This is a genomic window from Rhodococcus sp. 852002-51564_SCH6189132-a (genome assembly GCF_001665495.1).
GTDB classification, from domain to species: Bacteria; Actinomycetota; Actinomycetes; order Mycobacteriales; family Mycobacteriaceae; genus Rhodococcus; species Rhodococcus pyridinivorans.
The window spans coordinates 1-49,369 of record NZ_LZMJ01000014.1; the positions used below are offsets into that span (position 1 = coordinate 1).

Here is a 49,369-nt window from a genome sequence, read left to right on the forward strand (position 1 = left end):
TGCCCCCCCGGCGGTGCGCCTTCCAAGTGGTGAGGCGCGAGAGATTGCCGGAGAAACGAGGAGGGCCGCCCCGTTCGGGGCGGCCCTTCGTCGTGTACGGGTGGTGCGGATCAGGCGTGCTTGAACTCCGGCGCGCGCTTCTCGACGAAGGCCGCCATGCCTTCCTTCTGGTCGGCGGTGGCGAACGTCGAATGGAACACGCGGCGCTCGAACTTCACGCCCTCGGCCAGCGTCGTCTCGAAGGACCGGTTGACGGCCTCCTTCGCCATGATCGCAACCGGCAGCGACATCGACGCGATGGTCGTCGCCGTCTCGAGCGCCACGTCGAACAGTTCGGCGGCGGGAACGATGCGCGAGACGAGTCCGGCGCGCTCGGCCTCCTCGGCGTCCATGTTGCGGCCGGTCAGGCACATTTCCATGGCCTTGGCCTTGCCCACGGCGCGGGTGAGACGCTGCGATCCGCCGATGCCCGGGATGACGCCGAGCTTGATCTCGGGCTGACCGAACTTGGCGGTGTCGGACGCGATGATGAAGTCGCACAGCATCGCCAGCTCGCAACCGCCACCGAGCGCGTAGCCCGACACCGCAGCGACGATCGGCTTGCGGACGGACGAGAGCCGATCCCACTGCGAGAACAGGTCTTCCGCGTAGACTTCGGCGAAGGTCTTCGGAGCCATCTCCTTGATGTCGGCGCCGGCGGCGAACGCCTTCTCCGAGCCGGTGAGCAGGATCGCACCGATCTCGTCGTCCGCGTCGAGTTCCTCGACGGCGGCGACGACCTCACGCATCAACTGGCTGTTGAGGGCGTTGAGCGCCTTCGGCCGGTTGAGGGTGACGATGCCGACGCGGCCTTTGCGGTCGAGCAGGATGGTCTCGAAATCGGTCACTGGCTGTCCTTCACGGTCGAGCGGTCTCGGATGTCGGTGATGATGGCGGAGAAGTCGAGTCCTCCACCACCCTCGGTGTTGAAACGATGGTAGAGCTCGGCTGCACGCAGTCCGAGTTCGGCCTCGACACCGTTGGCGCGCACCGCGTTCGCGGCCAGTCCGAGATCCTTGTCCATGAGCGCGGCCGCGAAGCCCGGCGTGTAGTCGTTGTTCGCGGGGGTGGTCGGGACGGGGCCCGGCACCGGGCAGTTGCTCGTCAGCGCCCAGCATTGACCGGACGCGTTGGACGCGACGTCGAACAGTGCCTGGTTGTCGAGGCCCAGCTTCTCACCGAGGACGAATGCCTCGCTGATGGCGATCATCGAGATGCCCAGGATCATGTTGTTGCAGATCTTCGCGGCCTGGCCGTTGCCCGACCCGCCGCAGTGGACGATCTTACGTCCCATGGCCTCGAGCAGCGGCTTCGCGGTGGCGAAGTCGTCCTCGCCGCCGCCGACCATGAACGCGAGGGTGCCTGCGGCGGCACCGGCGACACCGCCGGAGACCGGGGCGTCGACGGCACGGTGACCGGCCTTGCGTGCCTTCTCCGCCGCCGCGCGGGCATCGGCGACGTCGATGGTCGAGCTGTCGACGAACAACGTGTTCGCCTCGGCCGCGGGCAGGATCTCGTCGTACAGGTCGAGGACGAGCTTGCCGTTGGGCAGCATGGTGATCACGACCTGGGCGCCGCGCACCGCGTCGGTCGCGGTCTCGGCGACGGTGATGCCGTTCTTCGTGGCCTCTTCCTGCGCAGCGGGAACCGGGTCGTAACCGTTGACTGTGTACCCGGCGCGGAGGAGGTTCGCGGCCATCGGCCCACCCATGTGTCCGAGGCCGAGGAAGGCGACGGTGGGAAGTTCACTCATCGGTCGTTCTCCTTGGGAGCGGCGAGCCCGAGTTCGAGATCGCCGAGCGGCTGGAAGTAGGCGTCGACGTCGGCCTCGGTGACATCGGCGAGGGTCGCCGGCGACCACTGCGGGTTGCGGTCCTTGTCGACGACCTGTGCGCGGATGCCCTCGACGAGGTCGTGCGACTTCAGCGAGGCGGTCGAGACCCGGAACTCCTCGTTCAGCACCTCTTCGAGGCTGCCGAGCTGCCGGGCGTGACGCAGCGAGCGGAGGGTCACCTTCAGCGCGACAGGCGATTTCGCGAGCACCTGGCCGGCGGTCTCCCGTGCCTCCGGAACATCGGAAGCCCGAAGGCGTTCGACGATCTCCTCGACGGTGTCGGCGGAGTACGCCGCGTCGATCCATTCGCGCTGCCCGAGCAGCGCCGATTCCGGTGCGGGCTGCGAGTATTCGGCGAGCGCGTCCTCGAGCGGGCCGGATTCGAGTGCGGCGACGAACTTGTCGAGTGAATCGGACGGCAGGTAGTGGTCGGCGAAGCCCAGGGTGACGGCGTCGCCGGCCTTCATCCGTCCGGTGGTCAGCGCGATGTGCGTGCCGATCTCGCCGGGGGTGCGCGAGAGCAGGTAGGTGCCGCCGACGTCGGGAACGAATCCGATTCCGGTCTCGGGCATCGCGATGCTCGAGCGTTCGGTGACGATCCGGACGTTGCCGTGCGCCGAGATCCCGACGCCGCCGCCCATGACGATGCCGTCCATGATCGCGATGTACGGCTTCGGGTAACGACCGATGGCGGCGTTGAGGATGTACTCGTCGCGCCAGAAGTCCTGCGATCCCGTGCCGCCGTCCTTGGCGTCGTGGTAGATCGAGACGATGTCGCCGCCGGCGCACAGGCCGCGCTCACCGGCACCGCGCACCAGCACGGCACGCACCGAATCGTCGTTCTCCCACGCGCTCAGGGCCTTCGACATCTCGAGGACCATGGCGTGGTTGAGGGCGTTGATGGCCTTGGGCCGGTTGAGCGTGATACGGCCGATGCCGTCCTTCACGTCGATGAGGATCTCGGGTTCCTGCCCGGTCATGCCGCTCCGTTCTGCGCTGCGGCCACCACGCTCCGCGCGACGACCACCCGCATGATCTCGTTGGTTCCTTCCAGGATCTGATGCACGCGCAGGTCGCGGACGATCTTCTCGATCCCGTACTCGGCAAGGTAACCGTATCCGCCGTGCAACTGCAGTGCCTCGTTCGCGACCTCGAAACCGGTGTCGGTGGCGAAGCGCTTGGCCATCGCGCACAGCTCCACGACGTCGTCGGCGCCACGGTCGAGCGCGTCGGCGGCACGCCACAGCATCGTGCGTGCGGCCTCGAGTTCGATCCGCATGTCGGCGAGGCGGAACTGCAGCGCCTGCGAGTCGAGCAGCCGCTCGCCGAATGCCTTGCGCTCGGCGAGGTAGGCGACCGCCCGGTCGAGGGCGGTCTGGCCGCCGCCCACCGAGCACGCGGCGATGTTGATGCGGCCGCCGTTGAGGCCGTGCATGGCGATCCGGAAGCCGCCGCCCTCGGTGCCGAGGAGGTTCTCGGCGGGCACGCGGGCGCCGTCGAGGATGACCTGGCGGGTGGGCTGCGCGTTCCAGCCCATCTTCTTCTCGTTGGCGCCGAAGGACAGCCCGGTGGTGTCCTTCGGGACGATGAACGCCGAAATACCGCGGGCGCCGGTATCGCCGGTGCGGGCCATGACCACGTAGACGTCGGACGTGCCGGCCCCGGAGATGAACTGCTTGACTCCGGTGAGCACGTACTCGTCGCCGTCACGAACGGCCTTGGTGCTCAGGGCCGCCGCATCGGATCCGGCGCCCGGCTCGGTGAGGCAGTAGCTCGCGAGGTGCTCCATCGTGCAGAGCTTCGGGATCCACTGCTTGCGCTGGTCGTCGTTGCCGAACTTGTCGATCATCCACGTGACCATGTTGTGGATGGAGATGTAGGCGGCGATGGACGGGCAACCCTTCGCGAGCTCCTCGAAGATGCGGACGGAGTCGAGGCGTCGCAGCCCCGATCCGCCCACGTCCTCGCGGACGTAGATCCCGCCCATGCCCAGTTCGGCGGCCTTGCGCAGCACGTCCACGGGGAAGTGCTTGCTCTGGTCCCATTCGACCGCGTTCGGGGCCAGATATTCGGTGGCGAAGTCCCGGGCGGTGTCGCGGATCGCCCGGTCGTCGTCGGTGAGAACGAACATCGATGGACCGCCTAGTTCATCGTCGGGATGACGAAGTGGTCGGTGTCGGCCACGTGCGCACCCTCGATGTCGCCTTCCTTGACACCGGACGGCCAGCGCTGCGTGACCGTCTTGGTCTTGGTGTAGAAGCGGAAGGCGTCGGGGCCGTGCTGGTTGAGGTCGCCGAAGCCGGAGGCCTTCCAGCCGCCGAAGGTGTAGTACGCGATCGGGACGGGGATCGGGACGTTGATGCCGACCATGCCGACCTCGACGCGGGCCGCGAAGTCGCGGGCGGTGTCGCCGTCGCGGGTGAAGATCGCGACGCCGTTGCCGTACTCGTGCTCGGTGGGCAGGCGCAGAGCGTCCTCGTAGTCGCGCGCACGCACCACGGTGAGCACGGGGCCGAAGATCTCCTCCTTGTAGATGGACATCTCGGGGGTGACCTTGTCGAACAGGGTGGCGCCCGAGAAGAAGCCGTTCTCGTGTCCTTCGAGGACGAAGTCGCGGCCGTCGACGACCAGCTCGGCGCCTTCTTCGACGCCCTGGGCGATGTAGCCGTGCACGCGGTCGCGGGCGGCGGCGGTCACGAGCGGACCGAAGTCGGCCTTCTCGTCGAAGCTGGTGCCGATACGCAGTTCGGCGATGCGCTCGGTGAGCTTGGCGACGAGCCGGTCCGCGGTCTCCTCGCCGACGGGGACGGCGACGGACAGCGCCATGCAGCGCTCACCGGCCGAGCCGTAGGCGGCGCCGACGAGTGCGTCCGCGACCTGGTCGAGGTCGGCATCGGGCATGATGATCGCGTGGTTCTTCGCACCACCGAAGCACTGTGCGCGCTTGCCGTTCTTCGCGGCCGTCTCGTAGATGTACTGCGCGATGGGGGTCGAGCCGACGAAGCCGATCGCCTTGATGCGCGGGTCGTTCAGCAGGTAATCGACGGCGCTCTTGTCGCCGTTGACGACGTTGAACACACCGGCGGGCAGGCCGGCCTCGAGGAAGAGCTCGGCCAGGCGGAGCGGCACGGAGGGGTCGCGCTCGGAAGGCTTGAGCACGAATGCATTTCCGGCGGCGAGGGCAGGACCGGCCTTCCACAGCGGGATCATGGCCGGGAAGTTGAACGGGGTGATCCCGGCGACGACACCGAGGGGCTGACGCATCGAGTAGACGTCGATGCCGCCGCCTGCGGACTCGGTGTACTCACCCTTGAGGAGGTGCGGGGCGCCGATGGCGACCTCGATCACCTCGAGGCCGCGCTGGATGTCGCCCTTCGCGTCGGGGACGGTCTTGCCGTGCTCGCTCGACAGCAGGTGGGCGAGTTCGTCCATGTTCTCCTGCACGAGGTGCACGAACTTCATGAGGACGCGCACGCGCTTCTGAGGATTCCAGGACGCCCACACCTTCTGCGCCTCGGCGGCGTTGGCGATGACGGCGTCGACCTCGGAGTCGGCCGCGAGCGGCACGCGGGCCTGGACCTCTCCGGTGTTGGGGGCGAAGACGTCGGCGAAGCGGCCGGAGGTGCCGGCGACGTGCTGTCCGCCGACGAAGTGGGTCAATTCTCGAACGCTCATGTCCGATCCCGTCCTTTACTGGGGTGCGATGACGTGGGATGTGCGATTTTCGGCGCGAACGGGCGAAGGCCCGAAGTCTTCGCTCATCCTATAGTTGGAAGTCCACGTATGTCTACCGTCACACCGGACCGGATCGGCCGGCACCCCTCACGAACGATCGTCGCGTGAGGGGTCCGTGCACCCGGGTCGATACCCGAGGGTCGAGATCAGCCCTCGGCCATCTGCTGCGCCTTCGCGTACGCAAGGTGCAGGAAGTCGGCTCCGGTCAGCGCCGCGAACGAACCCGCCACCAGACGTGTGAGATTCGGAGCGTAGACACCGCCGAAGACCAGCGCCGTCACCGTCCACAGGTCGAGGCAGAAGGGGCACGCAAGCAGTTCCCCGACCGCGTGACGGACCCGCGACGACTTGCGCGGCTGCTCCATCACCTCGGCCGGACCACCGGGGCCGTCGAACTTCGTGAACGGTGCCCGCACCGGGCTGGTCACCGCCGCCTTGCTCACGATCCGGGAGATCTTGTGGCTCGCGAGCGCGGTGACCACGAGATCCCCGGCATCGGGCCTCGGCATCGCCCGCCCGCGCCTGGCCGCGACGGCACCGAGCGTGCCGACGGTGGTGAGGTAGACGGACATGAGCACCGCATATCCGCCGAGGGGGCGATCCTCCCCGTTCCGATAGGTGTCGGCCTCGTCCTGGACCGCATCGACCGCACGTTCGGCGTTCTCTCGCGCTGTCGACGGTGCTTCCGGTGTCCGCATGAATCCTCCACTCGTGGCATGTGCTGTCGGCGGCGCGACCGGAGCCGTCACCTTCATCGGGCGGCATACCCCGGGTGCGGACGGCACAACCACCGGCGTCCGATCGCGGTCAGCGCATGCGGCGGTAGAGATCCTCGAGGTCGGTGATCCCGCGGATCACCACGGCTTCGTCGGTTCCACCGGCCCGCAAGGCGCGGCGCAGCAGCATCGGATCGAGGTCATCGAGGGCCGGGCGGAACCGCTCCGCGGGCAACTCGGGCAACTCGGTGTCGTCACCGTAGAAGTCCTGCGACGCGGCCGCGTCGTCGTCGGCATCCGCTTCGTCGACACCCCCGATCAGCGTCGCGAGGTCCAGTCCGCGCAGGGTCAGGACCGCGAGCGGCTGGTCGTCGACGTGTTCTGCGAGCAGGTAGGCAACGGCCGCAGCGTGCTTGCAGGGCCACGAGTCGTCGGGGCACGTGCAGTCGAAATCGAGTTCACCCGCGCGTCGCGGCAGCAGGGAGGATCCCAGCTCTTCGGGGAGGATGCCCGCCGCGAGTCGCGCCAGCATGCCCGGCGACGAGCGGACCAGCGACACGAGTTCACCCACCGCGTCCTCGTCGAGCGTCCGCACCCGCACCGCCGAGGTGAACGGTGTGAGCTGGCTGCCCTGCACCTCGCCGACGGCCGCACCGGGTTCGAGTCGCATGGAGATCACCTGACCGGCGCGCGCGTAGGCACGGCCCCGCGTCAGTCGCCCCTTCTCGGCGACCTCCTCCATCGCCGAGATCAGTTCCTTCGACCACCAGCTTCGGCCGATCGCGCCCCGCTTGGTGCGCGCCTCGATGCCACCGTCGATCCGGCGGGCCGTGCCGTAGCGGCGTACGTTGCCCCGTGCCATCTAGTCCCCCACCGCGTCGTCGCCGAGCGTGAGCAGGCTCTGCAGCTGGTCGGTGGACAACTCGGTGATCCAGTTCTCCCCCGCCCCGACCACGATCTCGGCCAGTTCCTGCTTACCGGTGAGCATCTCGTCGATACGCTCCTCCACCGTTCCGACACAGACGAGCTTTCGGACCTGGACGTCGCGACGCTGCCCGATCCGGAACGCGCGGTCGGTGGCCTGGTTCTCCACCGCCGGATTCCACCATCGGTCGAGATGCACGACGTGGTTGGCGGCGGTGAGGTTCAGTCCGGTACCGCCCGCCTTGAGCGAGAGCACCATGATCGGCGGGCCGCCCTCTCCCTGGAAGCCGTCGACCATCGCGTCGCGCCGGCCCTTGGACACTCCCCCGTGCAGGAAGGGCACCGTCGTGGCGAACCGCTCCTCGAGATAGGGCACGACGAGCTCACCGAACTCGCGGAACTGCGTGAACAGCAACACCTTCTCGCCGTCGGCCAGCACCGACTCGACAATGTCCTCGACCAGGCCGAGTTTGCCCGAGCGGTGCCGTCCGCGACGCAGGACGGGCGAGCCGTCGCCCAGATAGTGCGCGGGGTGGTTGCACACCTGCTTGAGCCGGGTCAGCGCCGCGAGCACCGCGCCCTTGCGGGCCATGCCCTCCTTGTCCCGGATCCGGCGCATCATGTCGTCCACGACGGCCCGATACAGGGCGGCCTGCTCGGCCGTGAGGTTGGCGCGCACGGTCTGCTCGAACTTCTCGGGCAGATCGGAGATCACGTCGGGGTCGGTCTTGACGCGGCGCATCACGAACGGTGCGGACAACGCCCGCAACCGCGCCGCAGCGACGGCGTCGTGGTCGCGCTCGATCGGCACCGCGAAGCGGGCCCGGAAGGACGCCGCGGTGCCGAGCAGGGACGGATTCGCGAAGTCCAGGATCGCGCGCAGTTCCTCGAGCCGGTTCTCCACCGGTGTGCCGGTGAGCGCGATCCGGTGCGCCGCGGGCACGGCGCGCGTGGCGCGGGACTGCGCGGTCGCGGTGTTCTTCACGTGCTGGGCCTCGTCGAGGACCACGCGTTGCCAGGTCAGCGTCGCGAGCTGCGCGACGTCGCGGGCGGCGATGGCGTACGTCGTCACCACGAGATCGTGGTCGGCGGCAGCGGCGGCGAGCGCCGGTCCGCTCAGCCGCTGGGCGCCGTGGTGGACGTGCACCCGCAGGTCGGGCACGAACCGTTCGGCCTCACGCTGCCAGTTGCCCACCACCGACATCGGGCAGACCAGCAGGGTCGGGGCGTTCCGCAGGCCCGACTCTCGTTCATGGGCGAGCAGCGCGAGCACCTGGATGGTCTTGCCCAGGCCCATGTCGTCGGCGAGCACGGCGCCGAGACCGAGCCGGCTCATGAACGCGAGCCAGTCGAGGCCGCGCTGCTGGTAGGGACGCAGTTCGGCGTTCAATCCCGCCGGCACGGGGACAGGCTCGGGGTGCGCCTGCCCGTCGAGCAGCATCTCGACCCAGCCGGAGGCGGAGATCTCGGTGACCTCCGCGGGCGGAGCATCGTCGCCGGTGAACTGGGCGAACAACGACCCGAGGGTCGCATCCTCGGCGGAATGCGCGGTGACGTACCGGGCCGCGCGGGCCAGCGCCTCGGCATCTGCCCGCACCCATTTGCCGCGCAGTTTGACCAGGTCGCTGTTCGCCGCGACGAGCTCTTCCATCTCCGACGGGGTGAGCAGCATGTCGCCGACGGCGAGCTGCCATTCGTACGAGACGATCGCGTTCATCCCGACGACGCTGTCGTCGGCGCTCACGGGGGCGACGGGTGACTCGACCTGCAGACGCAGGGACGGATCGACCCGGGTCCAAGCGCGCGGTAGCAGCACCGCGATGCCTGCGGCGTCGAGCTCCCGGGCGCCGTGCTCGACGAGATCGACGACGACCGGGGTGGGCAGCAGAAGGTCGAGACTGTCGGGATCGCGGGGCACGTCCTGCAGGCGGGGATAGGCCTGGAGCGCGATCCCGAGCTTGCGCACGCCGATCTGGAGCAGGTGCGGGTCGGTGTCCTCGACGGGCAGCGGCGTCGGGGACTGTCCCTCCGGACGCAGGCACACCTCGAGCCGCCAGATGGAGTCGGCTCCGACCCCGTCGTCGACGTCGTCCGGTTCGACGAGGCGCAGCACGAGGTCGGGTTCGTATCCGGCGAGGCTGGCACGCCATTCCTCGAGCGCATCGGCCATGCGCTGGGTGCCACGGGGATGGGGACTGCCCTCGGCCAGTGCAGCGACGAGGGGGTGCAGCGAGGTCGACGAGCCGTGGAGGGTGCGCACGATGGGGTCGGTCAGTTCGCGGCACAGATCGTCGAGGAGATCGACGGGCCGTCCGAGCTGTCGTTGCGCGGGAGACATCGCGGCCGCGAGTTCGGCGGACCAGGCCCGCGTCTTCTCGCCGCCGAGCAGGCGCCACCGCGCCCACCACTGCTTCTCGACACGCACGAGCTCCGGTGCGACGCGGCCGGCCTGCGCCCACCTCTCGATGCCACGGGCGACGTGCGCGAGATATCGCAGATCGCCGCCGACACCCCCGGGACGCCGCGGCATGTCCAGCAGAAGCTCGGCTGCGTCCGCCGGTGCGACCGCGACGGCGGGCAGCGTGCTCGGCTCCGTCTCCGTAGGGAAGGTGAGGGTGACGCGATGGCGGAACGGGCGGTCGATCCACCGGCGCAGCGCAGACGGCAGCGCGTCGGGATCGGGCTCTGCGGCGGGGTCCCACCACAGCATCAGGCCGGATCCCGGTGACCACAGCCCGTGCAACATGCCCACTATCGTGCCAGCCGCACCCGACCCCGATGGCAGGCTGGGTCCCATGGCACGCGCATACGGCTTCGTGGAGTACGGCGGTCCGGAGACACAGCAGCTGTTCGACACCCCCGTCCCACCGCCCGGTCCGGGGCAGCTCCTCGTGGCAGTCCGGGCCGCGGGCGTGAACCCCGCCGACTGGAAGGTGCGGTCCGGACGGCGCACAGGCAGCGTCACGGTGCACTTCCCGGCGGTCCTCGGCCGGGAGGTCGCCGGTGTGGTGGAGGCCGCCGGTCCGGACACCGGCTTCCGGCCGGGCGACGCCGTCTTCGGGGCCACCGCGGAGGGCTACGGCGGCTACGCCGAGTACACCCTCGTCGACGCGCGGGCTGCTGCGCTCGTGCCCGAGTCGGTGCCGTTCGAGGTGGCGGCCACCCTTCCGGTCGCGGCCGGAACGGCCTTCGACATCGTCGAGTATCTCGAGATCGTCGATGCGGACACCGTCCTCGCCCTGGGTGCCGGTGGTGGTGTCGGGTCGGCGACGACGCAGCTCGCGCACAACGCCGGGGCCGCCGTCCTCGGTGTGGCGAGTGCGGGGAAACGGGATCTCGTCGAATCGTGCGGCGGTCTGTGGATCGAGTCCGGTGACGGGTTCGACGCGCGGGTCGCGGCCACCGCGGAACGGTGCGGGGCGGTGACCGCGGTCGTCGACCTCGTCGGTGGCGACGTGCTCGAGCGGGCGGTCGCGCTGACGCGGGCACCGGAACGGGTCGTGAGTGTCGCCGATCCGGCACGCGCGGAGGAGCTGGGCGGTTCGGGAATCACGCGGCGACGGACCCGGGAGGTGTTCGAGCAGGTCGTGGCGCTCGTCGAGCGTGGTGTTCTGACGCCGCGCGTCGAGCGGACCTTTCCGCTCACCGAGGCCGGGGCTGCGCTGGAACTCGTCGAGTCCGGGCACGTCGGCGGGAAGATCGTCGTCACCGTGCCCTGAAGATCCTGTCGGCAGGGCATGTCAGGATCGCCGCGTGCGTGGGGGGAACGCGACGTGGTGGGTGGCGGCAGTGGTGGTCGCGGTGGCGGTGTCCTGGTTGTGGGACCGCACCGCGCCGGGGTCCGGGACGGTGCCGGGCAGCCCCACCCGAGCCGAGGTGCATCTCCTGCTCGAGCAGGTGACGGTGGTCGATCAGCGCCGGAAGGTTCCCGGCTATCAGCGGGGCTGCGGCGCGGGCGAGCGATGCGTGTTCGGTCCGGCCTGGTCCGACGACCATCCCGGGGCCGGTGGGCACGACGGTTGCGACACCCGCAACAACGTCCTCGCGCGCGACCTCACCTCCCCCACCTTCCGGGCCGGCACCGACGACTGTGTCGTGACGAGTGGGGTCCTGAACGATCCGTACACCGGTGCGCGCGTGGAGTTCCGGCGTGCCGAGGCGAACGCCGTGCACATCGATCACATCTATCCGCTCGCCGCGGCCTGGGATCTCGGTGCCGCCGCATGGCCCGCCGAACGTCGACTCCGGCTCGCGAACGACATCACCTACAACCTCGTCGCTGTCGACGGGCAGGCCAACCTCGACAAGCGCGACGGCACGCCGGCCCAGTGGCTGCCACCGGCTCCCGGTTACCGCTGCTGGTTCGCCGGCCGGTACCTGACCGTGGCGGTGCGCTACGCGTTGCCGATCACGGTCGACGACCACCGTGCCTTGGTGGGCGCGGCGGAGTCGTGCCCGTGACATCATCGCGACCAGCAGTCTCCCCGCCTGGCAGATACCGTTGACGGCGGAGATGACGAGGGCGGCGAGGTCGGGATCGGAATCGACCAGTCGCACCGCACGTTCGGGTCCGCAGTACATCGCCGGGGTGAACGCGTTGCGCGCTGCGGGCCGGTCGATGATGCACCAGACGATCGCGCCTTCCCGTTCGAATCTCAGTCCTCCTGCACCCAGATCGTCTCCCTTGCATCGGACAGCATCTTGTTCTTTGTTGTGAGAACAACGTGCTCTCCTGAGAAAATCGCTGTTTCCGAACATGTAGGGTCTACGGTGAGCAAATGCTCGAGCGCATCTCCAAGGACACCCGGCTGTGCATCTCGATGTCCGGCCGTCCCAGCAACATCGGCACCCGGTTCCACAACCATCTCTACGAGGAACTCGGCCTCGACTTCGTCTACAAGGCGTTCGCGCCCGCGAACATCGAGGACGCCGTGGCGGGGATACGCGGCCTGGGCATCCGCGGCGCCGGGGTGTCGATGCCGTTCAAGGAAGCCGTGCTGCCCCTCGTCGACGTGCTGCACGATTCGGCGCGGGCCATCGAGTCCGTGAACACGATCGTCAACGACGACGGCGTCCTGCACGCTTACAACACCGACTACCAGGCGGTGAGCGATCTGCTCGTCGAGCACGGCGTCGATTCCGCCCTGCCCGTCACGGTGGTGGGCAGCGGCGGCATGGCGAAGGCGGTGACAGCGGCGCTGCGCCACAACGGATTCACCGACGGAACGATCGTCGCGCGCAACGGGGACACCGGACGACCGCTCGCACGCAAGTACGGCTACGAATGGCGCGCCGACACGAGCGACGTCGCACCCGGGCTGATCGTCAACGCCACTCCGATCGGGATGGCGGGCGGCGCCGAAGCGGACGACCTGCCGCTGCCCCACGACTTCGTCGCCGCAGCGTCGACGGTCTTCGACGTCGTGGCCGTCCCGGCGGACACCCCGCTCGTCCGATTCGCCCGCGAGCACGACATCCCGGTGATCACGGGCGACGAGGTCATCGCGCTGCAGGCGGCACTGCAGTTCGAGCTCTACACGGGAGTGACCCCGACGCGCGAGCAGGTGCGCCGCGCGTCGGAGTACTCCCGTTCCTGAACGGTCGGGACCGAGGAGGACTCGGCCGTCAGACGATATGGCCCTGTTCGAGACCGTCGAGCACCACGGCTGCGGCATCGACCGCGACGGTCATCTCGACGCGGGTGATGTCGTGCGTGGCGGGGGTTCTGCAGATCGAAGTTGTTGACCCACGCGGCCGTTCGCGCCGACTGGAACACGAACGTGGTGGTCACGGTGTCGCCCCCCAGGTCGCCGACGAACCAGCCGGTGAAGAACGGGCCGAGGTCGACGCCGTAGGTCGCCTCGCACTCGCCGGCGATCACCGGTGCAGCCTCGACGAGGTGGGCGACGATCGCTCCGAGCAGGGTCGCCAGGACTGCAGCACCTACCGTGGCAGCTGTCCCATTCACGACCGGTGGTCCCGCCTCCGGAGTGCAGTTCTCGTCGGCGATGTTGCGAATCGTCGACGAGAACTGCCCATCGGCCGGCGGGTCGCCGCTCAACTGCCGGTGGCGGCCTCCCGCTTCGGATCCGCCGACCACTGCGACCACGAACCCGGATACAGCGCGGCGTCGATGCCCGCGATCTCGAGCGCGGCGATCTCGTGTGCGGCGTTGATTCCCGATCCGCAGTACACGGCGACGTCGGTGCGCTTCACGCCCAGCGTCGAGAAGCGGTGCGCGATCTGATCCGCGGGCAGGAACGACCCGTCCTGACGGAGGTTCTCGGTGGTCGGCGCGCTGACCGCCCCGGGGATGTGGCCCGCCCGGCGATCCACCGGCTCCTCGTCGCCGCGGTACCGTGCGTGGGCGCGCGCATCGAGCAGAACTCCGTGGGTCGCGTAGGTCGCGGCCTCATCAGGACCGATGGTGGGCATGTGGCCGAGGCTCAACGTCACGTTGCCGGGCTTCTTCTCGCCGCCCGGTCCTGCGGCGAGAGGGTGCCCGCCGGCGATCCACGCCTGCAGTCCGCCGTCGAGCAATCGCACCTCGGAGTGCCCCGCCCAGCGCAACAGCCACCACGCGCGGGCCGCGGCGAGATCGCCGCTGTCGTCGTATGCGACGACGAGAGCACCGTCGTCGATCCCCCACCGGCGTGCGATGGCCTGGAAACGGTCGATGTCGGGCAGCGGATGACGACCGAGCTCGGGTGCGGGCGGATCGGCGAGATCCTCGTCCAGGTCGACGTAGACCGCTCCGCTGATGTGCCCCTCATGGAATCGGTCCCGTCCGTGTCTGTCGCCGAGTGCCCAGCGGACGTCGAGTATCACCGGCGACCGGCCCTGCTCGATCATCTCGGCGAGTTCGACGGTGGAGAGAAGAACGGGGGTATCGGACATGACCCGATCCTGACACGAACGGCACACGCCGTTCCGACTTTGGGGCGACACGCCGTGCGTGCCGGGACGACCCCGGCGGGCGGACACGCCCTGTGCACGTCCGATTCGGGGGTTTTGCGTCTCGGTTCGGGATTGGCGTGGGGGTTGGTCTGATTTGACGTGCGGAGAGCACTATCGTCGAGACGTGAGCAACCGCCAACCGACGAGCCCAGCCGCCCCGCCTGAGCCGGAGCAGTTCCCGGTGTTGTGGCCCATGCAGACGCGTTGGGCCGACAACGACCATTACGGCCACGTCAACAACGTCACGTACTACTCGTACTTCGACTCGGCGGTCAACGGGTGGCTCATCTCCACCACCGGTGTCGACATCCGCGAACTCGACGCGATCGGGGTCGTGGCCGAGACCTCCTGCCGCTATCTCGCCGAGCTGTCCTTCCCCGACCGCCTGCAGGTCGGACTGGCGGTCGAACGTCTGGGCACACAGTCGATCACCTATTCGCTCGCAATCTTCCGGGAGGCCGACGACACCCTGATCCCGGCGGCGACCGGCCGGTTCGTCCACGTCTACGTCGATCCGCAGACGCGCCGCCCCGTCCCGATCCCCGATCAGATCCGCAAGGCCGCCGCCCAGTTGGCCACCCCGAACGCGGGCCGCTGACGCCCTACGTCGCCTCGTCTCCGCTGCGCCCGGCGGCCCGGGCCAGCAGCGGCGCCGTGCGCTGCGGGACGAGGTCCTGCATGACCAGCGACATGTCCGTGCGTTCGACGCCGCGGATCTTCAGGATCCGGCCCGCGAGCCGATAGAGGTCGTCGGCGTCACGGGCGACCACCTTCACCGACAGGTCGATCTGCCCGGTCAGCCCGTAGACCTCGGTGACCTCGGGGATCTGTGCGAGTTCGTCGACGACCTCGTCGAGACGGTGCTGATCGACGCGGGTGGCCACGTAGGCGGCGAGCGGATAACCCAGGCTGACGGGGTCCACCCGCCGGTCGAACGAGGCGAGCACGCCCTCGGCCTCCCATCGGGCAAGGCGCGCCTGGACGGTGTTGCGGGACAACCCGAGACGCTGCGCCAGCTCGACTCCCGTGGCCCGCGGTGTGCGCGTGAGTTCGAGCAGCAGACGCGCATCGGTGGCATCCAGACTGGTCATTCTTCGCAGTCTGCCAGCTCGGAGCACCCCGAAACCGTGCTTTCTGCACGGTTGCAGGCTGATCGATTGCGCACGCGCGATTTGCCCGGATGATGTGATGTACGGCACACATCATCCGGTCGGGCCTCACGAGGGCACGCCGGATCCGCACCGACGAGGTGATCCGATGGTTGTACCGACCGCCTACCCGGTCCAGTTGATCCAACCCGACGGGCGACGCGTCCTCGACACCGAGTACGGCCCACTCGTCGCCGACGTCGGCCCCGACGAACTGCGCGGACTCTACCGCGACATGGTCGTCGCGCGACGCGTCGACGCTGAGGCGACGGCTCTCCAACGGCAGGGTGAGCTCGGCCTCTGGGCGCCGCTCCAGGGCCAGGAGGCCGCGCAGGTCGGCTCCGCCCGGGCACTCGCGCCCGACGACTACGTCTTCACCAGCTACCGCGAGCACGCCGTCGCATTGTGCCGCGGCGTCGACCCCGCCGACATGACCCGCCTGTGGCGTGGGTGCGGCCTGTCCGGATGGGATCCGCAGACGGTCGCCACCACCAACCCGGCCATCGTCGTCGGAGCCCAGGGCCTGCACGCCACCGGTTACGCGATGGGCGCGAAGCTCGACGGAGCCGAGATCGCCACCGTCGTGTACTTCGGCGACGGCGCCACGAGCCAGGGCGACCTCTCGGAGGCCATGGTCTTCTCGGTCAGCTGGGGTGTCGGCGTGGTGTTCATCTGCCAGAACAACCACTGGGCGATCAGCGTGCCCACCCACGTGCAGAGTCCGGTCCCCCTCGCCCGGCGCGCCGCCGGATTCGGGATGCCGGCCGTGCAGGTCGACGGCAACGACGTCCTCGCAGTCCTGGCGGTGACCCGGCGTGCCGTCCGGCATGCCCGCGAGGGTGCCGGTCCGTTCTTCATCGAGGCACTCACCTACCGCATGGGCCCGCACACGACCTCCGACGACCCCACCCGCTACCGCACACCCGCCGATCTCGAGGAGTGGCAGGCACGCGACCCCATCGATCGGTTGCGACGACTGCTCGAACGCGAAGGGCACGCCGACGACGACTTCTTCGACGAGGTCCGGACCACTGCCGACGATGCCGCGATGCGGCTCCGGCGCGGCACGCTCGGGATGCCCGACCCCGAACCCGCCGCCCTGTTCGACCACGTCTACGCCACCGAGCATCCGCTCGTCGAACAGGAACGCGCGGACTACGCCGAATATCTGGCGAGTTTCGGCCCCACGGAGGAGGCGCGACGATGACCACCACGACGATGACCACCACGACGATGACCCTCGGCGGTGCCCTCAACGCCGGACTCCGCCGCGCACTCGAACGCGACCCCAAGGTCGTCATCATGGGTGAAGACGTCGGCACCCTCGGCGGCGTCTTCCGCATCACCGACACCCTGCAGAAGGATTTCGGTGAAGGTCGTGTGATCGACACTCCCCTCGCCGAATCCGGGATCGTGGGAACGGCGTTCGGGATGGCGCTGCGCGGCTACCGACCCGTGTGCGAGATCCAGTTCGACGGCTTCGTCTATCCGGCCTTCGACCAGATCGTCTCGCAGGTCGCGAAGATCCACTACCGCACGGCCGGTGCCGTGGTGGCCCCGCTCACCGTCCGGATCCCCTACGGCGGCGGCATCGGTGCGGTCGAACATCATTCGGAATCACCGGAGGTGTACTTCACCCACACCGCAGGTCTGCGGGTCGTGAGCCCGAGCACCCCGTCCGATGCGTACTCGATGATCCAGCAGGCCGTCGCGCTCGACGACCCGGTGATCTTCCTCGAACCGAAGCACCGCTACTGGGAACGCGGTGAGATCGACACGGAGACCGCACCCGACCTGCCGCTCACGTCCGCGCGGGTCGTCCGGTCCGGTTCGGACGCGACGATCGTGACCTTCGGTGCGCTGGTCGCTACCGCGCTACGCGCAGCCGACATCGCCGAAGCGGAAGGACATTCGCTCGAGGTCGTCGATCTGAGGTCGCTGTCCCCCATCGACTTCGACACGATCGAGGCGTCGGTGCGGCGAACCGGCCGGCTCGTCGTCGTGCAGGAGGCGCCGGTCTTCTGCGGCATCGGCGCGGAGATCGCCGCCCGCACGACCGAGCGGTGCTTCTACCAACTCGAGGCACCGGTCCTGCGGGTCGGCGGATTCGACATCCCCTACCCCCCGGCCAAACTCGAATCCCACCACCGTCCCGACCCGGATCGCATCCTCGACGCGGTCGACCGCGCACTCACGGCGTGAGGCGCACCGATGACGAATCCCGCCCGCGCAGTACAGGAATTCCGTCTCCCCGATCTCGGTGAGGGACTCACCGATGCGGACTGGGTGCACTGGGCCGTCGCGGTCGGCGATCGTGTCGAACTCAACCAGGTCATCGGGGAGGTCGAAACCGCCAAGGCCACGGTGGAACTGCCGTCGCCCTATGGCGGCACGGTCGAGGAACTGCTGGTCGAGCCGGGACAGACGGTGCCGGTCGGGGCACCCCTGCTGCGGATCGCCACCGAGGACGGGCCCGCCGAACCGGCCGGTGACAGCGACGGCCCGTCCCGACCGTCGGTGCTCGTCGGATACGGACCCGGCGACGCCCCGCAGAGCAGACGCGCGACCCGCCGCATCTCGGCGGACGCCGGTCGTGCCCGCGACGGTGATCCCCCTCCCGCACGACCCGACGCGAAGCCCGGCGCACGCAAACTCGCGGCTCTCCTCGAGGTCGATCTGGACACGGTGACGGGCACCGGCCGCGGCGGTGTGATCACGCGCGACGACGTGCGGCGCACCGCCGGACACGGCGACGAACCTACCGCAGGCCACGACGAAGAACCCACCGCCGAACGACCACACTCACCTGCCCCTGAGGCGTCCCCCGAACGGACCACACGGATACCCGTCGGAGGGGTGCGCAAGCGGACCGCCGAGGCAGTCTCCCGCAGCGCCTTCACCGCCCCGCACGCGAGCGTCTTCCTCACGTGCGACGCGACCGCCACCGTCGACCTGGTGTCGACCCTGCGCGCGTCGCCGGCCTTCGAAGGCGTCCGTCCGACGGCGCTGAGCATCGTCACCCACGCACTGTTGCACGCGATCGCCGACGAGCCGTCGCTCAATGCGCACTGGGACGACGACACGGGCGAGATCGTGCTCCACCACGACGTGCATCTCGGGATCGCCACTGCGACCTCCGACGGCCTGAAGGTCCCCGTGGTCCGGGAGGCCCAGCGCCTGTCGTTGCCGCGTCTGGCCCGGTCGATCGCCGAGGTCGCCGACCGCGCGCGGACGGGCCGCTCCACGCCGTCCGAGCTGACGGGTTCGACGGTCTCGGTGACGAACGTCGGGGTGTTCGGGGTGGACGGGGGAACACCGATCCTCAATCCCGGCGAGTCGGCGATCCTCGCCGTCGGAGCGATCTCCGACCGCCCGTGGGTCGTGGACGGTGCTCTCGCGATCCGGAAGGTGGTCACGTTGTCGCTGTCGTTCGACCATCGGCTCGTCGACGGGGAGCAGGCGGGACGGGCACTCGCGACGATCGGTGCGTTCCTCGGCGATCCCGTGCCCATGCTGCTCGCCGATACGTAGGGGCCGCGAACGCTCGGTAGCGTGCCTCCACGTGGTGGATTCGCAACGGACGACGGACCGGCTCACGCACGCCCGGGCGGCGGTGTTCGCGATCTTCGGGCTCAACGGCTTCCTGCTCGCCCTGTGGGTCGTCCACATCCCGGCGATCCGGGAACGGGTGGGCATCGATCACGCGGCACTCGGATCGTTGCTGTTGCTGCTCGCCCTCGGGGCGCTCGGCGGGATGCACGTGACGGGTCGGCTCGCCGACCTGATCGGTAGCCACCGCACGACGATCGTCTTCGCTCTGATGTTGTCCCTGACGGTGGTCGGGCCGGGCCTGGCCGCGGCGCCGTGGCAGCTCGGACTCGCTCTCGCAGTGTTCGGTTTCGCGAACGGCGCGCTGGACGTGTCGATGAACTCCCAGGCGGTCGTGGTCGAACAGCGGTACCGGCGACCGATCATGTCGGCCTTCCACGGGTTGTTCTCCGCGGGCGGGATCGCCGGGTCGCTGGTGGGCGCGGCCGCCCTGGCCGCCGGGGTTCGCCCCGCGCTCACGCTCGCGGTCGCCGGAGTCGTCGCGGCCGCGGTGGTGGGCCGGGCGGGGCCGCGCCTCGTCCGGACGGAGCCGCCGATCCGATCGTCGTCACCGGGGCCCCGGGCCGGTTACTCGCGCCGCGTGGTGCTGCTCGGAGGTGTGGCGTTCGCGCTGATGCTGTGCGAGGGGGTCGCGAACGACTGGAGCGCGCTGCAGGTGCAGGAACGGCTCGGCAGCCCGGAGTCGGTGGCCGCGCTCGCGTTCGGTGCGTTCTCGGCGACCATGACGATCGGGCGCTTCGTCGCCGACCGGGTCACCGCCCGGTTCGGCAGCGCCGCCGTCATCCGGTACGGAACGCTGGTCGCCGCGGTCGGGATCGGCGCCGTGGCACTGTCGCCGTGGCTGGTCCTCACACTCGCCGGATGGGCATTGTTCGGCCTGGGGTTGTCCGGTGCCCTCCCGCAGCTGTTCAGCGCCGCGGGCAATCTCGATTCGGGATCCCCCGGCGCGAACATGTCCCGCGTCGTCGGTCTGGGTTATCTGGGTTTCCTGGCCGGCCCTGCGTGCATCGGGTGGATCGCCGAGGCGACCTCCCTCACGACGGCGATGGTCGTACCGCTCGCATGCGTGCTCCTCGCCGCACTGCTGGCTCCCGTACTGACGCCGACGGCGCCCACGCGGTGATCCGCGTGGGCGCCGTGACGGAGCAGCGACAGGTCCGGAAGGCCTACAGGGCCTTCAGTTCCTCGGTGACCTCCGAGACCATCTTCTTCGCGTCACCGAACAGCATCGACGTGTTGTCGGCGGTGAACAGCGGGTTGTCGATACCGGCGTAACCGGAGCTCATCGAGCGCTTGAGCACGATGACCGACTTCGACTGGTCGACGTTGAGGATCGGCATGCCGTAGATCGGGCTCGTCGAGTCCAGGCGGGCAGCCGGGTTGGTGACGTCGTTCGCGCCGATGACGATGGTGACATCGGTGCGGCCGAACTCGCCGTTGATGTCGTCCATCTCCTTCATCGCGTCGTATTCGACGTCGGCCTCGGCGAGCAGGACGTTCATGTGGCCGGGCATACGACCGGCGACCGGGTGGATCGCGTACTTGACCTCGACACCGCGGTCCTCGAGCAGCGCTGCCATCTCCTTGACGGCGTGCTGCGCCTGGGCGACGGCCAGACCGTAGCCGGGAACGACGATGACCTGGTTGGCGTACGCCATCTGGATGGCGGCGTCCGAAGCCGAGGTGGCCTTGACCGTGCCACCCGACGCCGAGGCCACACCGGCGGCCGCCTCGCCGCCACCGAAGGCGCCGAAGACGATCGCGGGGATCGACCGGTTCATGGCCTTGGCCATGAGGTTGGTCAGGATGGTGCCCGAGGCGCCGACGATCATGCCCGCGACGATCATGGCCTGGTTGTTCAGCGCGAGACCGGCAGCTGCTGCCGACAGACCCGTCAGGGCGTTGAGCAGCGAGATGACGACCGGCATGTCGGCGCCACCGATCGGCAGCACGACGAACAGACCCATCAGACCGGCGGCAATGAGCAGCGCCAGGATCCACCACGAGGCCAGCGGGTCACCGTCGGCGCTGATGCCGATGTAGACGGCGATGGCGATCGACGCGAGGACGAGGACGATGTTGGCCAGCTGGAACAGCTTCGCCGACGCGACGAGCTTGCGCTCGAGAGTCTTGTTCAGCAGTTCCTGCAGCTTCGCGAAGGCGACGAGCGAACCCCAGAACGAGATCGAGCCGATGATCGCGGCGAACAGTGAACCGACGATCATGACCACGGTCGGGTCGTCGTCCAACGTCGTGAAGCTGGTGGACTCGAGATATTCGGCCCACGCGATGAGTGCGACGGTGCCACCACCGACGCCGTTGAACAGCGCGACCAGCTGCGGCATGGCCGTCATCTTGGTCTTCAGTGCCGGCGGGACGCCGAGGATGATGCCGACGGCCAGACCGCCGATGATCAGACCCCAGTTCTCCGTGTCACGGATGTCGATGAGCACCGCGACGACCGCGATGAACATACCGACGGCGGCGATGTAGTTGCCGCGGACTGCGGTCTTCGGGCCCGTCAGACCCGACAGACCGTAGATGAACATCGCGAAGGCGATGATGTACAGGACCGAGACGAGGTAGCCCATCAGGCGTCAGCCCCCTTCTTCTGTGCAGCCGGGGAGTCCTTGCGCTGCTTGAACATCCCGAGCATGCGGTCGGTGACGACGAAGCCACCGACGACGTTCAGGGTGCCGAAGACCAGAGCGACGAACAGGATGATCTTGATGCCCCAGTGGGCATCACCGGGGAGATGACCGAGCACGACGAGAGCGCCGAGCACGACGATGCCGTGGATCGCGTTGGTGCCCGACATCAGCGGCGTGTGCAGCGTGTTCGGCACCTTGGAGATGACGGCGAAACCGACGAATCCGGCCAGGACCAGAATCGCGATGTTCGCGAGTAGTTCGTTGTACATCTAGGAGTTCTCCTTCGAACGCGTCACGCAGGCGGCCTCGAGGATCTCGTCGGAGAAGTCCGGGGCCAGGGCACCCGACTCGTCGAGGAGCAGCTCGATCAGCGCGTACACGTTCTTCGAGTAGAGCTCGGAGGCATGCTCCGGCATCGTCGCGGGCAGGTTGAGCGGCGAGCAGATGGTGACGTCGTGCTTGACGACGGTCTGCCCCGGCTCAGTGAGTTCGCAGTTGCCGCCGGTCTCGCCGGCGAGGTCGACGATGACCGAACCCGGCTTCATCCCCTCGACCGCGGCGGCGGTCACCAGGCGCGGCGCCGGGCGGCCCGGCACGAGCGCTGTGGTGATGACGACGTCGAAGCCCTTGATGGCGTCTTCGAGCGCCTGCTGCTGCTGGGCCCGCTCGGCCTCGGTGAGCTCGCGTGCGTAGCCGCCCTCACCCGCGGCGTCGATGCCGAGGTCGAGCCACTGGGCACCGACCGACCGGACCTGGTCGGCGACCTCGGGACGCACGTCGTAACCGGTGGTGCGGCCACCGAGACGCTTCGCCGTGGCCAGCGCCTGCAGACCCGCGACGCCCACCCCGAGCACCAGCACGGTCGCCGGCTTCACGGTGCCGGCGGCGGTGGTGAGCATCGGGAAGAAGCGGGTGGATTCGCTCGCCGCGACCAGCACGGCCTTGTAGCCGGCGACGTTCGCCTGCGACGACAGGGCATCCATGACCTGCGCGCGGGAGATACGCGGAATGGCCTCGACGGCGTACGCCTCGACTCCGGCCTGCGTGAGGGCGCCGATCTGGTTGTCTGCGTTGCGCGGGGCGAGGAAGCCGATCAGGCGCTGGCCGGACTTCAGGTGGGCGATCTCGGCGTCGCTCGGCGGAGCGACCTTGACGACGATGTCGGCGGACCAGGCGTCGCCGACGGTCGCGCCGGCTTCCTTGTAGGCCGCATCCGGAATCAGCGCGCCCTGGCCGGCACCGGACTCGACGACGACGTCGAGACCCTTGCCGATCAAGGAGGGCACGATCTTCGGCACGAGCGCGACCCGCCGTTCCCCGTCGTTCGTCTCACGAACCACGCCGACGGTCGGACGGCGGTGCGCTCCGCTCCCCGTGTTCGATCCTTCGGTACTCAATTCTTGACTCCTGCGTCGATGAAAGTGCGCGTCGTGCCGCGATCGGCGGCGAAAGATGCGTTATCGAAGGCCATGTGACGGCCTGTCATGCACTGAAAGGCTTAAGCAGACCTACCGTGCCCTCCCGTGACCTCGCAACCTGGTCAGATCATCTGAATCGAGTCCGAACAGCAAGACGGCGCAAGTTTGTGAGGCAGCTCACCTCACAAATGCCATTTTCCTCCGGTGAGCAAGACCGTGCAGGACGATCGGAATCGGTCCCGAAAACGGCCCGGGAGCGGCCCCCGATGCGAAAGAAGGCGGAGTGCAAACAGATTCGTTCCGTGTGTACCGAACGGCGGTGTGTACCGATTCAGAACACTTCGGAATCGATTCAGATACTCGGTCACCGGACCCGGCCTTTGCGCTCGTCCGGCAGCCCGCGTAGGGGGGTGTCCGTGACACACGAACCTCGGAAGGACCCCGCGAACGACACGCCCGCCGACTTCACGGTCGACGACGACCCCGGCACGGCCGACCTCGGCGGCGACCCGGTCTGCTGGCTCCATCTCCTCTGCCCCGACTGCGGGGCGATGCTCACCTCCGAGGAGGAACCGTGCCCGCGATGCGGCAGGGAGCACCCGATCCCGGATCCCTCCTGACCCGAGCACCTAACCTGACCCCATGAACGTGCCGGAACCCGTCCTCGACCTCGCCCGCTCGGCCCGCCGCGTCGCCGTCCTCACCGGCGCCGGGATGTCCGCCGAGAGCGGTGTCCCCACCTTCCGCGATGCGCAGACCGGACTGTGGGAGAACTTCGACGCCACTGCCCTCGCCACACCGGCGGCGTGGGCGGACGATCCCGCGACGGTCTGGGCCTGGTATCAGTGGCGGGTCGCGCTCGTCCGGCGTGTACAGCCCAATGCCGGACACCGGGCCCTCACCGACTGGGCACGGGCGGCCCACGTGCAGATCGTGACGCAGAACGTCGACGACCTCCACGAGCGGGCCGGAAGCCACGAGGTCACCCATCTGCACGGGAGCCTGTTCGCCCCGCGGTGCAGCCGGTGCGAGCGTGCCGTCGACCTCCCCGATCCGCCGGAGGATCCCGTCGCCCGTCTCGATCCGCCGTCGTGCCCCGCATGCGGAGGCGACGGCCGGCCGGGCGTCGTGTGGTTCGGCGAGATGCTGCCGCAGGACCCGTGGGAGACCGCGACCGAGTCCCTGCGCGAGGCCGACCTGCTGCTGGTCGTCGGCACCTCGGGCGTCGTCTACCCGGCGGCCGGCCTGCCGTCGCTCGCGCGCAGTCACGGCGTGCCGGTGGTACAGATCGATCCGCGCGAGACCGATCTGAGCGATCAGGTCGACCACGCCTGGCGCACCACGGCCGCCGTGGGTCTTCCCGCCCTCGTCGACGCGCTGAGGATCGGGACCGACACACCGCGTTAAGGTGACCCGGTGAGTTCCTGTGTGTTCTGCGCCATAGCCGACGGCAGCGGTACGGCGACACGGGTGTACGAGGACGACGAGGTCGTGGCCTTCCTCGACATCCGGCCGATCGCGCGCGGGCACACCCTCGTGATCCCGCGCGTGCACGCCGCACGCCTCGAGGACCTCGATCCGGCGTCGGGCGCGGCCGTCTTCCGCGCCGGACAGCGGATCGCCCGGGCGATGACCCGTTCCGAACTCGCCATCGACGGAACCAATCTCGTCCTGAACGACGGACGGGCAGCCTTCCAGACCGTCTTCCACACTCATCTGCACGTCCTGCCCCGCTGGAACGGCGATCGTGTCCGGATGGGTATCGGTCTGGTCCGCCGTCGACCCCACGACCCCGAGACCACCGCGGCACTCATCCGCGCCGGTCTCGAACGTCTCACCGCCGAGGAGCACCAGTGACATCGCAGCCCGACACCACCCCCGATACCTCCGCTGCCGAGTTCCCGATCGACACGATCCGGCCGCTGCTGCTCGAGCAGTTCGCCGTGCTCGACGATCTGCTCTCGGGACCGACCGAGGACGAGTGGACCACCGCCACCTGCCTACCGGGATGGACGGTCAAGGACATCACTGCGCATCTCATCGGCACCGAGTCGATGCTCGCGGGCATCGAAGCGCCGCGCATCGAACGCGACGTGCGCTCGTTCGACCACGTCCGCAACGACATCGCGGCCTTCAACGAGCTGTGGGTGGAGTCGCTGCGTCCCGTTCCCGGCCCGGACGTGCTCGAGCGCTACCGGGAGATCGTCGCCCTACGCACGGAGCAACTCGGCGCGATGACCCAGGCGGACTTCGGGAAGCAGTCGAACACTCCCGTCGGGCCGGCGCCCTACGGACGCTTCATGCGGATCCGCGTGTTCGACTGCTGGCTCCACGAACTCGACATCTGCGACGCTCTCGGCAGGACGGGCAGCGAGGGCGGCCCGCGTGCCGAACTCGGATCCGCGGAGGTCTTCGGTGCGGTTCCGTTCATTGTGGGCAAGCGCGGCAAGGCCCCCGAGGGAGCACGCATCACGATCGAGCTCTCCGGTCCCCTCGCACGCACCGTCCACGTCGAGGTGCACGGACGGGCCACCGAGGTCCCGGCCCTCTCCGAACCGGCCACCACGACGATTGCGATGGACTCGGGACTGTTCGTTCGGCTCGCCGGAGGACGCGTGCGCGCCGAGGACCGAATCGACGAGATCACCCTCGGCGGCGACACCGAGGTCGGGCGCCGCATCGTCGACAACCTCGCGTTCACGATCTGACGTCGTGCGGCTGTTCCTGTCCTCCTACCGGTTCGGCGCCGACCCGGACACCTTCGTCCGTCTGGCGGCGCCGGGCCGGATCGCGGTGATCGCGAACGCCGCCGACGCGTGGCCGGCCTCCGCCCGCGCGGCGGCGGTCACGAGCGAGATGGGCCCGCTGCGGTCGCTCGGCTTCGCTCCGGAGGAGGTGGATCTGCGCGATCACCTCGACGATCCCGACTCGCTGCGGCAGCGACTGTCGGGCTTCACGTCCGTGTGGGTGCGCGGCGGCAACACCTTCGTCCTGCGAGCGCAATTGGCCCGCAGTGGAGGCGACGCCGTGCTCACGGATCTGGTGCGCAGCAACCGTCTCGTGTACGGGGGATACAGCGCCGGGGCCTGTGTCGCGACACCGTCGCTGCGCGGCATCGAGTTCTCCGACGACCCCGACGAGGTCGCCGCGACCTGCGGTATCCCGGTGGTGTGGGACGGACTCGGCTGGGTCGAGAACGCGATCGTGCCGCACGCCGGCGACTCGCTGCTGGCCGACGACGGGATACAGCGGACCCTGCTGTACCTGCGCGAGCACGGCGTCGAGCACGTGGCGTTGACCGACGACGACGCGATCGTCGTCGACACTCCTCCAGAGCACGCCCCGAGTACGGTGACATCATGACGCAGAACATCGACGGCACCGAACCCCGGATCGAGCACGACGCCGACAAGGCCCGCTTCGCGCTCTATCTCGGCGACGACCTCGCGGCCTACGCCGACTACACGCAGCACGGCGACCTGCGGGACTTCGACCACACCGTCACCGACCCGCAGTTCCGCGGTAAGGGTCTCGCCGGGATCGTGGTGAAGCACGCCCTCGACGAGACCAAGAAGCAGGGACTGAAGATCGGTACGTCCTGCTCGTACGTCGAGAAGTTCGTCTCCGAACATCCCGAATACCGCAACTGATCCGTCACACCTGCACGTCGCGGCGGCGGAAACCCACGATCGCCGCTGCGACGAGCAGTACCGCCGCGACCGCCTGGATGATCAGCGGCATCGCCGTCGCATTCTCTGCGGGCACCAGCGGGATGTGCGAGAACGGCGACAGTGCGACGAGTTCGTCGGGTAGGTCGAGCATCTCGCCGAGCCACGCGACGAACACCGTCCACACCACCAGCACCCACACCAGCCCGGTCGCGCGCGGCACGCAGCCCAGCAGCGCGAACGCCACGGCGACGACGAGGATCGCCGCCGGCGCGTAGGCCAGGGACGCCGCGATCATCCGCAGCACCCACGCCCAGTCGCCCACCGCGAATGCGACCCCCAGTCCGGTCGCGGCGCCGGAGACGAGCAGCGCCACGACCGTCTGGACGACGATCACACCGAGTGCCGCGGACAGCCATGCGCTGCGCCCGGTTCCGGTGACGATCACGAGACCGGACCGTCCGCCGTCCTCCTCGCTGCGCATTCGCACCACCGCGGACACACCGAAGGCGGTGGCGCCGAGGGCGAGGAACATCAGCATCATCCCGGCGAAGGAGGCGGTGAGGGCGTCGGGATCCACGCCGACCATGTCCAGCACCTGAGGCATCTCGTCGATGAGATCCTCCACGGAACTGGCGAGGGCGCCCATCGCGACACCGAACAGCACCAGTCCCGTCAGCCATCCCACGAACGCTCCGCGCAGCAGGCGCCGGATCAACCCCACCGGACCGAGCAACGCGGAATCGGCCTCGGCGGGGCCTGGTTTCGGCGCCCGTAGACCGGCTCCGAGGTCGCGGCGCCGCGACAGCGCAACGGCGACGGTGAGCAGCACGACCGTCGTGGCGACGGACAACAGCAGCGGCCACCACCGCTCGTCGACGTAGAGCCGGGTCTGCTGGGCCCAGGCGATCGGCGAGAGCCACGACAGCCACGACCCGGTGGCCTCGATGATGTCGCCGGCTCCGCGGACGAAGAAGGCCGCGGCGAGCACTGCGAGCGCGGTGCCCGTGGCCGAGCGGGAGTGCTCGCCGAACTGGGCGGTCACCGCGGCGACTGCGCCGAAGAGCACCCCGGTGACGGCGGAGGCCACACCGAAGGCGATCGAGCCGACGACATCGAGCCCGCCGGCGATGAGCGCGACGGTGATGCCGGTACCCACCACGAGATTCGCGACCGAGACCAACAGCAGGGCGGCCGCCGGCGGGGCGTAGGCCCCGACGGGCAGAGCCCGCAGGAGTTCGAGCCGGCCGGATTCCTCCTGCGCTCGGGTATGCCTGACGACGAGCAGGATGCTCATGATCGCCGTCGCGACGAAGACGGTCAGACTCAGCTCGTTCGCAGTCATCGCCCCGAGCGTGTAGTTGTCGATCCCGTAGGCTGGTCCCGTCATGAGCACGGCTGCCGGATTCTCCAGCAGGGCCGCGCGGGCCTGCCGGGAGGCCTCGTCGGGATAGACCGCGGCCAGGCTGAGGACGGTCGACCACACCGTGAGGGCGAGCGCGAGAGTCCAGACGGTGATCCGCACGCGGTCCAACCGCAGGTAGAACCGCAGCAGTGTGCCGAGCCCGGTGAACGGTGCCGCGAACGTCGCGGAGGTACCGCTCGGGGTCGGCACTGCTGTCGGTGTCGTCGTGGTCATCATGAGGACACCTCCTCCACGGCACCGGCACCGGCACCGTTCCCGTCACCGGTGTCGAAGGTGTCGCCGTAGTGCCGCATGAACAGCTCTTCGAGCGACGGGGGTGTGATGGTGAGGTTCTCGACGCCGAGTCCGGCGAGTTCCTGCAGGACCGGTGCGAGGGCGGTGTTGTCGACGTCGAACGCGAGCCTGCCGTCGTCGGTGGAGAGGTCGTGGACTCCGGAGAGCCCGGCCAGTCGCTCGGCAGGGGCGGCGGTCGTGGCCCGCACGGACGAGCGGGTCAGGTGCCGCAGTTGTGCGAGGGTGCCGGTCTCGACGTCGCGTCCGGCCCGGATGATCGTCACCGTGTCGCAGAGCTTCTCGACCTCGGCGAGGATGTGGCTGGACAGCAGCACGGTCGCGCCGCGGTCGCGGAGCCCTCGCACCTCGTCGGTGAAGACCGCCTCCATGAGCGGGTCGAGACCCGAGGTGGGTTCGTCGAGCAGGTAGAGCTCGGCGTCCGATGCGAGGGCGGCGACGAGTGCGACCTTCTGCCGGTTGCCTTTCGAGTAGGTGCGGGCCTTCTTCGTCGGGTCGAGTTCGAACCGTTCGAGGAGTTCGGCGCGACGACGCGTGCGCGCCTCTCCCCCGCGGATGCGGGTGAGGACGTCGATGATCTCGCCCCCGGTGAGGGTGGGCCACAGATTCGTGTCGCCGGGCACGTACGCGAGTCGGCGGTGGATCGCGACGGCGTCGGTCCACGGGTCGAATCCGAGGACACGGGCGGTGCCGGAATCGGCACGCAGCATTCCGAGCAGCACGCGGATCGCCGTGGACTTGCCGGCGCCGTTCGGTCCGAGGAATCCCGCGACGGTGCCGCGTTCGACGGTCATCGAGAACCCGTCGAGAGCTCTGGTGGTTCCGAATGTCTTGACGATGTCGCGGATTTCGATAAGAGGGGTGTCCATCTTTCCTCCGTCAGGAGTCGGGGGGTGCCTCACGCGCTGCCAGACAGGCGTCGAGAAGGGTCGAGTCCGTCAGCAACGGCTCGGTGTAGAGCTCGAGCATCGGCAGCGCGAGGCGTTCGGTGTAGGCGCGCAGCCTGGCAGGAAAGGTTTCGAGGTCGAGGTATTCGTCGGGACCGGGAAGGTCCATGAGCACGGCGCCGACGCTGAACGAGATGAGGGCACGTGCTCGTTCGGAGGGGAACCGGCTGGGCCGCACGGTTCCGGCGGCCACAGCCTCCTCGAGATAGGCCTCGGTGTCGGCGACGAGCCGGTCGAGGAAGTCGGCGGCGGGGGCGCCGCCGGTCCGGAGGGTGCGGAAGAGGTAGGCGACCGTGGTCGCGTAGTTCTCGATGTGTTCCATCTGGTCGTTCAGCGCGGCCGGTCCGACCTTCGGGTCGAGGACGGCACTCTTCGCCTGCCGGATCCCGTCGAGCACGTACCGGTCGCAGTGTTCCTTCAATCCGGCGCGGGATCCGAAATGGTGCACGATCAGCGAGGCGCTGACGCCGCACTCGGCGGCGATGGTCCGCAGCGGCACGCCGACCCCGTACGCGGCGATGCACCGGATGGCAGCGTCGCGGATCCGTGCACGGGTGGTGAGGTCGTCACCGGCGGCAATTGAATGCACGTTTCAAGGATTGCACACGTGTTCAACCCGGTCAACGCACCGTATGTGTCATCTCACGGCATGTGCCATCGGAGCACGTGCCGCACCGGTGCGCGGGCGCGCTCAGGTGAAGGCCATGACCTCGGTACCCCAGACCCGGCGCATCTCGCCGTCCGGATCCGACTCGACCCTGTCCGTGGAGTCGATGAGCAGGGTCGAGCGTTCCTCCGCCTCGTACTGCGGCCAGTGCTTCGAACCGTCCAGTGCCGCCGGCACACCGTGGTGCGCGAACGCGAACCAGCGCCGCTGCACACGACCGGAGACCTCACCGGCGGCCTTGCGGCCGCCGAGCCAGAAGGACGGATCCCGGCCGAGAGTGCCGAAATTTCCGAAGACATATGGCAATTCGGTCGCGTGCCCGGCTCCGATCCGGGCAGCCTTGAGCATCGGGGTGGCGTGGTCGAAGCGGTACACCCAGGTCGGCGAATGCGCGCTGTGCGCTTCGGCGACCCACAGCACCGGCATGCGGAAACCGGCGTCCCGCGAGAGCGCCATCGCCCCGATGGGTTTGGGCAGGTCGGGATACGCCGCGACGATCTCGGCGAGTCGCTCGGCAGGCAGATCCGTCCGGTCGTCGGCCAACGCCGCCAACATGGCCTGCACCGCCGTGTCGTCGACGGGCATCAGCGGGGACTTCATGAAGCGGAAGATGGACGGCTCGTCCTTGTTCGAGCCGATGATCAGCGGGATCCGGTGCGACAGCCCCTTCTGGAAGGCCGCGACCGGATATTTCGGCACCAGGCCGCGGTCGACGACCGGTGTCATGGCGAGCGTCCCCGGCACCTTCGTCGGAGTCTCGGCGACGAGCACCTCCGACGCCTCGACCAGCGTGTCGGTCGACATCGTGAGTAGTTCGGCGGCCCGGGACGGCGACAGGTCGAGGATCTCGAGGAAGCGCTGTGCAACGGTCGCGGCACGGTCGCTGCCGTACACCGAGGTGGCGGGCGGCGACTGGGCGATCGCACGATGGAAGAGGCCCTTGGCCTTCGGGACCGTCATGAGCGTGGTGATCGACCCCGCACCCGACGATTCGCCGAAGAGCGTCACGCAGTCCGGATCGCCACCGAAGTCGGCGATGCAGTCGCGCACCCATTCGAGGGCGGCGATCTGGTCCCGGAGGCCGACGTTGGATTCGAAGGTGGTCCCGGGCGTGGAGAAGGACGACAGGTCGAGGAAGCCGAGCGCGCCGAGCCGGTAGTTGATCGTGACGATCACGACATCGCCGCTCTCGCACAGGTTTCGGCCGTCGTAGATCTTCTGACCGGAGTAACCGAGCACGTAGGCGCCACCGTGGATCCAGACCATGACGGGGCGTCGGCGTCCGTCGGGCGACGGCGCCCAGATGTTGAGCGAGAGACAGTCCTCGCTCAACGTCATCTCGGGGTCGATCCCGATCGGGCTCTGTCGGCTCTGCGGAGCTATCGGTCCGAACCGTGCGCCGTCGAGGACGCCGTCCCACGGTTCCGGCGGTAGCGGCGCCCGAAACCGCCGGGAACCGGTCGGGGCTGCGTACGGGATGCCCTTCCAGACGTAGGCCTCGCCGTCGCGATACCCCCGGACTTCGCCGTACTTGCAGGCGACGGTGAGCGTGTCGTCGTCCATGTGACCTCCCACCCGAACCGGTACTGTCGTGCAGCACCGATCACTTCATTCGTCGACCTACCGATTCAATGATGGTGGATACCGGGCGGTTCGTCAGCCGGCCGCGGAAAGAGGCGCGGGGGCCACGCAGTCGACGAGGTCGATCACGAGTGCGTCGAGCACGTTGCGCAGGTCGCCGCGCGCCGAGTCGGCCAGCGCCGGGAAGACGGTGGCGAGCGCGATGGGCACGAGCGAGGCCTGTCCCAGCAGGATCCCCATGGCCGCATCGAGCTTGACGACCTCATCGTGCAAGCGGGCGTAGGTGGTGGTGTCCATGCCGTGCGCCACGGCGATCCGGTCGGGCTCGCATGCCGCGGCGTCCGCCACCATCCGGGGCAGGTCCGCCGCGGTGATCTCCTCGGCACTCATGCTTGCAACGTCGAATTTACGCAACATCTCGCCTTCGTTCGTCCCCCAGGAGCGACGCCGGGCCGCGCGCCGCAGTCGAAACATACAGTCAGTGTGGCCCGAAAAGTACGGGATGTGTAGAAGGTCCGGAAAACTTTTTGCACTGCCGGTACCTGACAGAAGGTACATCGCCGAGAACCCGCCTCCGCCCGGAATCGTCACTCTGAGACCAGGACCACAACGATTGCTCAGCAAACCCTCGCGACCTGGATGAACGGGCGTATCCTCGTAAATCCGAAGTTCGTGCAGCCACCCCGACCGGGTCCGACCACGACTCCGGGCAGACCGAGGAGGTGCTGGTCATGAGCGTCGCCCGCACCGAGTTGCTCCCTCTGCCCACGCACCACGCGACCACGCGCGAGTTCGCGGGGGTGAGCACTCGGTCCCGTGCCTTGTCCTTCTCGGTGCGCCGTACCGTGCGGCCGTTCATCGAGGCATGGTCGTACGCCCCGACCCTCCCCTGGCCGGCGTCGGCGATAGACCACCTCGCGTTCCCTCTCGTGCCCGTGCCCGGCACACACCGCCGGCGAGTCGACCTACCGATGTGCCCGGCGGAACTGCTCTGGGCGCCGGGTGCCGCACCCCCGGCCGCGCAGGTCGATATGGACGGCACCGCCGCGCAGGTCGGTATGGACGGCACCGCCGTCCTGTACCTGCACGGCGGCGCGTTCCTGTGCTGCGGCCTCACCACGCACCGCCATCTGGTCTCCCGCATCTCCGCCACCACCGGCGCGCCGGTCCTGGCCGTCGGTTACCGCATGTTGCCCCGCCATCCGATCCGGCGCGCGGTCGAGGACGGCCTCGACGGATTGCGCTGGCTCGTGGCGCACGGCCACCCGGCCGAGCGTGTCGTGATCGCCGGGGATTCCGCCGGCGGCTTCCTCACCTTCGCCGTCGCCCACGAAGCCGTACGACTCGGCATCGGCCGCCCGGCCGGCACCGTCGCGCTGTCGCCCCTCACCGATCTCGACCCGCGGGGCAAACTCGACCATCCCAACTCGCACCGGTGTGCCGTCTTCCCGCGACGCGCCGTCGCTGTGCTGTCCACCCTCGTCGAACGCGCCGAACGCCTCGGCGGCGAAGGCGCCGAACCGGTCGCCTCCCCCGTCGATCTCGATCTGTCGGAGATGCCTCCCGCACTCATCCAGACCGGATCCGAGGAGATGACCTACGTCGACGCCGAGCTGATGGCCCGGCGACTGCAACTCGCCGGGGTCTCCGCCGAACTCCAGGTGTGGGAGAAACAGGTGCACGCCTTCCAGGCCGCGGCGGGGGTCGTCCCGGAGAGCGGCCGCGCGATCGCCGAGATCGGCCGCTTCGTGCGTGAACTGCGGTGAACCCGCTCCCCGGGTGCCGCTGCCCTCAGGCCGGCCCGTGAACAGGTCGTTGCGGTCCTCACGGGCACCGGCTCGTCGTCCCCGACCCCATCCGACGACGGCGCGGTAGCGCCCGAGCGCACCGGACTCCGTGAGCGCATCGACGTCCCGGTGTGGCGAATCCTCGCTCACCGCAGCCGAATAGGGTGCGACGTAGAGAGCGTCGGCGGGGCAGTTGACCTCGCACATGAAGCAGGTCTGGCAGTCCTCCTGGTGCGCGACAACGGGAAGCCCGTCGGGCGCACGCTCGAAGACGTCGGTCGGGCACACCGCGATGCAGATGTCGCACGAGATGCACCGCTCCGCGACGATCACCTCGATCATCGGTTCGCTCCTCGTCGCACGAGGTGTCCTTCGGCACGGACGTCCACGCGGTCCAGACCGCTCGTCACGAGGCGGTACTGCAGGTCGGGGTCGGTGTCCGGGTGGTCGGTGCGCACGTGCATGCCCCTCGTCTCCGTACGCGCGAGGGCGGTGCGGCTCACCCACCGGGCGACGGCGAGGAGCGCGGCACCGGACCGGGCTCGTACCAGCTCCCGCCCTCGTCCGCCGAGCACGACGGGCGCCGCGGTCCACGCGTCGTCGAGTGCGGCGATGCTGTCCTCGAGACTGCGGGCCGTCCGCCGGAAACTACGTCGGAGCGGGAGCGTGTGCTCCTGCACCCGGCCGATGATCGCGCGGGTCGCGGCGCGGTCCGGGTCGCCCTCGAGGCCGACCCCGCCGATCGGTCTCGCGACGTCCGGGACACCGCGGTTCCGGGCGAACTCTGCGGCGGCCGCCCCGGACCACGAACCCGACGACATCGCCCAGGCCCCGTTGTGACTGCCTCCACCGCTGCGGCCCCCGGTGATCAGCTCGCGCGTGGCGACGTCGCCGGCGGCGAACAGACCAGGGACCGTCGTGCTGCAGTCCGTCCCGGTGATCCGTAGGCCACCGGTACCGCGCACCGTTCCCTCGAGGACCGCCCGCACCGGGTACATCTCGGTGAACGGGTCGATCCCGGCCTTGTCCAGAGGCAGGAAGTAGTTGGGCTGGGAACGACGCATCGCTTCGCGGTGGTCGGGATGTGCCCGGTCGAGACGGGCGTGGACCGGGATACCGTCGAGCAGGTACCGCATGGCGGTCGCGCGGTCGTCGCCGAGCCGCACACGGGCGTCGTCGTAGAACGTCGCGAACTGCATGAACAGTCCCTTCGTGTGCCCACTCCAGGAAGGCGCGAGCGCGTAGGCCGAGAAGAACTCCATCCCGGAGAACTCGGCACCGGCCTCGGCGGCCATGAGGTGACCGTCGCCGGTGTCGACGTCGGTACCGAAGCTGCCGGAGAGGAAGGCACAGCCTCCCGTGGCGAGGACGACCGCACCGGCACGCGCCGTCCACGGCTCGTACCCCTGCCGGCGGTGGACACCGGTCGCGCCGGCCACCGCACCGTCGGTGTCGACGAGCAGCTGCAGGGCGGGCGACTGATCCAGGATGCGCACGCCGGCGCGGTGGACGAGGCGGCGCATCCGCCGCATGTACTCGGGTCCCTGCAGGCTGCTGCCCCGGCGACGTCCGGTCTCCGGGTCCACGCCGAAGGGATAACGGCCGTGGACGGCGAGGTCGTCGACGCGTCGATAGGTCTCGTCGAGCACCCGGTGCATCCAGGCGGGATCGGAGAGCAGTCCCCCTTCGAGGTGGCGGCGGTCGACGGCCGCGGCGCGCTCGGGTCCGGGCGGCAGGTACCAGAGGTTGTTGCCGCCGGACGCGGTCGGGCCGCTCGTCCCGCAATAGCCCTTGTCGGCGAGGACCACGCGACTCCCGGCCCGGGCGGCCGCGAGCGCTGCCCAGGTACCGGCCGGTCCCCCGCCGAGCACGAGGACGTCGGTGTCGATCTCCGTCCCGTCGCTGACGGTCATATCGACACGCGGATCGCGTAGTCCGCCACGGCATCTGCGGTGCATTCGGCCACCCCGGCCGATATGGCGACGATCTCCACGAACGGATCTGCCGACTGTACTGCGGGGATGCGGGCCGGCAGCGTCCGGACGAGACGGATGATGGCGTCGATCATGCGTCGATGGTCGACCATCTCCAGACGGATCGACACGGTTTCGCTCGCCGGGATCGGAACACTCCGGCGGGCCGTCGGCGGCCGAGAACCGTGCGCTCGCGCGGGCCGCCGGCGGCCGAGAACCGTGCGCTCCGGCGAGCTGTCACTCGTGCGACCGAGCGGAGGAATGCCTGTCGGTACCGGCGACTAGTCTTTCTCTCGGCTCGACCGCACAGAGAAGGGGTCCGATCATGGCCGACGCGCAGACCCGGTTCGACCAGGACGTCGATGCGGCCTGGCGCGAGTTCCGCACGCGCCTGGCCGACCATGTCGCGGCCATGAGCGACGGCGACGGCCTGGTCCTCGAACCCTTCACCGACGAGGCCGGCGGCCCGGCGGGGCCGTGCGTGCAGTTCTACGCGTGGGGAGACCGGCTCGTCCGCTGCGAGGTCCCGTCCAACGCCCACCTCGCCCCCGACCGGCACCTCACGCCGGTCGACGAGCAGATGCTCCTCGAACTCGGGCTGAAGGCGCCCTCCCGCGGACCGGACGATCCGGAGGACGACGGATCCCCGGCGTTCTGGATCGATCGTCCGGGCAGCTGGGCCGATCAGCTCGCCGTCATCGCCGTGCGTGCCCTGCGCTCGGTGTGGGGCGTTCCCCATCCCCTCTTCCTGCGGGCCGAGACATTCGGGACGGAGCGCTCGGTCGCCGAGCTCACCTCGTTCCTCGTGCCCGAGACGCCGCAGGCCGGTCGCACGCAGGCCCCGGAGGTGCCGCTCGCGGTCGTCCCCAGCGGCGACGACCACGTGCGCGAACTGATCGAATCCACCCTGCACGAGCGGATCGACGATCTGCCCGCCTGGGACGAGGACGGCGATCTCGTCCTGCGGATCGCCGGGGTCCTGGTGTTCGTCGGTGTCGGCCCCGGAGGCGGCACCGTCGACCTGTTCGCACCGATCGTCCATTCCATCACCGGACGCACGCGGGCCGCCGAGATCTGCGTCGACCTCAACCGCCGGTGGCCGCACCTGAAGTTCGTGCTGGTCGACGACCGCCTCGCGATCGTCGACCACGTTCCGGCCGCGCCGTTCGCTCCGGCGCACCTGCTCGGATCGCTCGAGACCATCACTCGGTTCCTCGACACCGTCGACAGTTCGTTCGCCACCCATATCGGCGGCTCGCTGCTGCGCGATCAGGGATTCGACGGGGCGACGGGTGGTGCGGCCGATCCGCCCTGGGGCGACGTCTCGCAGTTACCCGACGCCGAGGACGATCTGCCGGTGGCCCTGCTCGCGGTGCGCGACTTCCATCTCGACGGCGCGACCGATGTCGCCGCGAGCACCGTCGCGGCGATCGGCGATCGCAATCCCGAGCAGTTGCGGCGGTTCCTCACCATCAGCACCGAACTGCAGGTGTGGTGGGACGGCGAGTCGCAGACCCGCGAGGCGGCGCTCAACACCGACGGTGCTCGCGAGGCACGGGCGCGGGCACTCGAATGGGAGGCGACGAGCCGCTCGCTCGCGGAGGCCCTGCAGTTCCTCGAACAGGGCGAGGGCACCGATTCGGCCGGCTCACGCGCGTCGAAGCCGAGCGCCGGCCGTGAGTCGGCGCCCGAGCAGCCCGCACTGTTCGACAACCCCGACGAACCGACCCTCTTCGACGGCTTCGGCGATTACTCCTGAGCCGATCCCGCCCGGGACACGGCGCGACGGAGCGCGTCGACAGCGGCGTTGTCGAAGCCGACGAGTACGACGGTCTCCACGCCCGTCTGTGTCTCCCGGATGGTGGTGACGGCCTGCAGGGCGGCGTCGTCGAGCGGCCAGCCGTAGACGCCGGCCGAGACGAGCGGGAACGACACCGTATGGGCACCGAGATCGTGCGCGACGAGCAGACTGTTGTGGTACGCCGAACGCAGGATCCCGGATCGGTCCTCGTGCGCCGACCACACCGGGCCCACGGTGTGGATCACCCATCGCGCCGGGAGACGCCCCGCGGTTGTCGCCACTGCACGGCCCGGTTCGAGTCCGTCGGGTAGCGAGGTCGCGCGGAGTTCGCGGCAGGCCGCGAGGATCTCCGGGCCTCCGGCCCGGTGGATCGCACCGTCCACTCCCCCGCCACCGAGCAGGGAGGAGTTCGCGGCGTTGACGATCGCATCCACCGCGATGGTGGTGATGTCGCCGTGCGCGATGTCGAGAGCGGTCACCCTGTCGACCCTATGTTCCGCACGCTGCCCCCGAGTCGTTTTGCTGGCATGATTCAGGACCGTGACGTCCTCGGCGAAGCTGCGCGAACTGGCCGGAAAGCACGGCATCACCACCACCTACACGGGATGGGGGGGACGCGACCACGATGTCTCCGACGAGACATTGCGGCGCGTACTCGCCGCGCTCGACGTCCCGGCCGGGACGGACGACGAGGTCGTGGCATCGCTCGCCGACTTCGACGACCGCCCGTGGCGCTGCATGCTCCCGCCCGCGCTCGTGGTCCTCGAGGGCGACGACCGGACGTTCCCGGTACATGTGCCGCACGGCGACCCGGTGTCGGTGTGGGTCGTCGCCGAGGACGGGGCGGAGGTCGATGTCGAGCAACTCGACGTGTGGGTGGACCCGCGTACGGTCGACGGCCGGCTCGTGGGCCGCGCGACCTTCGCCGTTCCGCGGCTGCCCCTCGGCTGGCATGTCGTGCACGCCCGCAGCAACGACATCGAGACCACCGCGGGCCTGGTCGTGACCCCGCGCCGGTTGTCCACCGCCGACCGGCTGCTCGAGAAGAAGCGCTGGGGCCTTGCGGCCCAAATCTATTCGGTGCGCAGCCGCAGGTCGTGGGGCATCGGTGATTTCGCCGACCTGGCCGATCTGGCGGCGATCACGGCCGGTCACGGCGGCGACTTCGTCCTGATCAACCCCGTGCACGCGGCCGAGCCCGTGCCCCCGCACGAACCGTCGCCCTATCTGCCGTCGTCGCGGCGTTTCGTCGACCCGCTGTACCTGCGGATCGAGGATATCCCGGAGGTGGCCTACCTCCCCGCGAAACACCGCAAGGAACTCGACGAGCACGCGCAGCGCGCGGCGAAGGCGAACCGGAAGGCGCGGCGTCTCGACCGGGACGCGACTTTCCGCGCGAAACTCGACGTCCTCGAGCGCGTGTACCGGGTGCCGCTCGGCCCGGCCCGCCGCGCACGGTACGAGGCGTTCTGCGCCGAGGGCGGGCAGGCGCTCGACGACTTCGCGCTGTGGTGCGCGCTGTACGAGAAGTTCGGCGACCGCGCCGACCGGTGGGCGTCACGCGCTCCGAGCCCCGACGACCCGAAGGTCACCCGGTTGCGCGAGCGACTGGCCTCGCGGATCGACTTCCACCGCCGGCTGCAGTGGTTGTGCGACGAGCAGCTCGCGAACGCTCAGACTGCTTCGCTTGCAGCAGGTTCCGATATCGGAATCCTGCACGACCTCGCAGTGGGTGTCGGTCCGCACGGCGCCGACGCCTGGACGCTGGGCGACGCGCTGGCGTCGGGCGTCACGGTGGGCGCCCCCGCCGACGACTTCAACCGCAACGGCCAGAACTGGAATCAGCCGCCGTGGCGGCCGGATCGTCTCGCGGAGCTGGGATACATCCCCTTCCGCGATGTGGTGCGCTCGGCGTTGCGGCACGCGGGTGGTGTCCGGGCCGATCACATCCTGGGACTGTTCCGCACCTGGTGGGTACCGGAGGGGATGTCGCCCGCCGACGGCGCGTACGTCCGCAGCGACCACGAGGCACTCGTCGGCATCCTGGCGCTCGAGGCGCATCGCGCCGGCGCCGTGGTCGTTGGTGAGGACCTCGGGGTCTTCGAGGAGTGGGTGCAGGAGTATCTTGCGGAGCGGGGGATCGCCGGGACGTCGATCCTGTGGTTCGAACGCGACGAGGACTCCCCACGCGGGCCGGAAACCTACCGCACCCTGTGCCTGACCTCGGTGACCACACACGACCTCGCGCCCACCGCGGGATACCTTGCGGGCGACCACATCCGGCTGCGGTCGGAGCTCGGCCTGCTCGAGGGCGACCTCGACGCCGAACTCACCGATGCGACGGCCGAACGCGACTCGGTTCTGGCGCTCGCGGTCGAACGGGGTCTGCTCGACGAAGGCGAGACCGACGTCGATCGCCAGGTCGAGGCGCTGCACCGGCTGATCGCGGCGAGTCCGTCTGCGCTGCTGGGCGTTTCGCTGGCAGATGTGACCGGCGAGCGTCGCAGCCAGAACCAGCCGGGCACCGTCGACGAGTATCCGAACTGGCGGGTTCCGCTCGCCGATGCCCGCGGCAAGGTCGTGCTCGTCGAGGATCTCGTCGACCACGACGGATTCGCGCGACTGGCCCGGGCGGTCTCCGGAGACACCTCACCGGTGGAGTGACACCACACGAACACTGCGGCCGCCGATCCGGCATCCGGATCGGCGGCCGCTGCTCGGGTACGCGCCCCTAGGGCATCACTTCGCGTACAGGGCGTCGATCTCGTGGGCGAAATGCTCGGTGACGACGTTGCGCTTGATCTTCAGCGTCGGCGTGAGCTCGCCGGACTCCTCGGTGAGATCGCGGTCGAGAATGGCGAACTTCTTGATCGCCTCGCTGTGCGAGACGAGGGTGTTGGCGTCGTCCACGATGGTCTGCATCGCGTCCCGCAGCGTGGCGTCGTGGCGCAGGTCGGCGATCGTCGCACCGGTGGGCTTGCCGTTCTCGTTCTTCCAGTTCTCGAAGATGTCCGGATCGACGGTCACCAGAGCGGTGACGAAGCTGCGTCCGTCGCCGACGACGACGGCCTGGGAGACGAGGGTGTGCGACCGCATGCGGTCCTCGAGCGGCCCGGGTGAGACGTTCTTGCCGCCGGCGGTGATGATGAGGTCCTTCTTGCGCCCGGTGATGGACAGGTAGCCGTCCTCGTCGAGCGAGCCGAGGTCGCCGGTGCGGAACCAGCCGTCGTGGAAGGCACCGGCAGTGGCCTCGTCGTTGCGCCAGTAGCCGTCGAAGACGACCATGCCGCGCAGCTCGATCTCGCCGTCATCCGCGATGCGCGCCGAGTTCCCGCCCATGGGACGCCCGACGGTGCCGATCTTCTGCGCGCCGGGCGTGTTCACGCTGTGTGCGGCCGTGGTCTCGGTGAGGCCGTAGCCCTCGTAGATCGGCACGCCGACGCCGCGGAAGAAGTGACCGAGACGGGCACTCAGGGCACCGCCGCCGGAGATCGCGTACCAGCACTCGTTGCCCATGGCCTCGCGCAGCTTGGAGTAGACCAGCTTGTCGGCGAGGGCGCGCTTGGCCTTCAACGTGAAGGTGGGGCCGCCGTGGTCGAGCGATTCGCTGTAGGCGATGGCGGTGTGCTCGGCGAAATCGAAGATCGCCGCTTTGACCGGTCCGCCGGCCACCGCCTTGCCCGCTGCCGCGTCACGCACCTTCTCGAAGACGCGCGGCACACCGAGGATGATGTTCGGCGAGTACCGGGCAAACTGCGCGGAGACGGTCGAGAAGTCCGCCCAGTGAGCCTGCGCCGTGCCTGCTTCGAAGAGCGCGAGCGACACCGCGCGCGCCAGCACGTGCGCGAGGGGCAGGAAGGTCAGGCCGCGGTTGCCGGGCTTGGCGACGATACCGATGTCCGAGGTGAGGATGGACCGGACCTCGGCGAGGAAGTTGCGGTGGGTGAGCATGCAGCCCTTGGGTCGCCCGGTGGTTCCCGAGGTGTAGACGAGGGAAGCCAGGCCGCCGGAACGGATTCCGGCCAGACGCGTGGTGATCTCGGCGTCGTCGACCTCGGCACCGTCGGCCGCAAGCGTGTTCACCGCGCCGTCCTCGATCTGCAGGATGCGACGGAGGGTGTCGGGCATGTCGACGAAGAGCTTCTCGTGCCGCGCGGTTTCGACGACGGCGAGGACGGCCCCGGAGTCCTGGAGGATCCAGCGAATCTGCTCGGTGGACGAGGAGTCGTAGATCGGTACCGACACCGCGCCGGCCGTCCAGATCGCGTAGTCGAACAGCGACCACTCGTAGCGGGTGGCCGAGAGCAGCGCGACACGATCGCCGGGCTGCACACCGTTGGCGATCAGGCCCTTTGCGACGGCCTTCACTTGGTCGGCGAACTGCTGCGCAGTGACCGCGACCCAGTCGTCACCCTGCGGCCGGGAGTACATCACGCGGTGCGGAGTCTTCTCCGCATGGGTGAACACCGTGTGGACGACCGATTCGTCGTCACCGATGGTGAACGGGGCCGGGGTCGAGTACTCACGCACTGCAATCTCCATCGTTCTGGTCGGGAGTCCGGTCGTCGGAATCGATTCCTGCGCGGAAGCGGCGCAGAAGATCCACGAAGCGTTCGAGTTCGTTCTCGTCCCAGCCCTCGAGGCCGGCGCGGACGTCGTCGAGACGACGCACGACCGCACCTTCGAGAACTGTCGCTCCGTGGTCGGTGAGCCGGAGCGGATGTCCGGCACGTGCCGGACCCGTCCCCGCCTCGACCCAGCCCGCATCGACGGCGTGACGCAGTTGGCGCGACACGGTCGAGCGGTGGACACCGAAGACCTCGGATATGTCGGTGGCGCGGCAGCCCGGATTTCGGGAGATGAAGCCGAGAAGCGAATGCTGGACCAGCGAGAGTCCGCTGTCCTGCGTTCGTGCTCCGGACGTCAGGAAGCGCACGAGAAGCACGAACTCCTCGTATACGCGGGCAACGCCGTCCGTAGACGGCCGCCGGGCCTGCCGATTGTGTTGCACAGGGCAACTATAAACGCGAGTGAGGCACGGCACGAATCCGCGCGGTGTCCTGCCGATTTCCGGCCTGCCTCTCCACAGCCCGTGCGCGCACCCGGTGAACTCGTCCGCCCCGCTCGGCGTTCACCGGGCTAGCCTGTCTGTCCGTACGGCGTCAGCACTCGGGAGAAGAGGTCGGATGGGCGAACACATCGGTCGCGACCTGTTCCGTCATCTCGTCGCCGACGAAGCGGACGAGTACCTCGCGGTGATGGACTGCTTCACCGACCTCCTGCTCGCCGATCTGTCCGCCGACGATATCGCGGTCTCGTGTGCGCGGCGCGGGGTGGCGCTCGACATCGCGGTCGTCGATGCCCGGTGTCGCAGCCTGGTCCGGTGGGGCAATCTCGCACTCACCAGCGGCGGAACCGACGGTGGCGGCTCCCACCGGCGGAGCGCTCCCGAGACCGCCTCGACCGAGGTCCGTGCCCGATACCGGCCGACACCGGCCGGGCTGCGGGTGCACCGCGAGACCGGCAGGCTTCTCTCCACCTCCGACGACGTGCGCGGCGTGGCACGCGTGTCGCTCCGTTGTGTCGCGGACGGGCTCGCCCGCATCGAGGAGCTGCTGGTGGACGACGGGAACGTGCCCGATCGGGACGAGCTGGCCGCCCACGTCACCGCCCTGTTCGCGCACCACCGGATGTTCACCGACAGCGTCGCCGATTTCTATTCGCACCTCGCCGAGATCCTGAGCCGTCTCGAGCACTCCGGCCGTCCCGAACACTCATCCGATCGCGAACGCGCCGGGGCGGTCGACGATTACGCGGAGACCAAGAACCTGCTCCTCGACTACGTCGACGTCATCGGTTCGGACGTCGAGCGCCTCGCCCCTCTCGTCGCCGGCAGGCTCGACCGGATCAGGCCGCGTCTGGACTCCCTGCTCGCCGCGTTGCGCGAGTCCGGCCTGCCGAACACCGTGCCCGGGTCCCCCGGTCGCCGTCGCACCGACTGGGACGAACTGGCGCAGTGGTACGCCGAGGACGCCGGCCCGCGCCGCATGCGCGAGGCAGCGGCGGAGGCGCTGAACCGGCTGCTCGTGCGCACTCGGCGGATCATGGCGAGCACACCGGGCTTCTCGCACCGCGCAGATCTCCTGCGCCTGGCCCGGTGGTTCACCGAGTCCTCCGACGAGCAGGGCCACCGGTTGTTCGCCGCGACCTTCGGTGCCTTCCCGAGCCGGCACCTGCTGCTCGGCCCCGACGAGACCGACCCGCGAGTGGGTGCAGGCACGTCGTGGTGGCGGGCCGATCCCGTCGTCGTGCCCGTGTCGTTGCGCGAACGCGGCGACCACACGTCCCTCGGGGCCGTCGGCCGACTCCCCGATTCGATGCCCGGCCGGGTCCGGGCCGACGAACTCGCCCGGCGAGAGTCGCGCCGCCGCTCCGACGCCGTCGCCGAACTGAGTGCGGCGGGCGATCTGCACGGAGCGGACCTGTCGGCGGAGGCGCGCGACGTCCTGCTCGACGTCCTCGCCGCCGCGCTCGCGGGCCACCTCACCACCGACGGTCCGGTGCAGGTGGACGATCCCGATCTCGGGTTGTCGCTGACGGCGGAGCCCGGCGCCGACACCGTGGTGCACTCCCCCGACGGCGATCTCACCGTGCACGGTTTCTCGTTGCGCACGTCGGTCACGGCTTCGCTCGATCACAGTGCGGCGGCGCCATGAGCACCTCGTACGCGAGCACGGTGTCCGGGGACGTCTCCGGTCGGCGGGACGCGGCGCGGGCGCTGCTGCAACAGCCGATCGTCACCGCCGCGAGCGAACGGGAGACCTTCGACCTCGTTCGGCGCCACGCCCAGGCCCTGAAGTCGATGTTCGCCGACCGCCTCGGATACCGGCTCGTCGTCGAACCGACCTTCGCCCGTCTGATCAAGGCACCGCTCGGGCCCACCTCACCGCACCGGGCGCTCCGCCACGCCGACGGCACCGAGTTCGGCGCGATCACCTACGCGTGTCTCGCGCTGGTGTGCGCGGCACTGCTCGAACCCGGGACCGGCGAGAGGGTGTCCGTCGACGACCTGCTCGAGCAGGTGCGCGCCGATGCGCGCGAGAACGGGATCGTGTTCGGCGACCCGGTGTCCGAGGAGCGGAACCTCGCTGCGGCCCTGCGCGTCCTCGAGGAATGGGGCGTGATCGCCGAGTCCGGTCACGGGGACGAGGTGAGTGGCGACGAGGTGAGGGGCGACGGGCCGCATCTCGACGTCCACCGCGACCTGCTCTCCCAGCTGCTCGACACTCCCCTCCATGGGATGCCCGGTCCCGCAGCGGCACTCGCACGTCACGAGCACGAACCCGCCGCTCTCCGCCTGTACCGCAGGCTCGTCGAGGACCCGTTCGTCGCGCGCGACGAACTGGACGACGAGTCGGCGACGATCCTCGCCCGCGACCGGCACGAGCTCGCCCGGATGCTGGAGGGCGACTTCGGCCTCGTGCTCGAGGTGCGTGCCGAGGGCGCGCTCGCGTACGACCCGGCCGGCGTGCTCACCGACGAGGCGTTCCCGGGGTCGGGCACCCTGAAGCACGCCTGCCTGCTGCTCCTGGCCGAACTCACCGAACGGTTCGGCGACTCGGCGGCGACCACATTGCACGTCGACGCGCACATCCTCGACTCGGTTCTCGCCGATCTCGCCGCCGCGCGTTCCCGCACCTGGAAGAGCATCTATGTCCGCGATTTCGCGCTCCTGCGCCGGGACGTCGTCGCTCTGCTCTTCCGGCTCGGGCTGGCGCGCCCGCACGAGAACGGACTCGAACTGACCGCACCCGCCGCCCGCTACCGCCCCGTCCCCGCCGAAAGCAAGTGTCGATGACCCACTCGTCCGACCCGTCCGCCCTCGACGAGAACTCTCCACCCCGTTTCCCGGATCGCTGGCGTCTCCACCGCGCCGGCATCGTGAACGTGTGGCACTACCTGGACGTCGAGTTCGTCCTGTCCGGTGGGCGGATGATCCTGCGCGGCACCAACGGATCGGGGAAGTCCCGCGCCCTCGAGATGTTGCTGCCCTTCCTGCTCGACGCCGACCGCAGGCGCATGGACGCGACGGGCGCCGCGAAGGTCGATCTCGACGAACTCATGCGTACCGGGGCCTCGGACACCACCGACCGTGTCGGCTATCTCTGGCTCGAACTGGCGCGCCCCAGCGGACATCTCACCGTCGGGGCGCAGGTCCGGCACCGCGCCGACGCCCGTCGCAGCGACGTGCACTTCTTCACGACACCTTTGCGTGTCGGCACCGAGTTGCACCTCGTCGATGACGCCCGCATCCCGCTCTCGCGGGAGCGACTCGCCGAACTCGTCGGTGCCGACAACCTCACCCGTGATCCGGAGCGGCATCGCGAGACCGTGCGGAAGTCGGTGTTCGGCCTGCACGCGGAGACGGGACGCGAACGCTACGACGGCTTGCTGCAACTGCTGCACACCCTGCGCTCACCCGATGTCGGCCACCGCATCGACGAGGGACGCCTCCCTCAGATCCTGTCGGATGCGCTGCCACCGCTGACGGAGAACATGCTCGCCGAAGCGGGAGGTCGCCTCGACCTGCTCGGTGACACCCGCCAGGAACAGGTCCGTCTCGAAGCGGCGCACGCACACGTGCTGCGGTTCCACGAGGTGTACCGGCAGTACGCTGCGGATCTGCTGCGCGCCGGCGCCGAGGCCGCGCGCGACCTCGCGCAGCGGGTCGTCGAGACGCGACGCGCACTCACCGTCGCGGAAGCCGAGGCGGCCGACCTCGACGCGCAGGCCGCCGCCGTGGACACCCGCTTGAAGGAGCGCCGCGACCAGGTCGCCGAACTCGACCGCGCGATCCGCGGACTGGAGACCCACGAGATGTTCCGGTCCGCGGACGATCTCGCGCAGCGCCAGCTCGCCGTCGATGCGCTCCGCCGCGCCGCCGAGCACGCGACCGCCGCCGCCGATCGCAGCCGCCTGCAGGAACGGCGCCACACCGACCACGCGGCCCGCCTCCTCGACGAACTGACCTGCTCGGTCACGCGTGCCGCGAGACGGCTTGCGACGGTAGGTCGCGACCTGCTGTCGGTAGGTCTTCCGCACGACACCGCGCCGACCACGCTGCACTTCTCCGCCGACCGTCCACCCGCTGTGCTCGAGCCCGTGCGCACCGGCATCGACGACACCACCGAGCAGGTGGTGCGGCCGGTGGTCGCGACGGTCTCCCTCGACGCCGGGCACGTCGACGAGGTCCGGGGCGCGATCCTGCGTGCCGCCGAGGCGACCCGTCGTCGGCGGGACCAGGCGGGTCGGCGACTGCTCGAGGCGCGTCGACTCGACGCCGCCGCGCATGCGGTCCGGGAAGCCGAGGCGGCGGCCGACCGCGCGGCCCGCGACGCCGAGCAGCGTGCCGTCGAGGCCGCCGAGACGGATGCCGGTGTCGGTGCGGCCGCCGCCGGTCTGCAGCACCGGTGGCGCGAGTGGATCACCGCCGACCGCACGACGGCTCTGCTGCCGGAACTCGATCGGGATCAGGTCATCCTGATGCGCCGACTGTCCACGCGACTCGACGCGCTGATCGACTCGTCCCCCACCGACGCCGGCGACACGGACTCCGAGGCCGTCGACGTCGATTCGGCACTCGCCGAGCTGGATTCGCTGCCCGCGGCTGCCGCTCGGTCCGCTCTGAGCGACCTCGTCGGCGCCCCGGCCGATCGCGAGCGCCGCGAACGTGAGGCGCGGACCGCGCGCGAGGACCTCGTCCGGGAACAGGCGGCACTCGACGCGATCGGCGAGGGACCGGAACAGGCACCCTGGCACGTGCGCACTGACGGTGTCCCGCTGTGGCGGGCGGTCGAGTTCGTCGACACCCTCGGGGACGACGATCGCGCCGGAATCGAGGCGGCGTTGCTCTCCGCGGGTTTTCTCACCGCCACGGTCGACGGCGAGGGCCGCTTGCGTGCACTGGGCGGCCAGGTCCTCGTCTCGCCGCGCGGTGAACCACCGGCGCAGCCCCTGTCGACGGTCCTGCGTCCCGACCCCGAGGCCGACGTGCCGCGCCCGTCGGTCGAGGCGGTCCTCAACACGATCGGATTCGAGGACGCCACCGCGGTGGCCTCCGTCTCGCGGGACGGCCGCTGGCACAACGGCGTTCTGCGTGGGCGCCACACCGCCGAGACCCCGGGCTGCATCGGCAGGCCGGCCCGGGAGGCCGCGACCGCGGCACGGCGGGTGCGTCTCGACGAGATCCGCGCCGAACTCACCCGGATCGACCTGGCGGTGGAACAGCTGCGCGTCGACTATCCCGACGCGGCGCACCGGCGGGCGAAGATCGACGCGCACCTGTCGACCGCGCCGACCTCGCACGCCCTGCGCTCCGCGCTCGAACGACGTCGGCACGCGTACGCGCATGTGCGGTCCGCAGCGAACACCGCGGTGGAACTGCGTGAGCGGGCGACGACACTGCGTGCTCGCTGGACCGCCGAGCTCGACGCCCACCGCACGGCGTGCGAGTACTTCGGCGTGCCCGGCGATGTTCCGGAACTCGAGGCGCTGGTCGCCGGATGCGCTTCCGCAGAGACACTGTGCACCGAGCTGGCACGCGATCTCGGTGACGTCCTTGCTGCCCACGTCCGGTTCACGGATGCCGCCGAACGGTGCGTGCAGGCCACCGCCGAGCGGATCGACTCGGAGGAGATCGCCGAATCGTGCCGCTACGAATGGCACGCGAAGGCCGCGGTGGTCGCTGCCCAGACCGCCGCTGTCGACGTCGACGCCGCCGACCTGGCGCAGGAACTGCGTGACTCGGAGGCCGAACGGGCACGCGCCGACGAACAGTTCCGGCGCACGGTCGCCCATCGCGACCATCTCGGCCGTGCCGTCGCCGAGGTGCTGCAGCGATGTGCTGCCGCACGCGAACGGCTCGACCGCGACCGTCGCGAACTCGCCGCGGCCGCCGAACTGCTCGCCGCTCACCTGCAGCTGCCCGAACTACGCGGCGCACTCGAGGAGGATCCGGAGTCGGACTCCGCCTCTGCCCGGACGGTTCTGCCTCCCGTCCACCTCGAGGATCCGGATCACGTGCTTTCCGTGGCCCGCACCCTGCTGGCCACGTTGCCGCCACGCACGGGAGTCGACGAGAACGCGATGCTCGTCGCGCTGCAACAGTTCGACCGCGACCTCACGGCCCGGTTCGACATCGCGCACACGGTGACGCACGGCGCCCATCGCGTCCGGATCGCCGGGGCGGGTGACGACACCACGCCCGCGGGTCTCTCAGCCACCCTGACCCGGCAGGTCGAGGACGGCCGGCGGGCACTGTCGCAACGCGAACACGACGTGTTCACGGGATTCGTGCTCGGCGGTGTGGCCGACGAACTGCGCCGGCGGATCGAGCGGGCACGACAGGTGATTGCCGCGATGAACGACAGTCTCGCCGACAGCCGCACGACGCACGGGATCGGCGTGAGGATCGAGTGGCGCCCCGGTGGCGAGGACGCCGACGCGGCGCGGCTGACGCAGCTGCTCACCGCCACCGAGCGGTCACCCGAGGATGCGTCCGAACTGGTCGGGATGCTGCGGCGCCGGGTGGAATCCGCCCACACCACCGATCCGTCCGCCGGCTACGCGCAGCACCTGTCGCAGGCACTGGACTACCGGCGCTGGCACGAGGTCGAGGTGACCATCCTCGGCCCCGAACCGGACCGAGAGAGGCGGATCTCCGCGCGCGCCAAGATATCCCAGGGTGAGACCCGATTCGTGTCGTACGTGGCGCTGTTCGCGGCGGCGGACGGCTATCTCTCGGGCCTACCCGACACCGGCACCGCACTGCGGCTCGTGCTGCTCGACGACGCGTTCGCCAAGATCGACGACCCGACGATCGGTGAACTCATGGGTCTGCTCGTACGGCAGGATATCGACTTCGTCATGACCGGGCACGCACTGTGGGGTTGTGTGCCGGAGGTGCCCGAGCTCGACGTCTACGAGGTCCGGCGACTCGCCGACGGCGCGGCCGTGACGACCCGCGTGCACTGGGACGGGCGCGTCCGGCAACTCCGACCGCTCACCGAGCTGCAGACATGACAGTGGTGGGGGGGGGGGGGGGGGGGGCCCCCCCGCGGGGCGGGGGGCGGGGGGGCCCCCGGACCCCCCCCCCCCCCCCCCCCGCCCGGCGGGCGGGCCCCCCCCGACCCGCGCGA

43 protein-coding genes and 1 pseudogene are annotated in these 49,369 nt (G+C 69.6%); 20 read left to right on the forward strand and 24 right to left on the reverse strand.

Features of this window, described 5'->3' with window-relative positions; all coding sequences use genetic code 11:
* Positions 1-110: 110 nt before the first annotated feature.
* The 8 genes from A5767_RS02880 to A5767_RS02915 form a co-directional block, all read right to left on the reverse strand.
* Positions 111-887 (reverse strand): enoyl-CoA hydratase, encoded by a 777-nt coding sequence (locus A5767_RS02880; RefSeq protein WP_064851602.1) that lies wholly within the window; start codon positions 885-887, stop codon positions 111-113.
* The gene (gene mmsB, locus A5767_RS02885) at positions 884-1,792 is read right to left on the reverse strand and encodes a 3-hydroxyisobutyrate dehydrogenase (RefSeq protein ID WP_064851603.1); all 909 of its coding nucleotides are present in this window, start codon (positions 1,790-1,792) and stop codon (positions 884-886) included. Before mmsB ends, A5767_RS02880 begins: the two co-directional genes overlap by 4 nt.
* On the reverse strand, positions 1,789-2,853 hold the full coding sequence (locus A5767_RS02890; protein WP_024103686.1) for an enoyl-CoA hydratase/isomerase family protein: 1,065 nt from the start codon (positions 2,851-2,853) through the stop codon (positions 1,789-1,791). Before A5767_RS02890 ends, mmsB begins: the two co-directional genes overlap by 4 nt.
* Entirely contained in the window at positions 2,850-4,004 is a 1,155-nt protein-coding gene (locus A5767_RS02895; RefSeq protein ID WP_006552560.1) for an acyl-CoA dehydrogenase family protein, read from the reverse strand. Before A5767_RS02895 ends, A5767_RS02890 begins: the two co-directional genes overlap by 4 nt.
* Positions 4,005-4,015: 11 nt before the next feature.
* On the reverse strand, positions 4,016-5,548 hold the full coding sequence (locus A5767_RS02900; RefSeq protein WP_064851604.1) for a CoA-acylating methylmalonate-semialdehyde dehydrogenase: 1,533 nt from the start codon (positions 5,546-5,548) through the stop codon (positions 4,016-4,018).
* Positions 5,549-5,754: 206 nt separating this feature from the next.
* Positions 5,755-6,306, reverse strand: a complete 552-nt coding sequence (locus A5767_RS02905) for a DUF1360 domain-containing protein (RefSeq protein ID WP_064851605.1) — start codon at positions 6,304-6,306, stop codon at positions 5,755-5,757.
* A gap of 109 nt (positions 6,307-6,415) precedes the next feature.
* Positions 6,416-7,186 carry an SWIM zinc finger family protein gene (locus A5767_RS02910; RefSeq protein ID WP_059383682.1) on the reverse strand — a complete coding sequence of 257 codons (771 nt, stop codon included), beginning with the start codon at positions 7,184-7,186 and terminating at the stop codon, positions 6,416-6,418.
* Positions 7,187-9,994, reverse strand: coding sequence for a DEAD/DEAH box helicase (locus A5767_RS02915; RefSeq protein ID WP_064851623.1), 2,808 nt, complete (start codon positions 9,992-9,994; stop codon positions 7,187-7,189).
* A 49-nt stretch (positions 9,995-10,043) separates the two neighbouring features.
* Here A5767_RS02915 and A5767_RS02920 point away from each other — a divergent pair, with 49 nt between their 5' ends.
* From A5767_RS02920 to A5767_RS02930, 3 genes are all read left to right on the forward strand, one after another.
* Positions 10,044-10,967 (forward strand): NADP-dependent oxidoreductase, encoded by a 924-nt coding sequence (locus A5767_RS02920; RefSeq protein ID WP_064851606.1) that lies wholly within the window; start codon positions 10,044-10,046, stop codon positions 10,965-10,967.
* Between the two features lie 70 nt (positions 10,968-11,037).
* Positions 11,038-11,709, forward strand: a complete 672-nt coding sequence (locus A5767_RS02925) for an HNH endonuclease family protein (protein WP_064851607.1) — start codon at positions 11,038-11,040, stop codon at positions 11,707-11,709.
* Positions 11,710-12,026: 317 nt separating this feature from the next.
* Positions 12,027-12,845: a shikimate 5-dehydrogenase gene (locus A5767_RS02930; RefSeq protein WP_064851608.1), complete on the forward strand. Its 819-nt coding sequence runs from the start codon at positions 12,027-12,029 to the stop codon at positions 12,843-12,845.
* Between the two features lie 460 nt (positions 12,846-13,305).
* Here A5767_RS02930 and A5767_RS02940 read toward each other — a convergent pair whose 3' ends face one another.
* Positions 13,306-14,145, reverse strand: a complete 840-nt coding sequence (locus A5767_RS02940; RefSeq protein ID WP_064851610.1) for a sulfurtransferase — start codon at positions 14,143-14,145, stop codon at positions 13,306-13,308.
* Positions 14,146-14,329: 184 nt separating this feature from the next.
* Between A5767_RS02940 and A5767_RS02945 the strand changes: the two genes are divergently transcribed.
* Positions 14,330-14,803, forward strand: coding sequence for an acyl-CoA thioesterase (locus A5767_RS02945; protein WP_024103679.1), 474 nt, complete (start codon positions 14,330-14,332; stop codon positions 14,801-14,803).
* Positions 14,804-14,807: 4 nt separating this feature from the next.
* Here A5767_RS02945 and A5767_RS02950 read toward each other — a convergent pair whose 3' ends face one another.
* Positions 14,808-15,296, reverse strand: a complete 489-nt coding sequence (locus tag A5767_RS02950) for an Lrp/AsnC family transcriptional regulator (RefSeq protein WP_006552549.1) — start codon at positions 15,294-15,296, stop codon at positions 14,808-14,810.
* 166 nt (positions 15,297-15,462) lie between these two features.
* Here A5767_RS02950 and pdhA point away from each other — a divergent pair, with 166 nt between their 5' ends.
* From pdhA to A5767_RS02970, 4 genes are read left to right on the forward strand one after another with little or no spacing between them, the layout of a single operon-like run.
* Positions 15,463-16,560, forward strand: a complete 1,098-nt coding sequence (gene pdhA, locus A5767_RS02955; RefSeq protein WP_006552548.1) for a pyruvate dehydrogenase (acetyl-transferring) E1 component subunit alpha — start codon at positions 15,463-15,465, stop codon at positions 16,558-16,560.
* Positions 16,561-16,571: 11 nt separating this feature from the next.
* The gene (locus A5767_RS02960; protein ID WP_064851624.1) at positions 16,572-17,555 is read left to right on the forward strand and encodes an alpha-ketoacid dehydrogenase subunit beta; all 984 of its coding nucleotides are present in this window, start codon (positions 16,572-16,574) and stop codon (positions 17,553-17,555) included.
* Between the two features lie 9 nt (positions 17,556-17,564).
* Complete coding sequence (locus tag A5767_RS02965; RefSeq protein WP_064851611.1) at positions 17,565-18,884, forward strand: dihydrolipoamide acetyltransferase family protein; 1,320 nt, start codon at positions 17,565-17,567, stop codon at positions 18,882-18,884.
* 31 nt (positions 18,885-18,915) lie between these two features.
* Positions 18,916-20,085 (forward strand): MFS transporter, encoded by a 1,170-nt coding sequence (locus A5767_RS02970; protein WP_081263462.1) that lies wholly within the window; start codon positions 18,916-18,918, stop codon positions 20,083-20,085.
* A gap of 43 nt (positions 20,086-20,128) precedes the next feature.
* On the opposite strand, the gene A5767_RS02975 is transcribed toward A5767_RS02970, so the two are convergent.
* Genes A5767_RS02975 through A5767_RS02985 form a run of 3 tightly spaced genes read right to left on the reverse strand, consistent with a single transcriptional unit; the run spans position 20,129 to position 23,010 of the window.
* The gene (locus A5767_RS02975; RefSeq protein WP_006552917.1) at positions 20,129-21,553 is read right to left on the reverse strand and encodes an NAD(P)(+) transhydrogenase (Re/Si-specific) subunit beta; all 1,425 of its coding nucleotides are present in this window, start codon (positions 21,551-21,553) and stop codon (positions 20,129-20,131) included.
* A complete protein-coding gene (locus A5767_RS02980) occupies positions 21,553-21,882 on the reverse strand; it encodes an NAD(P) transhydrogenase subunit alpha (RefSeq protein WP_006552916.1) in 330 nt (109 codons plus the stop codon). Before A5767_RS02980 ends, A5767_RS02975 begins: the two co-directional genes overlap by 1 nt.
* On the reverse strand, positions 21,883-23,010 hold the full coding sequence (locus tag A5767_RS02985; RefSeq protein WP_006552915.1) for a Re/Si-specific NAD(P)(+) transhydrogenase subunit alpha: 1,128 nt from the start codon (positions 23,008-23,010) through the stop codon (positions 21,883-21,885).
* A gap of 437 nt (positions 23,011-23,447) precedes the next feature.
* Here A5767_RS02985 and A5767_RS02990 point away from each other — a divergent pair, with 437 nt between their 5' ends.
* Genes A5767_RS02990 through A5767_RS03015 form a run of 6 tightly spaced genes read left to right on the forward strand, consistent with a single transcriptional unit; the run spans position 23,448 to position 26,681 of the window.
* Complete coding sequence (locus A5767_RS02990; RefSeq protein ID WP_006552914.1) at positions 23,448-23,651, forward strand: hypothetical protein; 204 nt, start codon at positions 23,448-23,450, stop codon at positions 23,649-23,651.
* A 22-nt stretch (positions 23,652-23,673) separates the two neighbouring features.
* Positions 23,674-24,438, forward strand: a complete 765-nt coding sequence (locus A5767_RS02995) for an SIR2 family NAD-dependent protein deacylase (RefSeq protein ID WP_064256615.1) — start codon at positions 23,674-23,676, stop codon at positions 24,436-24,438.
* A 9-nt stretch (positions 24,439-24,447) separates the two neighbouring features.
* A complete protein-coding gene (locus tag A5767_RS03000; protein WP_052040114.1) occupies positions 24,448-24,888 on the forward strand; it encodes an HIT family protein in 441 nt (146 codons plus the stop codon).
* Positions 24,885-25,739, forward strand: a complete 855-nt coding sequence (locus tag A5767_RS03005; RefSeq protein ID WP_006552911.1) for a maleylpyruvate isomerase family mycothiol-dependent enzyme — start codon at positions 24,885-24,887, stop codon at positions 25,737-25,739. The genes A5767_RS03000 and A5767_RS03005 overlap by 4 nt, the downstream gene beginning before the upstream one ends.
* 4 nt (positions 25,740-25,743) lie before the next feature.
* Positions 25,744-26,394: a Type 1 glutamine amidotransferase-like domain-containing protein gene (locus A5767_RS03010; protein WP_064851612.1), complete on the forward strand. Its 651-nt coding sequence runs from the start codon at positions 25,744-25,746 to the stop codon at positions 26,392-26,394.
* Positions 26,391-26,681 carry a GNAT family N-acetyltransferase gene (locus tag A5767_RS03015; protein WP_006552909.1) on the forward strand — a complete coding sequence of 97 codons (291 nt, stop codon included), beginning with the start codon at positions 26,391-26,393 and terminating at the stop codon, positions 26,679-26,681. Before A5767_RS03010 ends, A5767_RS03015 begins: the two co-directional genes overlap by 4 nt.
* Before the next feature lie 4 nt (positions 26,682-26,685).
* Here the strand turns inward: A5767_RS03015 and A5767_RS03020 are convergent, their stop codons facing one another.
* The 5 genes from A5767_RS03020 to A5767_RS03040 all read right to left on the reverse strand — a co-directional run bounded on the left by A5767_RS03020 (position 26,686) and on the right by A5767_RS03040 (position 32,001).
* Positions 26,686-28,341, reverse strand: coding sequence for an ABC transporter permease (locus A5767_RS03020; protein WP_231913103.1), 1,656 nt, complete (start codon positions 28,339-28,341; stop codon positions 26,686-26,688).
* Entirely contained in the window at positions 28,338-29,285 is a 948-nt protein-coding gene (locus A5767_RS03025) for an ABC transporter ATP-binding protein (RefSeq protein WP_039587762.1), read from the reverse strand. Before A5767_RS03025 ends, A5767_RS03020 begins: the two co-directional genes overlap by 4 nt.
* Before the next feature lie 10 nt (positions 29,286-29,295).
* On the reverse strand, positions 29,296-29,952 hold the full coding sequence (locus A5767_RS03030) for a TetR/AcrR family transcriptional regulator (protein WP_064851613.1): 657 nt from the start codon (positions 29,950-29,952) through the stop codon (positions 29,296-29,298).
* A 102-nt stretch (positions 29,953-30,054) separates the two neighbouring features.
* Positions 30,055-31,593, reverse strand: coding sequence for a carboxylesterase/lipase family protein (locus A5767_RS03035; protein WP_064851614.1), 1,539 nt, complete (start codon positions 31,591-31,593; stop codon positions 30,055-30,057).
* A 93-nt stretch (positions 31,594-31,686) separates the two neighbouring features.
* Entirely contained in the window at positions 31,687-32,001 is a 315-nt protein-coding gene (locus A5767_RS03040) for a non-ribosomal peptide synthetase (protein WP_231913104.1), read from the reverse strand.
* A gap of 341 nt (positions 32,002-32,342) precedes the next feature.
* On the opposite strand from A5767_RS03040, the gene A5767_RS03045 reads away from it, so the two are divergent.
* The gene (locus A5767_RS03045; protein WP_064851626.1) at positions 32,343-33,377 is read left to right on the forward strand and encodes an alpha/beta hydrolase; all 1,035 of its coding nucleotides are present in this window, start codon (positions 32,343-32,345) and stop codon (positions 33,375-33,377) included.
* Between the two features lie 219 nt (positions 33,378-33,596).
* On the opposite strand, the pseudogene A5767_RS23985 reads toward A5767_RS03045, so the two are convergent.
* The 3 genes and pseudogenes from A5767_RS23985 to A5767_RS03055 form a co-directional block, all read right to left on the reverse strand.
* Positions 33,597-33,740 (reverse strand): annotated as a pseudogene (locus tag A5767_RS23985) (4Fe-4S dicluster domain-containing protein); the annotation flags it as partial.
* Positions 33,737-35,311, reverse strand: coding sequence for an FAD-dependent oxidoreductase (locus A5767_RS03050; RefSeq protein ID WP_064851616.1), 1,575 nt, complete (start codon positions 35,309-35,311; stop codon positions 33,737-33,739). The pseudogene A5767_RS23985 and the gene A5767_RS03050, both read right to left, overlap by 4 nt.
* A complete protein-coding gene (locus A5767_RS03055) occupies positions 35,308-35,466 on the reverse strand; it encodes a hypothetical protein (protein WP_019288929.1) in 159 nt (52 codons plus the stop codon). Before A5767_RS03055 ends, A5767_RS03050 begins: the two co-directional genes overlap by 4 nt.
* 230 nt (positions 35,467-35,696) lie before the next feature.
* Here A5767_RS03055 and A5767_RS03060 point away from each other — a divergent pair, with 230 nt between their 5' ends.
* Positions 35,697-37,130: a T3SS (YopN, CesT) and YbjN peptide-binding chaperone 1 gene (locus A5767_RS03060; RefSeq protein WP_006552899.1), complete on the forward strand. Its 1,434-nt coding sequence runs from the start codon at positions 35,697-35,699 to the stop codon at positions 37,128-37,130.
* Here A5767_RS03060 and A5767_RS03065 read toward each other — a convergent pair.
* Positions 37,121-37,651 (reverse strand): O-acetyl-ADP-ribose deacetylase, encoded by a 531-nt coding sequence (locus tag A5767_RS03065; protein ID WP_064851618.1) that lies wholly within the window; start codon positions 37,649-37,651, stop codon positions 37,121-37,123. The genes A5767_RS03060 and A5767_RS03065 overlap by 10 nt on opposite strands.
* A 61-nt stretch (positions 37,652-37,712) precedes the next feature.
* On the opposite strand from A5767_RS03065, the gene malQ reads away from it, so the two are divergent.
* Positions 37,713-39,836 carry a 4-alpha-glucanotransferase gene (gene malQ / locus A5767_RS03070; RefSeq protein WP_064851619.1) on the forward strand — a complete coding sequence of 708 codons (2,124 nt, stop codon included), beginning with the start codon at positions 37,713-37,715 and terminating at the stop codon, positions 39,834-39,836.
* Positions 39,837-39,911: 75 nt separating this feature from the next.
* On the opposite strand, the gene A5767_RS03075 is transcribed toward malQ, so the two are convergent.
* Together A5767_RS03075 and A5767_RS03080 are read right to left on the reverse strand one after the other, a co-directional pair.
* Positions 39,912-41,702: an AMP-dependent synthetase/ligase gene (locus A5767_RS03075; protein WP_064851620.1), complete on the reverse strand. Its 1,791-nt coding sequence runs from the start codon at positions 41,700-41,702 to the stop codon at positions 39,912-39,914.
* Positions 41,695-42,183, reverse strand: coding sequence for a MarR family winged helix-turn-helix transcriptional regulator (locus A5767_RS03080; protein ID WP_024103658.1), 489 nt, complete (start codon positions 42,181-42,183; stop codon positions 41,695-41,697). Before A5767_RS03080 ends, A5767_RS03075 begins: the two co-directional genes overlap by 8 nt.
* A gap of 175 nt (positions 42,184-42,358) precedes the next feature.
* Here A5767_RS03080 and A5767_RS03085 point away from each other — a divergent pair, with 175 nt between their 5' ends.
* From A5767_RS03085 to A5767_RS03095, 3 genes are read left to right on the forward strand one after another with little or no spacing between them, the layout of a single operon-like run.
* Positions 42,359-43,888: a DUF2397 domain-containing protein gene (locus A5767_RS03085; RefSeq protein ID WP_019288923.1), complete on the forward strand. Its 1,530-nt coding sequence runs from the start codon at positions 42,359-42,361 to the stop codon at positions 43,886-43,888.
* On the forward strand, positions 43,885-45,030 hold the full coding sequence (locus tag A5767_RS03090) for a TIGR02678 family protein (protein ID WP_064851621.1): 1,146 nt from the start codon (positions 43,885-43,887) through the stop codon (positions 45,028-45,030). Before A5767_RS03085 ends, A5767_RS03090 begins: the two co-directional genes overlap by 4 nt.
* Positions 45,027-49,253, forward strand: coding sequence for a TIGR02680 family protein (locus A5767_RS03095; RefSeq protein ID WP_064851622.1), 4,227 nt, complete (start codon positions 45,027-45,029; stop codon positions 49,251-49,253). The genes A5767_RS03090 and A5767_RS03095 overlap by 4 nt, the downstream gene beginning before the upstream one ends.
* Positions 49,254-49,369 lie beyond the last annotated feature (116 nt).

Excerpts from the sequence above, each read along its gene's own strand:
- mmsB (WP_064851603.1), bottom strand. The coding sequence starts at position 1,792 with ATGAGTGAACTTCCCACCGTCGCCTTCCTCGGCCTCGGACACATGGGT.
- A5767_RS02890 (WP_024103686.1), bottom strand. The coding sequence starts at position 2,853 with ATGACCGGGCAGGAACCCGAGATCCTCATCGACGTGAAGGACGGCATC.
- A5767_RS02895 (WP_006552560.1), bottom strand. The coding sequence starts at position 4,004 with ATGTTCGTTCTCACCGACGACGACCGGGCGATCCGCGACACCGCCCGG.
- A5767_RS02900 (WP_064851604.1), bottom strand. The coding sequence starts at position 5,548 with ATGAGCGTTCGAGAATTGACCCACTTCGTCGGCGGACAGCACGTCGCC.
- A5767_RS02905 (WP_064851605.1), bottom strand. The coding sequence starts at position 6,306 with ATGCGGACACCGGAAGCACCGTCGACAGCGCGAGAGAACGCCGAACGT.
- A5767_RS02910 (WP_059383682.1), bottom strand. The coding sequence starts at position 7,186 with ATGGCACGGGGCAACGTACGCCGCTACGGCACGGCCCGCCGGATCGAC.
- A5767_RS02915 (WP_064851623.1), bottom strand. The coding sequence starts at position 9,994 with ATGTTGCACGGGCTGTGGTCACCGGGATCCGGCCTGATGCTGTGGTGG.
- A5767_RS02920 (WP_064851606.1), top strand. The coding sequence starts at position 10,044 with ATGGCACGCGCATACGGCTTCGTGGAGTACGGCGGTCCGGAGACACAG.
- A5767_RS02930 (WP_064851608.1), top strand. The coding sequence starts at position 12,027 with ATGCTCGAGCGCATCTCCAAGGACACCCGGCTGTGCATCTCGATGTCC.
- A5767_RS02940 (WP_064851610.1), bottom strand. The coding sequence starts at position 14,145 with ATGTCCGATACCCCCGTTCTTCTCTCCACCGTCGAACTCGCCGAGATG.
- A5767_RS02950 (WP_006552549.1), bottom strand. The coding sequence starts at position 15,296 with ATGACCAGTCTGGATGCCACCGATGCGCGTCTGCTGCTCGAACTCACG.
- pdhA (WP_006552548.1), top strand. The coding sequence starts at position 15,463 with ATGGTTGTACCGACCGCCTACCCGGTCCAGTTGATCCAACCCGACGGG.
- A5767_RS02960 (WP_064851624.1), top strand. The coding sequence starts at position 16,572 with ATGACCACCACGACGATGACCCTCGGCGGTGCCCTCAACGCCGGACTC.
- A5767_RS02965 (WP_064851611.1), top strand. The coding sequence starts at position 17,565 with ATGACGAATCCCGCCCGCGCAGTACAGGAATTCCGTCTCCCCGATCTC.
- A5767_RS02975 (WP_006552917.1), bottom strand. The coding sequence starts at position 21,553 with ATGGGCTACCTCGTCTCGGTCCTGTACATCATCGCCTTCGCGATGTTC.
- A5767_RS02980 (WP_006552916.1), bottom strand. The coding sequence starts at position 21,882 with ATGTACAACGAACTACTCGCGAACATCGCGATTCTGGTCCTGGCCGGA.
- A5767_RS02995 (WP_064256615.1), top strand. The coding sequence starts at position 23,674 with ATGAACGTGCCGGAACCCGTCCTCGACCTCGCCCGCTCGGCCCGCCGC.
- A5767_RS03015 (WP_006552909.1), top strand. The coding sequence starts at position 26,391 with ATGACGCAGAACATCGACGGCACCGAACCCCGGATCGAGCACGACGCC.
- A5767_RS03020 (WP_231913103.1), bottom strand. The coding sequence starts at position 28,341 with ATGATGACCACGACGACACCGACAGCAGTGCCGACCCCGAGCGGTACC.
- A5767_RS03025 (WP_039587762.1), bottom strand. The coding sequence starts at position 29,285 with ATGGACACCCCTCTTATCGAAATCCGCGACATCGTCAAGACATTCGGA.
- A5767_RS03035 (WP_064851614.1), bottom strand. The coding sequence starts at position 31,593 with ATGGACGACGACACGCTCACCGTCGCCTGCAAGTACGGCGAAGTCCGG.
- A5767_RS03040 (WP_231913104.1), bottom strand. The coding sequence starts at position 32,001 with ATGAGTGCCGAGGAGATCACCGCGGCGGACCTGCCCCGGATGGTGGCG.
- A5767_RS03045 (WP_064851626.1), top strand. The coding sequence starts at position 32,343 with ATGAGCGTCGCCCGCACCGAGTTGCTCCCTCTGCCCACGCACCACGCG.
- A5767_RS03050 (WP_064851616.1), bottom strand. The coding sequence starts at position 35,311 with ATGACCGTCAGCGACGGGACGGAGATCGACACCGACGTCCTCGTGCTC.
- A5767_RS03055 (WP_019288929.1), bottom strand. The coding sequence starts at position 35,466 with ATGATCGACGCCATCATCCGTCTCGTCCGGACGCTGCCGGCCCGCATC.
- A5767_RS03060 (WP_006552899.1), top strand. The coding sequence starts at position 35,697 with ATGGCCGACGCGCAGACCCGGTTCGACCAGGACGTCGATGCGGCCTGG.
- A5767_RS03085 (WP_019288923.1), top strand. The coding sequence starts at position 42,359 with ATGGGCGAACACATCGGTCGCGACCTGTTCCGTCATCTCGTCGCCGAC.
- A5767_RS03090 (WP_064851621.1), top strand. The coding sequence starts at position 43,885 with ATGAGCACCTCGTACGCGAGCACGGTGTCCGGGGACGTCTCCGGTCGG.
- A5767_RS03095 (WP_064851622.1), top strand. The coding sequence starts at position 45,027 with ATGACCCACTCGTCCGACCCGTCCGCCCTCGACGAGAACTCTCCACCC.